Origin of the sequence: Pseudomonas sp. 18175 (assembly GCF_050432925.1) — a bacterium.
Lineage (GTDB): Bacteria > Pseudomonadota > Gammaproteobacteria > Pseudomonadales > Pseudomonadaceae > Aquipseudomonas.
On sequence record NZ_JBKFTO010000009.1, the window covers coordinates 55,358 to 113,028 of the forward strand.

General features: G+C 60.3%; 50 protein-coding genes (1 of these 50 cut by a window edge). 24 read left to right on the plus strand and 26 right to left on the minus strand.

The genetic code is table 11. The features are described 5' to 3' along the window. Positions 1–358: 358 nt before the first annotated feature. Positions 359–1,576 carry an argininosuccinate synthase gene (locus tag ACLD1Y_RS14275; RefSeq protein WP_012722490.1) on the minus strand — a complete coding sequence of 406 codons (1,218 nt, stop codon included), beginning with the start codon at positions 1,574–1,576 and terminating at the stop codon, positions 359–361. Between the two features lie 129 nt (positions 1,577–1,705). After that, a complete protein-coding gene (locus tag ACLD1Y_RS14280) occupies positions 1,706–2,614 on the minus strand; it encodes a flagellar protein MotY (protein ID WP_429478556.1) in 909 nt (302 codons plus the stop codon). Positions 2,615–2,770: 156 nt separating this feature from the next. Here ACLD1Y_RS14280 and pyrC point away from each other — a divergent pair, with 156 nt between their 5' ends. Both pyrC and rnt read left to right on the plus strand, forming a co-directional pair. Continuing rightward, entirely contained in the window at positions 2,771–3,817 is a 1,047-nt protein-coding gene (pyrC, locus tag ACLD1Y_RS14285; protein WP_429478557.1) for a dihydroorotase, read from the plus strand. Continuing rightward, positions 3,814–4,485 carry a ribonuclease T gene (gene rnt, locus ACLD1Y_RS14290; RefSeq protein ID WP_017738287.1) on the plus strand — a complete coding sequence of 224 codons (672 nt, stop codon included), beginning with the start codon at positions 3,814–3,816 and terminating at the stop codon, positions 4,483–4,485. The genes pyrC and rnt overlap by 4 nt, the downstream gene beginning before the upstream one ends. Before the next feature lie 67 nt (positions 4,486–4,552). Here rnt and ACLD1Y_RS14295 read toward each other — a convergent pair whose 3' ends face one another. Beyond that, positions 4,553–5,155, minus strand: a complete 603-nt coding sequence (locus tag ACLD1Y_RS14295) for a peroxiredoxin (RefSeq protein WP_071487543.1) — start codon at positions 5,153–5,155, stop codon at positions 4,553–4,555. Between the two features lie 244 nt (positions 5,156–5,399). Here ACLD1Y_RS14295 and ACLD1Y_RS14300 point away from each other — a divergent pair, with 244 nt between their 5' ends. After that, the gene (locus tag ACLD1Y_RS14300) at positions 5,400–5,618 is read left to right on the plus strand and encodes a bacterioferritin-associated ferredoxin (protein ID WP_429478558.1); all 219 of its coding nucleotides are present in this window, start codon (positions 5,400–5,402) and stop codon (positions 5,616–5,618) included. A 200-nt stretch (positions 5,619–5,818) separates the two neighbouring features. Further along, positions 5,819–6,289, plus strand: a complete 471-nt coding sequence (gene bfr / locus ACLD1Y_RS14305) for a bacterioferritin (protein ID WP_429478559.1) — start codon at positions 5,819–5,821, stop codon at positions 6,287–6,289. Between the two features lie 64 nt (positions 6,290–6,353). Here bfr and grxD read toward each other — a convergent pair whose 3' ends face one another. Together grxD and ACLD1Y_RS14315 are read right to left on the minus strand one after the other, a co-directional pair. Continuing rightward, positions 6,354–6,692, minus strand: coding sequence for a Grx4 family monothiol glutaredoxin (gene grxD, locus ACLD1Y_RS14310; protein WP_135287643.1), 339 nt, complete (start codon positions 6,690–6,692; stop codon positions 6,354–6,356). Between the two features lie 77 nt (positions 6,693–6,769). Beyond that, positions 6,770–8,878, minus strand: a complete 2,109-nt coding sequence (locus ACLD1Y_RS14315; protein ID WP_429478560.1) for a molybdopterin oxidoreductase family protein — start codon at positions 8,876–8,878, stop codon at positions 6,770–6,772. Between the two features lie 435 nt (positions 8,879–9,313). Between ACLD1Y_RS14315 and argF the strand changes: the two genes are divergently transcribed. Together argF and ACLD1Y_RS14325 are read left to right on the plus strand one after the other, a co-directional pair. Further along, a complete protein-coding gene (argF, locus tag ACLD1Y_RS14320; RefSeq protein WP_429478561.1) occupies positions 9,314–10,234 on the plus strand; it encodes an ornithine carbamoyltransferase in 921 nt (306 codons plus the stop codon). Then, a complete protein-coding gene (locus ACLD1Y_RS14325; protein ID WP_429478562.1) occupies positions 10,231–11,340 on the plus strand; it encodes an ABC transporter ATP-binding protein in 1,110 nt (369 codons plus the stop codon). The genes argF and ACLD1Y_RS14325 overlap by 4 nt, the downstream gene beginning before the upstream one ends. A 267-nt stretch (positions 11,341–11,607) precedes the next feature. Here the strand turns inward: ACLD1Y_RS14325 and ybaK are convergent, their stop codons facing one another. After that, positions 11,608–12,078, minus strand: coding sequence for a Cys-tRNA(Pro) deacylase (ybaK, locus tag ACLD1Y_RS14330; RefSeq protein ID WP_429478563.1), 471 nt, complete (start codon positions 12,076–12,078; stop codon positions 11,608–11,610). 327 nt (positions 12,079–12,405) lie between these two features. Between ybaK and ACLD1Y_RS14335 the strand changes: the two genes are divergently transcribed. The 11 genes from ACLD1Y_RS14335 to ACLD1Y_RS14385 all read left to right on the plus strand — a co-directional run bounded on the left by ACLD1Y_RS14335 (position 12,406) and on the right by ACLD1Y_RS14385 (position 24,895). Next, a complete protein-coding gene (locus ACLD1Y_RS14335) occupies positions 12,406–13,260 on the plus strand; it encodes an MIP/aquaporin family protein (RefSeq protein ID WP_429478564.1) in 855 nt (284 codons plus the stop codon). 71 nt (positions 13,261–13,331) lie between these two features. Further along, positions 13,332–14,837 (plus strand): glycerol kinase GlpK, encoded by a 1,506-nt coding sequence (glpK, locus tag ACLD1Y_RS14340; protein WP_135287638.1) that lies wholly within the window; start codon positions 13,332–13,334, stop codon positions 14,835–14,837. A gap of 83 nt (positions 14,838–14,920) precedes the next feature. Next, entirely contained in the window at positions 14,921–15,676 is a 756-nt protein-coding gene (locus tag ACLD1Y_RS14345; protein WP_017526345.1) for a DeoR/GlpR family transcriptional regulator, read from the plus strand. Between the two features lie 286 nt (positions 15,677–15,962). Beyond that, positions 15,963–17,501 carry a glycerol-3-phosphate dehydrogenase gene (gene glpD, locus ACLD1Y_RS14350; protein WP_429478565.1) on the plus strand — a complete coding sequence of 513 codons (1,539 nt, stop codon included), beginning with the start codon at positions 15,963–15,965 and terminating at the stop codon, positions 17,499–17,501. Positions 17,502–17,815: 314 nt separating this feature from the next. Beyond that, positions 17,816–18,742: a glutamate/aspartate ABC transporter substrate-binding protein gene (locus ACLD1Y_RS14355; RefSeq protein ID WP_429478566.1), complete on the plus strand. Its 927-nt coding sequence runs from the start codon at positions 17,816–17,818 to the stop codon at positions 18,740–18,742. 194 nt (positions 18,743–18,936) lie between these two features. After that, positions 18,937–19,683, plus strand: a complete 747-nt coding sequence (locus ACLD1Y_RS14360) for an amino acid ABC transporter permease (protein WP_065906793.1) — start codon at positions 18,937–18,939, stop codon at positions 19,681–19,683. Then, positions 19,683–20,354: an amino acid ABC transporter permease gene (locus tag ACLD1Y_RS14365; RefSeq protein ID WP_124526122.1), complete on the plus strand. Its 672-nt coding sequence runs from the start codon at positions 19,683–19,685 to the stop codon at positions 20,352–20,354. The genes ACLD1Y_RS14360 and ACLD1Y_RS14365 overlap by 1 nt, the downstream gene beginning before the upstream one ends. Continuing rightward, entirely contained in the window at positions 20,351–21,085 is a 735-nt protein-coding gene (locus ACLD1Y_RS14370; protein ID WP_017526340.1) for an amino acid ABC transporter ATP-binding protein, read from the plus strand. Before ACLD1Y_RS14365 ends, ACLD1Y_RS14370 begins: the two co-directional genes overlap by 4 nt. 230 nt (positions 21,086–21,315) lie before the next feature. Continuing rightward, a complete protein-coding gene (locus ACLD1Y_RS14375; protein ID WP_429478567.1) occupies positions 21,316–23,217 on the plus strand; it encodes a sensor histidine kinase in 1,902 nt (633 codons plus the stop codon). Next, a complete protein-coding gene (locus ACLD1Y_RS14380) occupies positions 23,214–24,551 on the plus strand; it encodes a sigma-54-dependent transcriptional regulator (protein ID WP_429478568.1) in 1,338 nt (445 codons plus the stop codon). Before ACLD1Y_RS14375 ends, ACLD1Y_RS14380 begins: the two co-directional genes overlap by 4 nt. Next, the gene (locus tag ACLD1Y_RS14385; protein ID WP_429478569.1) at positions 24,551–24,895 is read left to right on the plus strand and encodes a GlpM family protein; all 345 of its coding nucleotides are present in this window, start codon (positions 24,551–24,553) and stop codon (positions 24,893–24,895) included. The genes ACLD1Y_RS14380 and ACLD1Y_RS14385 overlap by 1 nt, the downstream gene beginning before the upstream one ends. Before the next feature lie 109 nt (positions 24,896–25,004). Here the strand turns inward: ACLD1Y_RS14385 and ACLD1Y_RS14390 are convergent, their stop codons facing one another. The 6 genes from ACLD1Y_RS14390 to ACLD1Y_RS14415 form a co-directional block, all read right to left on the minus strand. Next, a complete protein-coding gene (locus ACLD1Y_RS14390) occupies positions 25,005–26,402 on the minus strand; it encodes a sigma-54-dependent transcriptional regulator (protein WP_429478570.1) in 1,398 nt (465 codons plus the stop codon). Further along, the gene (locus ACLD1Y_RS14395; protein WP_429478571.1) at positions 26,392–28,161 is read right to left on the minus strand and encodes an ATP-binding protein; all 1,770 of its coding nucleotides are present in this window, start codon (positions 28,159–28,161) and stop codon (positions 26,392–26,394) included. The genes ACLD1Y_RS14390 and ACLD1Y_RS14395 overlap by 11 nt, the downstream gene beginning before the upstream one ends. Further along, the gene (locus ACLD1Y_RS14400) at positions 28,161–29,285 is read right to left on the minus strand and encodes a GNAT family N-acetyltransferase (RefSeq protein ID WP_429478572.1); all 1,125 of its coding nucleotides are present in this window, start codon (positions 29,283–29,285) and stop codon (positions 28,161–28,163) included. Before ACLD1Y_RS14400 ends, ACLD1Y_RS14395 begins: the two co-directional genes overlap by 1 nt. A gap of 162 nt (positions 29,286–29,447) precedes the next feature. Further along, positions 29,448–30,326, minus strand: coding sequence for an alpha/beta hydrolase (locus ACLD1Y_RS14405; RefSeq protein WP_429478573.1), 879 nt, complete (start codon positions 30,324–30,326; stop codon positions 29,448–29,450). Further along, positions 30,323–31,717: an aspartate aminotransferase family protein gene (locus ACLD1Y_RS14410; RefSeq protein WP_192297331.1), complete on the minus strand. Its 1,395-nt coding sequence runs from the start codon at positions 31,715–31,717 to the stop codon at positions 30,323–30,325. Before ACLD1Y_RS14410 ends, ACLD1Y_RS14405 begins: the two co-directional genes overlap by 4 nt. Continuing rightward, positions 31,710–32,411 (minus strand): MtnX-like HAD-IB family phosphatase, encoded by a 702-nt coding sequence (locus ACLD1Y_RS14415; RefSeq protein ID WP_429478574.1) that lies wholly within the window; start codon positions 32,409–32,411, stop codon positions 31,710–31,712. Before ACLD1Y_RS14415 ends, ACLD1Y_RS14410 begins: the two co-directional genes overlap by 8 nt. A gap of 216 nt (positions 32,412–32,627) precedes the next feature. Here ACLD1Y_RS14415 and ACLD1Y_RS14420 point away from each other — a divergent pair, with 216 nt between their 5' ends. Further along, the gene (locus ACLD1Y_RS14420; protein WP_429478575.1) at positions 32,628–33,398 is read left to right on the plus strand and encodes a MipA/OmpV family protein; all 771 of its coding nucleotides are present in this window, start codon (positions 32,628–32,630) and stop codon (positions 33,396–33,398) included. A 130-nt stretch (positions 33,399–33,528) separates the two neighbouring features. Here the strand turns inward: ACLD1Y_RS14420 and ACLD1Y_RS14425 are convergent, their stop codons facing one another. From ACLD1Y_RS14425 to ACLD1Y_RS14445, 5 genes are all read right to left on the minus strand, one after another. Continuing rightward, positions 33,529–33,921: an EamA family transporter gene (locus ACLD1Y_RS14425; RefSeq protein WP_135310552.1), complete on the minus strand. Its 393-nt coding sequence runs from the start codon at positions 33,919–33,921 to the stop codon at positions 33,529–33,531. Then, a complete protein-coding gene (locus ACLD1Y_RS14430; protein ID WP_429478576.1) occupies positions 33,918–34,298 on the minus strand; it encodes a transporter in 381 nt (126 codons plus the stop codon). Before ACLD1Y_RS14430 ends, ACLD1Y_RS14425 begins: the two co-directional genes overlap by 4 nt. Beyond that, complete coding sequence (locus ACLD1Y_RS14435) at positions 34,295–35,215, minus strand: arginase (RefSeq protein WP_429478577.1); 921 nt, start codon at positions 35,213–35,215, stop codon at positions 34,295–34,297. The genes ACLD1Y_RS14430 and ACLD1Y_RS14435 overlap by 4 nt, the downstream gene beginning before the upstream one ends. Positions 35,216–35,402: 187 nt before the next feature. Beyond that, positions 35,403–36,056, minus strand: coding sequence for a DsbA family oxidoreductase (locus ACLD1Y_RS14440; protein WP_429478578.1), 654 nt, complete (start codon positions 36,054–36,056; stop codon positions 35,403–35,405). A gap of 55 nt (positions 36,057–36,111) precedes the next feature. Beyond that, positions 36,112–37,131, minus strand: a complete 1,020-nt coding sequence (locus ACLD1Y_RS14445; RefSeq protein WP_429478579.1) for an alpha/beta fold hydrolase — start codon at positions 37,129–37,131, stop codon at positions 36,112–36,114. 182 nt (positions 37,132–37,313) lie between these two features. On the opposite strand from ACLD1Y_RS14445, the gene metR reads away from it, so the two are divergent. Beyond that, complete coding sequence (gene metR, locus ACLD1Y_RS14450) at positions 37,314–38,231, plus strand: transcriptional regulator MetR (RefSeq protein WP_429478580.1); 918 nt, start codon at positions 37,314–37,316, stop codon at positions 38,229–38,231. A 281-nt stretch (positions 38,232–38,512) separates the two neighbouring features. Here metR and ACLD1Y_RS14455 read toward each other — a convergent pair whose 3' ends face one another. The 5 genes from ACLD1Y_RS14455 to ACLD1Y_RS14475 form a co-directional block, all read right to left on the minus strand. Beyond that, complete coding sequence (locus tag ACLD1Y_RS14455) at positions 38,513–39,019, minus strand: N-acetyltransferase family protein (RefSeq protein ID WP_429478581.1); 507 nt, start codon at positions 39,017–39,019, stop codon at positions 38,513–38,515. Continuing rightward, the gene (locus ACLD1Y_RS14460) at positions 39,016–39,423 is read right to left on the minus strand and encodes an NUDIX hydrolase (RefSeq protein ID WP_429478582.1); all 408 of its coding nucleotides are present in this window, start codon (positions 39,421–39,423) and stop codon (positions 39,016–39,018) included. The genes ACLD1Y_RS14455 and ACLD1Y_RS14460 overlap by 4 nt, the downstream gene beginning before the upstream one ends. Positions 39,424–39,528: 105 nt before the next feature. After that, positions 39,529–40,869 (minus strand): HD domain-containing phosphohydrolase, encoded by a 1,341-nt coding sequence (locus ACLD1Y_RS14465; RefSeq protein ID WP_429478583.1) that lies wholly within the window; start codon positions 40,867–40,869, stop codon positions 39,529–39,531. A 164-nt stretch (positions 40,870–41,033) separates the two neighbouring features. Continuing rightward, positions 41,034–41,306, minus strand: a complete 273-nt coding sequence (locus tag ACLD1Y_RS14470) for a type B 50S ribosomal protein L31 (protein ID WP_429478584.1) — start codon at positions 41,304–41,306, stop codon at positions 41,034–41,036. Between the two features lie 109 nt (positions 41,307–41,415). Further along, on the minus strand, positions 41,416–42,237 hold the full coding sequence (locus tag ACLD1Y_RS14475) for a hypothetical protein (protein WP_429478585.1): 822 nt from the start codon (positions 42,235–42,237) through the stop codon (positions 41,416–41,418). A gap of 233 nt (positions 42,238–42,470) precedes the next feature. Between ACLD1Y_RS14475 and ACLD1Y_RS14480 the strand changes: the two genes are divergently transcribed. The 3 genes from ACLD1Y_RS14480 to ACLD1Y_RS14490 all read left to right on the plus strand — a co-directional run bounded on the left by ACLD1Y_RS14480 (position 42,471) and on the right by ACLD1Y_RS14490 (position 46,792). Then, positions 42,471–44,708, plus strand: a complete 2,238-nt coding sequence (locus ACLD1Y_RS14480; RefSeq protein ID WP_429478586.1) for a glycoside hydrolase family 3 N-terminal domain-containing protein — start codon at positions 42,471–42,473, stop codon at positions 44,706–44,708. 81 nt (positions 44,709–44,789) lie between these two features. Further along, on the plus strand, positions 44,790–46,409 hold the full coding sequence (locus tag ACLD1Y_RS14485) for an FMN-binding glutamate synthase family protein (RefSeq protein WP_429478587.1): 1,620 nt from the start codon (positions 44,790–44,792) through the stop codon (positions 46,407–46,409). A gap of 62 nt (positions 46,410–46,471) precedes the next feature. Continuing rightward, on the plus strand, positions 46,472–46,792 hold the full coding sequence (locus tag ACLD1Y_RS14490; RefSeq protein WP_429478588.1) for a cupin domain-containing protein: 321 nt from the start codon (positions 46,472–46,474) through the stop codon (positions 46,790–46,792). On the opposite strand, the gene ACLD1Y_RS14495 is transcribed toward ACLD1Y_RS14490, so the two are convergent. From ACLD1Y_RS14495 to ACLD1Y_RS14505, 3 genes are read right to left on the minus strand one after another with little or no spacing between them, the layout of a single operon-like run. After that, a complete protein-coding gene (locus ACLD1Y_RS14495) occupies positions 46,780–48,312 on the minus strand; it encodes a glucosyltransferase domain-containing protein (RefSeq protein WP_429478589.1) in 1,533 nt (510 codons plus the stop codon). The genes ACLD1Y_RS14490 and ACLD1Y_RS14495 overlap by 13 nt on opposite strands. Beyond that, the gene (locus tag ACLD1Y_RS14500; RefSeq protein ID WP_429478590.1) at positions 48,305–49,246 is read right to left on the minus strand and encodes a glycosyltransferase family 2 protein; all 942 of its coding nucleotides are present in this window, start codon (positions 49,244–49,246) and stop codon (positions 48,305–48,307) included. Before ACLD1Y_RS14500 ends, ACLD1Y_RS14495 begins: the two co-directional genes overlap by 8 nt. Next, positions 49,243–49,617 carry a GtrA family protein gene (locus tag ACLD1Y_RS14505; RefSeq protein ID WP_429478591.1) on the minus strand — a complete coding sequence of 125 codons (375 nt, stop codon included), beginning with the start codon at positions 49,615–49,617 and terminating at the stop codon, positions 49,243–49,245. Before ACLD1Y_RS14505 ends, ACLD1Y_RS14500 begins: the two co-directional genes overlap by 4 nt. Before the next feature lie 224 nt (positions 49,618–49,841). Here ACLD1Y_RS14505 and ACLD1Y_RS14510 point away from each other — a divergent pair, with 224 nt between their 5' ends. Next, on the plus strand, positions 49,842–50,957 hold the full coding sequence (locus tag ACLD1Y_RS14510) for an OpgC family protein (RefSeq protein ID WP_429478592.1): 1,116 nt from the start codon (positions 49,842–49,844) through the stop codon (positions 50,955–50,957). A gap of 69 nt (positions 50,958–51,026) precedes the next feature. Then, positions 51,027–57,572 (plus strand): NEL-type E3 ubiquitin ligase domain-containing protein, encoded by a 6,546-nt coding sequence (locus ACLD1Y_RS14515; RefSeq protein ID WP_429478593.1) that lies wholly within the window; start codon positions 51,027–51,029, stop codon positions 57,570–57,572. Position 57,573: 1 nt separating this feature from the next. Here the strand turns inward: ACLD1Y_RS14515 and ACLD1Y_RS14520 are convergent, their stop codons facing one another. After that, on the minus strand, positions 57,574–57,671 hold the final stretch of the coding sequence (locus ACLD1Y_RS14520; RefSeq protein ID WP_429478594.1) for an amino acid permease. The gene runs 1,315 nt beyond the window's last position; 98 of the gene's 1,413 nt are visible here — the last part of the coding sequence; its start codon lies beyond the right edge, outside the window — the gene reads right to left on this strand; it ends in the stop codon at positions 57,574–57,576.

A 57,671-nucleotide genomic window follows, 5' to 3' on the forward strand; every position in this document is an offset into this window, starting at 1 on the left:
ACAGGAGTTTCAGGAAACACCCCTTGCCTTGTTTCTATACACGGGTAAGCAGGCCGGAAAAATTCAGCCATTTCAGTTCCATTTAACATATTTATTTACACCAATAATTCCTACAGAAATTTCGGCAACTTACACCGCTGCCATACTTCCATGAGTGAATTTTCTGTAAGACTAGTTCCTAGTCAGGTGTAAAAAAATCATTCCCCCTACGAGGATTCCAAAAAGCCAGTAGTTTAAAATCCAAGAAAAAACACTATCAAGTGTTTAACCAGCATAAACATCACGATCATGTTTAAATCTGCAGGCAAAAAAAATGGCCCCTTGAACAAGGGGCCATTTTTCACAACACGCGAACTACTCAGAACAACGAACGGCCTTTATTGGCAGCAATGCGCATGCGCAATGCGTTCAACTTGATAAAGCCTGCTGCGTCCGCCTGGTTGTAAGCGCCACCGTCTTCTTCGAACGTGGCGATATTGGCGTCGAACAATGAATCGTCGGACTTGCGGCCGGTAACAATCACGTTGCCTTTGTACAGCTTGAGGCGCACAACGCCGTTCACATGAGCCTGGGAGGCGTCGATCATCTGTTGCAGCATCAGACGCTCAGGGCTCCACCAGTAGCCGGTGTAGATCAGGCTGGCGTACTTGGGCATCAGCTCGTCTTTGAGGTGAGCCACTTCGCGGTCGAGGGTGATGGACTCGATGGCGCGGTGGGCGCGCAGCATGATGGTGCCGCCTGGAGTTTCGTAGCAGCCACGGGACTTCATGCCCACGTAACGGTTCTCGACGATGTCGAGGCGACCGATACCGTGTTCACCGCCGATACGGTTCAGGGTCGCCAGCACAGTGGCCGGAGTCATTTCGACGCCGTCCAGCGCGACGATGTCGCCGTTGCGGTAGGTCAGTTCCAGGTACTGCGGCTTGTCTGGAGCGTTCTCCGGGGAGACGGTCCATTTCCACATGTCTTCTTCGTGCTCGGTCCAGGTGTCTTCCAGCACGCCGCCTTCATAGGAGATGTGCAGCAAGTTGGCGTCCATCGAGTACGGGGACTTCTTCTTGCCGTGACGCTCGATCGGGATTGCGTGCTTTTCAGCGTAATCCATCAGCTTTTCACGGGACAGCAGGTCCCATTCACGCCAAGGGGCAATCACTTTCACGCCTGGCTTGAGAGCGTAGGCACCCAGCTCGAAACGCACCTGGTCGTTACCCTTGCCGGTGGCGCCATGGGAAATGGCGTCAGCGCCGGTTTCGTTGGCGATTTCGATCAAGCGCTTGGCGATCAGCGGACGTGCGATGGAGGTACCCAGCAGGTACTCGCCTTCGTAGACGGTGTTGGCGCGAAACATCGGGAAAACGAAATCGCGGACGAACTCTTCGCGCAGGTCGTCAATGTAGATCTCTTTCACGCCCATGGCTTGCGCCTTGGCACGTGCAGGTTCGACCTCTTCGCCCTGACCCAGGTCAGCGGTGAAGGTCACCACTTCACAGTTATAAGTATCCTGCAGCCACTTGAGGATCACCGAAGTGTCCAGGCCGCCGGAATACGCGAGAACGACCTTGTTTACGTCGGCCATGCCATCACTCCACGGGGTTGTACGGAAAGGCGACGATTCTACCGACCAAAACCGTGAATTTACAGGGGCGCGACAGCAAATGAAGATAAAGCGACAGATTATGTCGAGCGAGCGACCGATGGTCGCTCGTTATGAGGTGGCTGCCGGATTGCTTGGCGTTGTGGCCTGGGGCGCCGGTTTCTCGGGGGTTGCCACTCGCTCAAGCTGGATATTGACCCGACGGTTGCGTGCCCGGTTGGCGGCATTGGTGTTGGGCGCCAGCGGATAACTTTCGCCGTGAAAGCGCAAGGTGACCTGCGACTCCTGGATTCCGTTGGCCTTGAAGTAGTCCATGACCGCCAATGCACGACGGCGAGATACGTCACGGTTGGTCAGACGGTTGCCGCTATTGTCCGAATGGCCATTGAGTTCGATATGGTTAACCGTGGGATCAGCTTTCATATAAGCGAGAATCACCGACAGCTTCTGCTTGGCAGCCGCGTCCAGTTCGATGCCACCACCGGGGAACCCCACCTCGGTCTGTTTGACCTGGTCGTAATTCATCGGCAACAGCTTGGCGGTGCACAGTTGATAGTCGTTGTAGGCCTTGTTGAATTTCACCGGCAACAGGCGGACTTCCGAATAGCTCCCTTCACGCCCGTAATGCCGCACGGTGGGGCTACGACCTTCAAGCAGACCGTTGAATAACCGTCCAGCCTGGGCCTGGGAACTGTTGAACAACACATCGCCGCTGCCGGCACGTACGGCGCCAAGGTTGATATCACCTCGACCTGGCTGCCACGGTGCTGCGGCGGCCAGCAAGGTTGCGGAACCGCCGCCAAACGAGCCGTTATAGGTTTTCAGACGAAACGTCGCCTGCTCTCCGGCCCGACGCACGAACTCACCCGAGCCGAAATCGGTGATCGGCTGAGTCAGGCGGCACTCGAACTGGTCGCCCTCAACCTTCCACTCAATATTCTCCAGACGTGTCTGGAACGTGAGGGCCATCGCAGGCAGGCTGGCGAACACACTGAGCAGGGCTAGATATTGCTGGCGCACGGGAGGCTCCACTGGTTTCTACAACACTTCAAAGCGTCATACATCGATAAGGCATACAAAAGGCTATCGGATGCATCCTGCAAAACTTGATAGCGAGTGCCTGCAAGAGTCTTTTCCGGTAGCATTCCCACCAGATTGACCCGCCTGGAATCCCCAATGTCCGACCGCCTGACCCTGCTGCGTCCCGACGACTGGCATATTCATCTTCGCGATGGTGCTGCGTTGCCCCAAACCGTGGCCGATGTGGCGCGCACGTTTGGCCGTGCCATCATCATGCCTAACCTGGTACCACCGGTGCGCAATGCCGCTGAAGCCGACGCCTATCGCCAGCGAATTCTCGCTGCGCGGCCGGCCGGCAGCCGCTTCGAACCGTTAATGGTGCTCTACCTCACCGACCGCACCCAGCCCGAAGAGATTCGCGAGGCCAAGGCCAGCGGCTACGTGCACGCCGCCAAGCTGTACCCGGCGGGCGCGACCACCAACTCCGATTCTGGCGTGACCAGCATCGACAAGATCCTGCCCGCCATCGAAGCCATGGCCGAAGTTGGTATGCCGCTGCTGATCCACGGTGAAGTCACCCGTGGCGACGTGGACGTGTTCGACCGCGAGAAGATCTTCATCGACGAGCATATGCGCCGCGTGGTCGAGCTGTTCCCGACCCTCAAGGTGGTGTTTGAACACATCACCACGGCCGATGCCGTGCAGTTCGTCAACGAGGCTTCGGCCAACGTCGGCGCGACCATCACCGCCCATCACCTGCTGTATAACCGCAACCACATGCTGGTTGGCGGGATTCGGCCGCACTTCTATTGCCTGCCGATCCTCAAGCGCAACACCCACCAGGTGGCGCTGCTGGATGCCGCGACCAGCGGCAACCCGAAGTTCTTCCTCGGCACCGACTCGGCGCCCCACGCCCAGCACGCCAAGGAAGCCGCGTGCGGTTGTGCCGGTTGCTACACCGCCTATGCGGCCATCGAGTTGTATGCCGAAGCATTCGAACAGCGTAATGCCTTGGACAAGCTTGAAGGTTTCGCCAGCCTCAACGGCCCGCGCTTCTACGGCCTGCCGGCGAATACCGATCGCATCACCCTGGTCCGTGAAGACTGGACCGCCCCTGCCAGCCTGCCGTTTGGCGAGCTGACTGTTATCCCGCTGCGCGCCGGTGAAACACTGCGCTGGCGCCTGCTGGAGGAAAGCAAGTGAGTGAAGACCATTACGATGACGAACACGAGCACAGCGGTGGCGGTTCCCGTCACCCGATGGCCGAGCGGTTTCGCGGCTATCTGCCGGTTGTCATCGACGTAGAAACCGGTGGTTTCAATTGCGCCACCGACGCATTGCTGGAAATCGCCGCGACCACCATCGGCATGGACGAGCAGGGCTTTGTGTTCCCGGAGCACACCCACTTCTTCCGCGTCGAACCGTTCGAAGGCGCCAATATTGAAGCCGCCGCTTTGGAATTCACCGGGATCAAGCTCGATCACCCACTGCGCATGGCAGTGAGTGAGGAAGCAGCGCTGACCGATATCTTCCGTGGCGTGCGCAAGGCGCTGAAGGCCAATGGTTGCAAACGCGCGATCCTAGTGGGTCATAACAGCAGCTTCGACCTGGGTTTCCTGAACGCCGCCGTGGCGCGGCTGGACATGAAGCGCAACCCGTTTCACCCGTTCTCCAGCTTCGACACCGCCACCCTCGCTGGCCTGGCTTATGGCCAGACGGTATTGGCCAAGGCGTGCCAGGCAGCCGGTATCGACTTTGACGGTCGTGAGGCCCACTCGGCGCGCTACGACACCGAGAAAACGGCCGATCTGTTCTGCGGCATCGTCAACCGCTGGAAGCAGATGGGTGGCTGGGAAGATTTCGGCGACTGAAGCCAGATCCCATCCATAAAAAAACCGGCCTTTTAACAGGCCGGTTTTTTTGTGCCGCGATTCTGGCTTACAGCTTGCCAGCGTTCTCGGTCAGGTAAGCCGCAACGCCTTCTGGCGAAGCGTTCATGCCTTTGTCGCCTTTTTTCCAGTTGGCTGGGCAGACTTCGCCGTGCTCTTCGTGGAATTGCAGAGCGTCGACCAGGCGGATCAGCTCTTCCATGTTACGGCCCAGTGGCAGGTCGTTAACGATCTGGGAGCGAACAACGCCTTTGTCGTCGATCAGGAATGCGCCACGGAAAGCCACGCCGCCTTCGGACTCAACGTCGTAGGCCTTGGCGATTTCGTGCTTCAGGTCGGCAGCCATGGTGTATTTGACTTTGCCGATGCCGCCATCATTGATGGCAGTGTTGCGCCAGGCGTTGTGGGTGAAATGGGAGTCGATGGATACGGCTACCACTTCAACGTTACGCGCCTTGAAATCGTCCATGCGGTGGTCCAGAGCGATCAGCTCCGAAGGGCAGACGAAGGTGAAGTCCAGCGGGTAGAAGAACACCAGGCCGTATTTGCCTTTGATGGCTTCAGACAGTTTGAAGCTGTCTACGATTTCGCCATTGCCGAGGACGGCAGGTACGTCGAAATCCGGGGCTTGTTTGCCGACGAGTACGCTCATTGGGTATCTCCTGATGTAAGGGTGACGATTGAAGTAAAAGGACCGCCTCCCAGTCTGCCGTGTATAAGCGACAGCCCTGTGACGCAGTCACGCTTCGTGAAGACCGACCATCATACACTGAAAAAACCGTTCGTCAGTGAAGGCGCCGCGCCAGCCAATACCTGACGAATCTACTTTGACAATCATTCTCGTTAACATTAAGATCCATCGCACTTAAGCCTTAAACCCGCGACGGTTCTCCCTTATGTATGTGTGCCTCTGTACTGGCGTCACCGACGGACAAATCCGCGAAGCAATCTATGAAGGTTGCTGCAGCTACAAGGAAGTGCGTGAAACCACCGGCGTTGCCAGCCAGTGCGGCAAATGTGCTTGCCTTGCCAAGCAAGTGGTACGGGAAACCCTGACGCAGCTGCAAACAGCCCAGGCCGCGCTCCCCTATTCAGTAGAATTTACACACGCTTAATTGGGCGTGTTTTAAAGAACCGGACTTAGAGTCCGGTTTTTTTATGCCTGCAATTCAATTAGTTAGCGCGAAGACGCGGAACACAAACATTCTTATTCCGATTAATTTTCATTTATTATTCAATAACTTAGGTTTGACACTAAGGTTTTCGCCGCTCAAACTCCGCCCATACACAGCTATTACAGGGCAGGACCCCAGTCATGAAAGGCGACATCTCAGTCATCCAGCAACTCAACAAAATCCTTGCCAATGAACTGGTCGCGATCAATCAGTACTTTCTGCATGCACGCATGTACGACGATTGGGGCCTGGAAAAGCTGGGCAAGCGTGAATACAAAGAATCCATCAAAGCCATGAAGGACGCCGACGCGCTGATCAAGCGCATCCTGTTCCTCGAAGGCCTGCCGAACGTACAAGACCTGGGCAAGCTGAACATCGGCGAGCACACCCGGGAAATGATCAGCAGCGACCTCAAGTTCGAGCACAAGAGCCACAGCGACCTCAAGGCCGCCATTGCTCACTGCGAAACCAAAGGCGACTTCGGTAGCCGTGAACTGCTGGAAGATATCCTCGAAGACCAGGAAGAACACATCGACTGGCTGGAAACCCAGCTGGGCCTGATCGTTAAAGTCAGCCTGGAAAACTATCTGCAATCGCAGATGGGCGAATAAGCCCAAGCAGGCAGGCACAAAAAAGCCCCGCTCTCTCACGAGAAGCGGGGCTTTTTATTGCGCATCAAGCGTCGGTCTTGGCCGCCGCGTTTGCCGCTGCTTCTTTGATCAGCGTTTGCAGCGAACCATCAGCCGCCATCTCAACGATGATGTCGCTACCGCCGACCAGTTCACCGGCAACCCACAGCTGTGGGAAGGTTGGCCAGTTGGCGTACTTTGGCAGGTTGGCGCGAATCTCAGGGTTTTGCAGGATATCCACGTAAGCGAACTTCTCGCCGCACGCCATGATGGCCTGGGAGGCTTTCGCGGAGAAACCGCACTGAGGAGCGTTTGGAGCGCCCTTCATGTAAAGCAGAATGGTGTTGGCAGCAATCTGCTCTTTGATCGTTTCGATGATATCCATGGAACACCTCGGCTGGAACTTTGCGACTCACAGGTCGGCACGGTGGCGCATTGTAACGCAAAATTCCAGCGTGGTGCTCAGGCCGCTGCGACCTGTACGGGAACGCCATTCAATGCAGCATTGCCTGACAACTCATCCACCTGCCGCTCGTCGGTCAAGTCGTTGGCGCTGGCCCCTGGCTGCCCGCTGGCAATTGCCATCTGCACACCAGGCCGAGCATGGCCCCAGCCGTGGGGCAGGCTGACCACCCCGGGCATCATGTCCAGGCTGGCGACCACCTCCACTTCAATCATGCCGATGCGCGAACTCACCCGCACCCGCTGGCCGTCGCTTAATTGTCGGCTGGCCAAATCGTCGGGATGCATCAACAACTGATGCCGAGGCTTGCCCTTCACCAAGCGGTGGTAGTTATGCATCCAGGAATTGTTGCTACGTACATGCCGACGGCCGATCAATAACAACTCGTCCGCCACGGGCACCGCCTGCGCGGCAAACCGCGCCAGGTCAGCAAGAATCACCGGGGGCGCCGCTTGCACCTTGCCATCAACGGTTTTTAGGCGTGCTGCAAGGTTAGCCTTCAGCGGACCCAGGTCAACACCATGGGGATGATCCGCCAGCATCGCGACTGACAGCTTGTGCTCGGACACATCACCGTAAACCCCGGCACGCAGCCCGAAGTCGATCATCTGCGCGGGCGCCACGGTCGGTTTAAGCACCACGCCCGTCTGCGCAGCAAACGCCTGGGCCAGGCCGACGAAAATCTCCCAGTCATGCAGCGCGCCTTCCGGCTTGGGCAGGATGGCGCGATTGAAGCGGGTGACATTGCGCACCGCGAACATATTGAAGGTGGTGTCGTAGTGATCGTTTTCCAGCGCCGAGGTGGACGGCAGGATCAGGTCGGCGTAACGCGTGGTCTCGTTGATATAGAGGTCGATGCTGACCATAAACTCCAAGCCATCGAGCGCCTGCTCCAACTGACGACCGTTCGGCGTGGACAACACTGGATTGCCGGCCACGGTCACCAGCGCGCGGATTTGCCCTTCGCCCTCGGTGAGCATTTCCTCGGCCAGCGCCGACACCGGCAATTCGCCACCGTACTCCGGTCGCCCGGAAACCCGGCTCTGCCAGCGGTTGAAATGCCCGCCACCGGTGGACGCCACCAAGTCGACCGCTGGCGTGGTGCACAGCGCTCCGCCGACACGGTCCAGGTTACCGGTGACCAGGTTGATCAGTTGCACAAGCCAATGGCACAGCGTGCCGAACGCCTGGGTCGACACGCCCATACGTCCATAACACACGGCCTTGTCGGCGCCGGCGAAGTCCCGTGCCAACTGGCGGATCTGCTCGGCTGGCACCGCACACTGGGGGCTCATGGTGTCGGCGGTAAACCCCGCAATGGCACGGCGCACATCCTCCAGGCCTTCGACCGGGAGATGACTATCGCGGGTCAGATTCTCGCTAAACAAGGTGTTGAGCACCCCGAACAGCAACGCAGCATCCCCGCCAGGACGTACGAACAGGTGCTGGTCTGCCATAGCTGCCGTCTCACTGCGCCGAGGGTCAACCACCACCACCTTGCCACCCCGGGCCTGGATAGCCTTGAGGCGCTTCTCCACATCGGGCACGGTCATGATGCTGCCATTGGACGCCAGCGGGTTGCCTCCCAGGATCAGCATGAAGTCGGTGTGGTCGATGTCCGGAATCGGCAGCAACAGGCCATGACCGTACATCAAGTGGCTGGTGAGGTGATGGGGCAATTGGTCGACCGAGGTCGCAGAAAACCGATTGCGTGTCTTGAGCTGGCCCAGGAAGTAGTTGCTGTGGGTCATCAGCCCATAGTTGTGCACGCTGGGGTTGCCCTGATACACCGCCACCGCGTTCTGCCCATGACGCGCCTGAATGCCAGCCAGCTTTTCGGCTACAAGCGCAAAGGCGTCTTCCCACGGGATTGGCAGCCATTCACTGCCCACCCGCCGCATGGGTTGGTGCAGGCGATCCGGGTCGTTCTGAATATCCTGCAATGCCACGGCCTTGGGGCAGATATGCCCACGGCTGAACGTGTCCAACGCGTCGCCCTTGATCGAGGTGATCGCCAGGCTGCCGTCATCGGCTCGGGTGGTTTCCAGGGTCAGGCCGCAGATGGCTTCACACAGATGGCAGGCACGGTGATGGAGAGTCTTGGTCATGGCCAGTCTCTTTATTAGGGCTTTAAACGCACTATGGGCCGCGACCGGAAAGGGCACCAGCATCGTTCGTCGTGTGAATCGCCGGGCATCAGGCCTGGACATGGCTAAGCATGAGCAAATGTTTCAGAAACTTCCCACATCCCCCCTGAAACCGACACAACCTGGCCTGGGCCCGCCCCCGCGCATTGCAAAAGGTTGCAGGGCCAGTGTACAAATGGCCCGCTGCTGTCTGGAAACCGTCTTCAAAAGCGCTCTAGCGCCCTTCTTGAACACCCATAAAAACCGTAGCCCTATTGGTAAGACGCGACATTTAATTATAAGATCGCGCCTTCCCCTATTTCGTCGCCCCGTGCGGCTTTCGCCGCAGGTCTCGCCCGTTGTCACAATAAACAAGGCTTTGAGTATCTGCGGTCTGTTGCAAAAAGGTAGTTAATGATGAGCGCAAGGCACTTTCTCTCCCTGATGGATTGCACGCCCGAAGAGCTGGTCAGCGTGATCCGTCGAGGCATTGAGCTTAAAGACCTGCGTAACCGCGGCGTACTGTTCGAGCCTTTGAAAAACCGCGTGCTCGGCATGATTTTCGAGAAGTCGTCGACCCGCACCCGCGTCTCTTTCGAGGCTGGCATGATCCAACTGGGTGGCCAAGCCATCTTCCTGTCGTCGCGCGATACCCAACTGGGCCGTGGCGAGCCGGTGGCCGACAGCGCCATCGTGATGTCGAGCATGCTCGATGCAGTGATGATCCGTACCTTTGCCCACAACACCGTGACCGAGTTCGCCGCCCACTCCCGCGTGCCGGTGATCAACGGCCTGTCCGATGACCTGCACCCGTGCCAGTTGTTGGCCGACATGCAAACCTTCCTCGAACACCGTGGCTCGATCCAGGGCAAAACCGTGGCCTGGATCGGCGACGGCAACAACATGTGCAACAGCTATATAGAGGCGGCGATCCAGTTCGACTTCCACCTGCGCGTTGCCTGCCCAGAAGGCTACGAGCCTGACGCCCGCTTCCTGGCACAGGCCGGCGAGCGCGTGACCCTGGTGCGTGACCCGCGTGACGCCGTGGTTGGCGCACACCTGGTGAGCACCGACGTCTGGACCTCCATGGGCCAGGAGGACGAAACCGCCAAGCGCCTGGCCCTGTTCGCGCCGTACCAGGTCAACCGTGCCTTGCTCGACCTGGCCGCGCCGGACGTACTGTTCATGCACTGCCTCCCCGCGCATCGCGGCGAAGAAATCAGCCTCGACCTGCTGGACGACCCACGTTCGGTCGCTTGGGCCCAGGCCGAAAACCGCCTGCACGCACAAAAGGCCCTGCTCGAATTCCTCGTCCCGCCGTCGTACCACCACGCATGAGCCAGCCCATCCTGCTGAATCTGCGCAATCTGGCATGCGGCTATCAAGATCAACGGGTGGTGCAGAACCTCAATCTGCACCTCAACGCTGGCGATATCGGTTGCCTCCTGGGTTCCTCGGGCTGTGGCAAGACCACCACCCTGCGGGCAATTGCCGGTTTCGAACCGGTGCACGAAGGTGAAATCAGCCTGGCGGGCGAAGTCATCTCCAGTGCCGGTTTCACACTGGCCCCAGAGAAACGTCGCATCGGCATGGTATTTCAGGATTACGCGCTGTTTCCCCACCTCAGCGTGGCCGACAACATCGCCTTCGGCATTCGCAAGCACCCGCAAAAAGACCGGGTGGTTAACGAGCTGCTGGAGCTGGTCAACCTGAAAAACCTGGGCAAGCGCTTCCCCCACGAGCTTTCCGGCGGCCAGCAACAGCGTGTTGCACTCGCCCGCGCTCTGGCGCCGGAACCGCAACTGTTGTTGCTGGACGAACCGTTCTCCAACCTCGACGGCGAACTGCGGCGCAAGCTCAGCCATGAGGTGCGCGACATTCTCAAAGCACGGGGCACCAGTGCGATCCTGGTCACCCATGATCAGGAAGAAGCGTTTGCGGTGAGCGATCACGTGGGTGTCTTCAAGGAGGGTCGGCTTGAGCAGTGGGATACGCCCTACAACTTGTATCACGAGCCTCAGACACCTTACGTCGCAAGCTTTATCGGCCAGGGTTATTTCATCCGTGGCCAGTTGAGCTCGCCGGAGTCCGTCAGCACCGAGCTGGGCGATCTACGTGGCAACCGTGCCTACGCTTGGCCCACCGGTGGTGCCGTTGATGTGTTGCTGCGCCCGGACGACATCGTCTACGCGCCAGACAGCGCGTTGAAAGCGCGAATCGTAGGTAAGACGTTCCTTGGCGCATCAACCTTGTACCGCCTGCAATTGCCAACGGGCGCGCAGTTGGAGTCGATTTTCCCCAGCCACGCTGACCATCAGGTAGGCGCGGATGTGGGGATTCGGGTGGCGGCGGAGCATCTGGTGCTGTTCAAGGCTTCAGGCAGTGTGGCGGCGCAGATTCCGCGATCCGATTCAGGCGTTCGCCGTTACAGCGTTACTCACTGACAAAACCGGATCAAAAATGTGGGAGCGGGGGGGGGGGGGGGGGGGGGGGGGGGGGGGGGGGGGGGGGGGGGGGGGGGGGGGGGGGGGGGGGGGGGGGGGGGGGGGGGGGGGGGGGGGGGGGGGGANCACTGACAAAACCGGATCAAAAATGTGGGAGCGGGCTTGCCCGCGATAGCGCTGTATCAGTCACTGTATCTTTGACTGGTCCACCGCAATCGCGGGCAAGCCCGCTCCCACATTTCGATTTTCTTATATTTCAAAACAGGCTCAGGCCCGGCCAATCGGCGCAAATTTGGCCTGGGTATGTTCCGCCAACACCGCTGCCGACAGCTCCACTTCCAGCCCCCTTCTGCCCGCACTCACAAAAATCGTCGCAAACGGCTGCGCTGTTTCATCAATAAAGGTGCGCAAGCGCTTCTTCTGCCCCAACGGGCTGATGCCCCCCAGCAAATAGCCAGTAGAGCGTTGCGCCGCCGCAGGGTCGGCCATTTCGACTTTTTTAACCCCCGCCGCATTCGCCAAAGCTTTCAAGTCCAGACTTCCGACGACCGGCACCACCGCCACCAATAATTCGCCTTTCTCACTGCTGGCCAGCAAGGTCTTGAACACCTGCGCAGGGTCCAGGCTCAACTTTTCCGCGGCCTCCAGGCCATACGATGCCGCCTTGGGATCATGTTCATAACTGTGGATACGATGTTCGGCGCGAACTTTTTTCAACAGGTCCAATGCAGGGGTCATGCTGGCTCCAGGCGTGGCAAACAGATGGCCGATAATAGGCCAAGCCCGCGCAAAACGCTCTAGTACGCCCACTCTTAAGGTGCACGCGCATTGTGACAAGCGTGATCATTCACCAGACCAATAGTTTCAAAGTGACTAACGGTTCACTTTCGACCTTTGACAGCGGTCATTCTTGTCTATATTTTTTCGTTTCCGAATACTGTAGGAATGCACCTACAGCAATCGAGCAGCAAGCCGTGACCGGGATGGGGATCCTTGCCACGGTGAAAATCGCGCAACACTCCGTTGAGAGCGTGCGCCAGACAAGAACAACAACTGAGGTTTTCCATGACTACTGCTCTTCAACAGCCTTCACTTTCGAGCCAATGCATGGCCGAATTCCTGGGGACTGCGCTTCTGATCTTCTTCGGTACAGGATGTGTCGCTGCGCTCAAGGTTGCGGGTGCCAGCTTTGGCTTGTGGGAGATCAGCATCATCTGGGGGGTAGGCGTCAGCATGGCAATCTACCTGAGCGCCGGTATTTCCGGGGCCCACCTCAATCCGGCAGTCAGCATTGCACTGTGCATTTTTGCCGACTTCGACAAACGCAAACTGCCCTTCTATATCCTCGCCCAGATCGCCGGCGCCTTCTGCTCCGCGGCGTTGGTGTACACCCTCTACAGCAATCTGTTTTTCGATTACGAACAAACCCACCACATGGTGCGTGGTTCACAAGCCAGCCTGGAATTGGCGTCGGTGTTCTCCACCTACCCCCATGCGCTGCTGAGCACTGCCCAGGCGTTCCTGGTGGAAATGGTCATCACCGCCATCCTGATGGGCGTGATCATGGCCCTCACCGATGACAACAACGGCCTGCCACGCGGCCCGCTGGCCCCACTGCTGATCGGCCTGCTGATCGCGGTGATCGGCAGCGCCATGGGTCCGTTGACCGGCTTTGCGATGAACCCCGCGCGGGATCTGGGGCCCAAGCTGATGACCTTTTTCGCTGGCTGGGGTGAAATAGCCTTTACTGGCGGCCGCGATATTCCTTACTTCCTGGTGCCGATTTTCGGCCCCATTGTCGGCGCATGCCTGGGTGCTGCGGCCTACCGTGGGCTGATCGCCCGCCACCTGCCGAGCGCCGCACCTGCTATAGCTGAAACAACTGACACGGCTGTCAACGGCAAGACCCGTATTTCCTGATAGCGCCAGCCTGGCCCCTGCCCTACGCGGTCCAGGCTGATTTCTGACTTCCTTATTCCAAGGCATTTGACATGACCGACATCCAGAATAAGAACTACATCATTGCCCTCGACCAGGGCACCACCAGTTCCCGCGCGATCATCTTTGACCGTGACGCCAACGTGGTTTGCACCGCCCAGCGCGAATTCGCCCAGCACTACCCGCAGGCGGGTTGGGTTGAACACGACCCAATGGAAATCTTCGCCACCCAGAGCGCAGTGATGGTCGAAGCCCTGGCCCAGGCCGGCTTGCACCATGACCAGGTCGCCGCCATCGGCATCACCAACCAACGTGAAACCACCGTTGTGTGGGACAAGGTCACTGGCCGCCCGGTGTACAACGCCATCGTCTGGCAGTGCCGCCGCAGCACCGAGATCTGCCAGCAGCTCAAGCGCGACGGCCACGAGCAATACATCAGCGACACCACCGGCCTGGTCACCGACCCGTACTTCTCCGGCACCAAGCTCAAGTGGATCCTCGACAACGTAGAAGGCAGCCGCGAACGTGCGCGCAACGGCGAATTGCTGTTCGGCACCGTCGACAGCTGGCTGATCTGGAAATTTACCGGCGGCAAGACCCACGTCACTGACTACACCAACGCCTCGCGCACCATGCTCTTCAACATCCACACCCTGGAGTGGGATGCGAAGATGCTGGAGATCCTCGACATTCCGCGCGAGATGCTGCCGGAAGTTAAGTCGTCGTCGGAAATCTACGGCCGCACCAAAAGCGGCATCGCCATTGGCGGTATCGCCGGTGACCAGCAAGCCGCGCTGTTCGGCCAGATGTGCGTAGAAGCCGGCCAGGCCAAGAACACCTACGGCACCGGCTGCTTCCTGCTAATGAACACCGGCGACAAGGCGGTGAAATCCAAGCACGGCATGCTCACCACCATCGCTTGCGGCCCGCGTGGCGAAGTGGCCTATGCCCTGGAAGGCGCCGTGTTCAACGGCGGCTCCACCGTCCAGTGGCTACGTGATGAGCTGAAAATCATCAACGATGCCCACGACACCGAATATTTCGCCGGCAAGGTCAAAGACAGCAACGGCGTCTACCTGGTGCCCGCTTTCACCGGTCTAGGTGCTCCGTACTGGGACCCGTACGCCCGTGGCGCGCTGTTCGGCCTGACCCGTGGCGTCCGCGTGGATCACATTATTCGTGCAGCGCTGGAGTCGATTGCCTACCAGACCCGCGACGTACTCGACGCCATGCAACAGGACTCCGGCGAACGCCTCAAAGCCCTGCGCGTGGACGGCGGCGCGGTGGCCAACAACTTCCTGATGCAATTCCAGGCCGACATCCTCGGCACCCAGGTCGAGCGTCCGCAAATGCGCGAAACCACAGCACTGGGCGCAGCCTACCTGGCGGGCCTGGCCTGCGGCTTCTGGGGTAGCCTGGATGAGTTGCGCGGCAAGGCGGTGATCGAGCGCGAATTCGAACCCCAACTGGAAGAAAAGGAAAAAGAGAAACTCTACGCCGGCTGGCAAAAAGCCGTCAGCCGCACCCGCGACTGGGAGCCCCACGAAGGCGCTGAATAAGCCAACCGCGGGTTGTAACTGGCAGGGAGCAGATTCCTGCGTCATCATGGGCCACTTTTGTATGGCAGCCCTAAGGACGTCCCATGAATCTGCCTCCCCGCCAACAACAAATCCTCGAACTGGTCCGCGAACGCGGCTACGTCAGTATCGAGGAAATGGCGCAGCTGTTCGTCGTCACCCCGCAAACCATCCGCCGCGATATCAACCAGTTGGCGGACGCCAATCTGCTGCGCCGCTACCACGGCGGCGCGGCCTATGACTCCAGTGTCGAAAACACCGCGTACGCCATGCGTGCCGACCAAATGCGCGATGAGAAACAGCGCATCGGCGAAGCCATTGCTGCGCAGATCCCCGATCACGCCTCGCTGTTCATCAACATCGGCACCACCACCGAATCCATCGCCCGCGCGCTGCTCAACCACAACCACCTGAAAATCATCACCAACAACCTCAACGTCGCCACCATGCTCAGTGCCAAGGACGACTTCGACGTGCTGCTGACCGGCGGTAACGTGCGCCGTGATGGCGGTGTGGTGGGCCAGGCCAGCGTCGACTTCATCAACCAGTTCAAGGTGGACTTTGCCTTGGTGGGGATCAGCGGTATTGACGAAGATGGCAGCCTGCTGGACTTCGACTACCAGGAAGTGCGGGTGTCCCAGGCGATCATTGCCAATGCGCGCCAGGTGATCCTGGCGGCGGACTCCAGCAAATTTGGGCGCAATGCCATGATTCGCTTGGGGCCGATCAGTTTGGTGGATTGTTTGGTGACCGACCAGCAGCCGGTGCCGGCGTTGGTGCAGTTGCTCAATGAGCACAAGGTTCGCCTGGAAGTCGTGTAGCGCCTGTACCGGAGTCTTCGCGAGCAAGCCCGCTCCCACATTCGACCGCATTCTTATGCCAGAGCTCGATCAAATGTGGGAGCGGGCTTGCTCGCGAAGGCGCCCTATCCAACCCCAATTCCCCCGAACCTGACCCTGACTCATGTTCACAATTCTTCCTTTCCCCACCCTTCGATGAGTTTTTTCAATCGAAGTCGGGTGGCTGTGCTCGCGTTTATCAGCTACCATTTTCGCAAATGAACATTAATGTTCGAATTCCAAGACGAAAAAATCGCGAGGCCAGCCGATGAACCCTTCCACCTTGCCTGCCCCACCGCTTGCCGAAGTCTATGACGTGGCCGTTATCGGCGGCGGGATCAACGGCGTCGGCATTGCAGCAGACGCAGCCGGTCGCGGTTTGTCGGTATTCCTTTGCGAAAAAGACGACCTGGCCAGCCACACATCTTCCGCTAGCAGCAAGCTGATCCACGGCGGCCTGCGCTATCTCGAGCATTACGAATTCCGTCTGGTGCGCGAAGCCCTGGCAGAGCGTGAAGTGCTGCTGGCTAAAGCCCCGCACATCGTCAAGCAAATGCGTTTTGTATTGCCGCACCGCCCGCACCTGCGCCCGGCGTGGATGATTCGTGCTGGCCTGTTCCTGTATGACCACCTGGGTAAGCGCGAAAAACTCGCAGGCTCCAAAAGCCTCAAGTTCGGCGCCGACAGCCCACTTAAAAGCGAGATCACCAAAGGCTTCGAATACTCCGACTGCTGGGTGGATGACGCCCGCCTCGTGGTATTGAACGCCATGGCCGCCCGCGAAAAAGGCGCGCACATCCACACCCAGACCCGTTGCATCAGCGCGCATCGCAGCAAAGGCCTGTGGGAAATGAACATGGAACGTGCCGACGGCAGCCTGTTCTCGATCCGCGCTCGCGCACTGGTGAACGCGGCTGGCCCGTGGGTGGCCAAGTTCATCAAGGACGACCTGAAGCTGGATTCGCCCTACGGCATTCGCCTGATCCAGGGCAGCCACTTGATCGTGCCAAGGCTGTACGAAGGCGCCCATGCGCACATCCTGCAGAACGAAGACCAGCGCATTGTCTTCACCATTCCGTACCTGAACCACCTGACCATCATCGGCACCACCGACCGCGAATACACCGGCGACCCGGCTGCAGTTGCGATCACCGAAGGTGAAACCGACTACATGCTCAAGGTGGTCAACGCACACTTCAAGAAACAGCTGAGCCGCGACGACATCGTCCATACCTATTCCGGTGTGCGCCCGCTGTGCAACGACGAATCGGACAACCCCTCGGCCATCACCCGTGACTACACCCTGGCATTGTCCGGCGGTACGGGCGAGGCGCCGATCCTGTCGGTGTTTGGCGGCAAGCTGACCACCTATCGCAAGCTTGCCGAATCAGCGATGGCCCAACTGGCGCCGTACTTCACCCAGATGCGCCCAAGCTGGACCGCTACCGCCAGCCTGCCCGGCGGCGAAGACATGAGCACGCCAGAAGCCCTGGCCGAAGCGATTCGCAGCAAATTCGATTGGGTACCAAGCGAAATCGCACGCCGCTGGTCCACCACCTATGGCAGCCGCACCTGGCGCCTGCTGGAAGGCGTGCAATCGCTGGCGGACCTGGGCGACCACCTGGGTGGCGGCCTGTATACCCGCGAAGTCGACTACCTGTGCACCGAGGAATGGGCGACCCAGCCTCAGGACGTGCTGTGGCGCCGTACCAAGCTGGGCCTGTTCACCACGCCGCAAGAACAGGAGAACGTACAACGCTACCTGTCCAAGGTTGAACAGAATCGCGGCAAGATTGAAGCTGCCTGACAGCTAAATCCTACAAAAGCCTCTGAATCGAAAGGTTCAGGGGCTTTTTTGTGGCCGTATTTTCATTCGGTTTTCCGAACGCGACACCCAGCCCTATTCGGTTTGCCGGACCACTTGTTGAAAATCTCTTCGAAACATAAAGTTAATATCCATATAAATCATATAGTTAACCTTTTATTTCTGGTCTGGCACGACTCATGCTCTACACTCCTGAACGATTGCCTGGGACGCCTCAGGAGCCGTTACGGGCATTCGCTGTACAAGAGAGCCGTTTAGCCGGCTTCATAAAAAAAACAAATGTCGAGGAAGTATTGATGCGCATCGTTCCCCATATTCTGGGCGCAGCTATCGCTGCTGCTCTGATCAGCACTCCAGTTTTCGCCGCCGAACTCACCGGCACGCTGAAGAAGATCAACGACTCCGGCACCATCACTCTCGCGCACCGCGACAGCTCCATTCCGTTTTCCTACATCGCGGACGGTTCGGGCAAACCTGTGGGCTACTCCCACGATGTTCAGTTGGCTGTGGTTGAAGCCCTGAAAAAAGACCTGAACAAGCCCGACCTCAAGGTCAAGTACAACCTGGTCACCTCGCAAACCCGTATCCCGCTCATCCAGAACGGCACCGCGGACCTCGAGTGCGGCTCAACCACCAACAACGCCGAACGCGCCCAGCAAGTTGATTTCACCGTCAACATTTTCGAAATCGGCACCCGTCTGCTGGTCAAGAAAGACAAGGAAGGCAAGCCCTCCTTCACTGACTTCGCCGACCTCAAAGGCAAGAACGTCGTGACCACCGCTGGCACCACGTCCGAGCGCATCATCAAGGCGATGAACGCCGACAAGCAGATGGGCATGAACGTCATCTCTGCCAAAGACCACGGCGAATCCTTCCAGATGCTGGAAAGCGGCCGCGCCGTCGCGTTCATGATGGACGACGCCCTGCTGGCCGGCGAAGAAGCCAAGGCCAAGAAGCCGGACGACTGGGTCATCACCGGTACTCCACAGTCCTTCGAAGCCTACGCCTGCATGGTGCGTAAAGACGACCCAGCCTTCAAGAAGGCTGTCGATGACGCCATCGTTGGCCTGTACAAGTCCGGCGAGATCAACAAGATCTACAGCAAGTGGTTCGAAAGCCCGATTCCACCAAAAGGCCTGAACCTGAACTTCCCGATGAGCGACAAGGTGAAGGATCTGATCGCCAACCCGAGCGACAAGCCGGCGCCTGACGTAAAAATCTGATACCTGACTAAGCTTATCTCCTGAGGGAGCCAACCCTCCCTCAGGCGTCTGTTATTACCTGCTGGCTTTGATTTGGAACACTCGACCTGGCGGTTTTCGAGCCGATCTTGTGTGCCTGGCGTTCACCGCCGGGCGGGAATGGATTTTCCCCAAGCGGGTGCTTGTACATTGATCGACTTCGAGGGGAGACCCTAATGAATTACAACTGGGACTGGGGCGTGTTCTTCAAGTCCACCGGCGTGGGCAGCGAGACTTATCTCGACTGGTACATAGCCGGCTTGGGCTGGACCATCGCCATCGCTGTCGTGGCGTGGATCATCGCCTTGCTGCTGGGCTCCATTCTGGGGGTCATGCGCACGGTGCCAAACCGCATCGTATCGGGCATCGCGACCTGCTACGTGGAACTGTTTCGTAACGTGCCGCTGCTGGTGCAGCTGTTCATCTGGTACTTCCTGATCCCCGACCTGCTGCCGCAAAACCTGCAGGACTGGTACAAACAAGACCTCAACCCGACCACCTCGGCCTACCTGAGCGTTGTCGTGTGCCTGGGCCTGTTCACCGCCGCCCGTGTCTGTGAGCAAGTACGTACCGGTATCCAGGCGCTGCCACGCGGCCAGGAATCCGCCGCGCGCGCCATGGGCTTCAAGCTGCCGCAGATCTACTGGAACGTGCTGCTGCCCCAGGCCTACCGGATCATCATTCCGCCGCTCACCTCGGAATTCCTCAACGTGTTCAAGAACTCCTCCGTGGCGTCCTTGATCGGCCTGATGGAACTGCTGGCGCAAACCAAGCAGACCGCCGAATTCTCGGCCAACCTGTTTGAAGCCTTCACCCTGGCCACGCTGATCTACTTCACCCTGAACATGAGCCTGATGCTGCTCATGCGCCTGGTCGAGAAGAAAGTCGCAGTGCCCGGCCTGATCTCCGTGGGGGGTAAATAATGGAACTCGATTTCAGCGGTATCATCCCCGCTATCCCAGGCCTGTGGAACGGCATGGTCATGACCTTGCAGTTGATGGTCATGGGCGTGGTCGGCGGCATCGCGCTGGGCACCGTGCTCGCGCTGATGCGCCTGTCGTCCAGCAAGCTGTTGTCGCGCCTGGCCGGCGCCTACGTGAACTACTTCCGCTCGATCCCACTGCTGCTGGTGATCACCTGGTTCTACCTGGCGGTGCCGTTCGTGCTGCGCTGGATCACCGGCGAAGACACCCCAATCGGTGCGTTCACGTCCTGTGTCGTGGCCTTCATGATGTTCGAAGCCGCGTACTTCTGCGAAATCGTGCGGGCCGGCGTGCAGTCGATCCCCAAGGGCCAGATGGGCGCAGCGCAAGCGATGGGCATGACCTATGGCCAGACCATGCGCCTGATCATCCTGCCCCAGGCGTTCCGCAAGATGACCCCGTTGCTGCTGCAACAGTCGATCATCCTGTTCCAGGACACCTCTCTGGTCTACACCGTGGGCCTGGTGGACTTCCTTAACTCCGCCCGCTCCAACGGCGACATCATCGGCCGCTCCAACGAGTTCCTGATCTTCGCCGGTGTCGTCTACTTCATCATCAGCTTTTCCGCCTCGCTGCTGGTCAAGCGTCTGCAAAAAAGGTTTGCCGTATGATCTCTATCAAGAACATCAACAAGTGGTATGGCGACTTCCAGGTGCTGACCGATTGCAGCACTGATGTCAAAAAAGGCGAAGTGATCGTGGTGTGCGGGCCGTCCGGCTCGGGCAAATCCACCTTGATCAAGTGCGTCAACGCGCTGGAACCGTTCCAGAAGGGCGACATCGTAGTCGACGGCACCTCCATCGCCGACCCGAAGACCAACCTGCCGAAACTGCGCTCGCGCGTGGGCATGGTGTTCCAGCACTTCGAACTGTTCCCGCACCTGACCATCACCGAAAACCTGACCATCGCGCAGATCAAGGTGCTGGGCCGCAGCAAGGAAGAGGCCACCAAGAAAGGCCTGCAACTGCTCGAGCGCGTCGGTTTGTCGGCCCATGCCCACAAGCACCCGGGCCAACTGTCCGGCGGCCAGCAGCAACGTGTGGCGATTGCCCGCGCATTGGCCATGGACCCAATCGTCATGCTGTTCGACGAACCCACCTCCGCCCTCGACCCGGAAATGGTCAACGAGGTACTGGACGTGATGGTGCAACTGGCCCAGGAAGGCATGACCATGATGTGCGTGACCCACGAAATGGGCTTTGCCCGCAAAGTGGCCGACCGCGTGATCTTCATGGACGCCGGCAAGATCATCGAAGACTGCCCGAAAGAAGAGTTCTTCGGCGACATCAGCGCCCGCTCCGAACGCGCGCAGCACTTCCTTGAGAAAATCCTGCAGCACTAAGTACGGTGAATACAGGCAGTGCTGAGCGGCTTGCCTGTGGCGAGGGAGCTTGCTCCCGCTGGGGCGCGAAGCGGCCCCAAAACCTGTAGCGCATTTTTTCGATGAAAAATTGCGTTCGTCAGTTTTAGGGCTGCTACGCAGCCCAGCGGGAGCAAGCTCCCTCGCCACACTCAGTGCTCTCAGTCAAAAAGCCCTGTATTCGCATTGGTAGCTGACCCAAGGCATCTGTGATGAAATGCGACCCCAACCCCTATCGCGCCGCACCGCCATCACTTGCCGTGAAGCCTCGTCTGATTCGCCAACTGTTCCTGCCGCCGTTGATCATCGCCCTGATGGTCGGCCTGGGTTTTATTGGCTTCTGGGTCAGTGAGTACTACGGCATCCGCACCCTCAGCGACACCGGCGAACGCCAGTTGGAACTGCATGCCCGCACCGTCGAAAGCGAACTGAGCAAGTACACCTACCTGCCTAGCCTGCTGGAACTGGAAACCAGCGTATCGACCCTGCTGGCCGACCCGAACCAGGAAACCCGCAAGGCCGTCAACGACTACCTCGAAGGCCTGAACCGACGCAGTCGCAGCCGGGCTATCTACGTGATGGACACCACCGGGCGCGTGCTGGCCACCAGTAACTGGCGCGATGCCGACAGTTACCAGGGTGAAGACCTGTCCTTCCGTGCCTATTTCCAGAATGCCGTGCGTGGCCAACCCGGCCGTTTCTACGGCATCGGCAGCACCAACGGCGAACCCGGCTACTACCTGGCCCATGGCCTGGAAGAACACGGCAAGATCATCGGCGTGGCCGTGGTCAAGGTGCGCCTCGAAGCCCTCGAAGAACGCTGGCAACGCGCCCGCCTCGAAGCCTTTGTGAGCGACGAGAACGGCATCATCATCCTTTCCAGCGACCCGGCCCGCCGCCTCAAGGCCGTGCGGCCGCTAAGCGATGACACCAAGGACCGCCTGGCCCACAGCCTGCAATATTACTGGGCCACGCTCAACGAGCTGGAACCCCTGGCCCGCGAGCGCCTCAACGAAGGCACCGAAAAACTCACCTTCCCGGCCAACAGCGAAGTGGTCAACGACGAGCACGAGGTCAGCTACCTGGCGCAAACCCGGCCGCTCAACGACACGCCGTGGAATTTCACCCTGCTCACGCCGCTCAATGACCTGCGCCGTGCCGCGATCAACCAGGGCATCCTGGTGGCCGTCGCCTTCGGCCTGGTGGCATTCCTGCTGATCGCCTGGAACGAGCGCCGCAAGGTCATCGCCACCCGCCTCGCCGCGCGGGAAGCTTTACAGGAAGCGAACAGCCAGCTGGAGCGTCGGATTGCCGACCGCACCGCCGACCTGCGCGCCAGCAACGAACGTCTCAAGGGACAGATCCGCGAACGCCGCCAGGCCGAAGAAACCCTGCGCCGCGCCCAGGATGAATTGGTACAAGCCGGCAAACTGGCGGCCATCGGCCAGATGTCCACCAGCATCGCCCATGAATTGAACCAACCCCTGGCAGCACTGCGCACCTTGTCCGGCAATACCGTGCGCTTCCTTGAACGCGGCGCCTTGGACACCGCCAGCGCCAACCTCAAGACCATCAACGAACTGATCGACCGCATGGGCCGCATTACCGCCAGCCTGCGCTCCTTTGCCCGGCGCGGTGACGACCAGGGCGAAGCCAGCCTCGCCAAAGCTGTGGACGCAGCGTTCCAAGTGCTCGGCGCTCGCCTGGACAGCCTGCCGCTGACCCTGCACCGCGACTTTGCCCCCGCCCAATTGCAGATCGACCAGACGCGCTTGGAGCAGATCCTGGTCAACCTGATCGGCAACGCCCTGGATGCCATGCAAGCCCAACCGGCCCCAGAGCTGTGGCTGGAAGGCGCCAGCAGCGACGGTAAATACCGCTTGTTGGTGCGCGACAACGGCCATGGCATCGACCCCGAGACGCGCAAGCATTTATTCGAACCTTTCTTCACCACCAAACCCGGCGAGCAAGGCCTGGGCCTGGGGCTGACGCTGTCCGCCAGCCTCGCGGCGGCCACCGGCGGCAACCTGGCCGTGGAGCATCCGGCCAGTGGTGGTACTGCCTTTGTCCTATGCCTGCCGCTGGCGGGCGCTCAAAAAGCTGAGTCGACATGAATACTGACCCAAAAGACCTCACCGTCCTGATTGTCGAAGACGATCCCCACGTGCTGCTGGGCTGCCAGCAAGCCTTGGCCTTGGAAGATATTCCCAGCGTCGGCGTGGGCAGTGCCGAAGAGGCGCTCAAGCGCATCGGCGAGAACTTCGCGGGCATTGTCATCAGTGATATCCGCCTGCCGGGTATCGATGGCCTGGAATTGCTCACCCGCCTCAAGGCCTTGGACAAGAGCCTGCCGGTAGTGTTGATCACCGGGCACGGCGATATTTCCATGGCGGTGGGCGCAATGCGCAACGGCGCCTACGACTTCATGGAGAAGCCCTTCTCCCCCGAACGCTTGGTGGACGTAGCCCGCCGCGCCTTGGAACAACGCGGGCTGGCGCGGGAAGTCTGGTCACTGCGCCGCCAACTGGCCGAGCGCGACTCGCTGGAAGGCCGCATCATCGGCCGCTCGCCCGCGATGCAGAACTTGCGCGAATTGATCGCCAACGTCGCCGATACCTCGGCCAACGTGCTGATCGAAGGCGAGACCGGCACCGGCAAGGAACTGGTTGCCCGTTGCCTGCATGATTTCAGCCGCCGCCACAGCCACCAATTTGTCGCCCTGAACTGCGGCGGCTTGCCAGAGAACTTGTTCGAAAGTGAGATTTTCGGCCACGAAGCCAACGCCTTTACCGGCGCCGGCAAACGTCGTATCGGCAAGATCGAACATGCCCACGAAGGCACGCTGTTCCTCGATGAAGTGGAAAGCATGCCGATCAACCTGCAGATCAAGCTGCTGCGGGTGTTGCAGGAACGTACCCTGGAACGCCTGGGTTCGAACCAAAGCGTGGCGGTCGATTGCCGGGTGATCGCCGCCACCAAGTCCGACCTCGACGAACTGAGCCGCGCCAACCAGTTCCGCAGCGACCTCTACTACCGCCTCAACGTGGTCACCCTGGAACTGCCGCCCCTGCGCGAGCGCCGTGAAGACATCCTGCAGTTGTTCGAACACTTCCTGCAGCAGTCGTCGCTACGCTTTGATCGCAGTGTGCCAGAGCTGGACAACCAGACCCTGTCGAACCTGATGAGCCACGACTGGCCAGGCAATGTGCGCGAACTGCGCAACGTCGCCGAACGCTTCGCCCTTGGCCTGCCCGCCTTCAAGAAAAGCGGGGCCAGCAGCGGCAACCAGGGCCTGGCCTTTACCGAAGCGGTGGAAGCCTTCGAGCGCAACCTGCTCAATGACGCCCTGCAACGCAGCGGCGGCAACCTGACCCAAGCCAGTCAGGAACTGGGGATGGCCAAGACCACCCTGTTCGATAAAGTCAAAAAATACGGACTGAGCCACTGATGGATCTTTTTTTGAAGGCCGCCCTGGGCGCGGCGGTCGTGTTGATATTGGCGGCGCTGGCCAAGACCAAAAACTATTACATCGCAGGCTTGGTGCCGCTGTTTCCAACATTTGCCTTGATCGCCCATTACATCGTCGGCAAGGGCCGCTCGGTGGAGGACTTGAAGACCACCATCCTGTTTGGGATGTGGTCGATCATTCCGTACTTTGTGTATTTGGCGACGTTGTATGTGATGGTGGATCGGATGCGGCTGGAGGCATCGCTGGCAGTAGCAGCAGTGGCGTGGTTGATAGCCGCGACCATTCTGGTCAGCATCTGGGTACGTCTGACCCAACTCGGTTAAAACTGTGGGAGGGGGCTTGCTCCCGATAGCGGTGGGTCAGTCACCTTATCTTTAACTGACCCACTGCTATCGGGAGCAAGCCCCCTCCCACATTTTTGACCGAGTTGTGTCAGCGGACTATTTTGTCGACCTGAATGCCCAGCTTCTTGAGGCGATACCAGAAGCTCCTCTCGGAAATCCCAATCTTCTGTGCCGCCGCAGCCTGCACCCCATTGCTCTCCTGCAACGCCGCCAGAATATAAGCCTTCTCTACCTCTGCCAGCGCCGCATCCAGGTCTTGGGGAATGCCCGGCCCGTCGCTGAGGATTGCCGTGACACCGCCCTGGCTCGACTTGGAGGCAAACAGATAACCCGGCAGATCGATATCCTCGATCACCGCTGACGCCGCCACGATAGTCGCCCGCTCCACACAGTTTTGCAGTTCGCGGATATTGCCCGGCCAGTGATACGCCGCCATGGCCTGCAACGCCTCGGCGCTGAAACCGGTGATGCGCTTGCCAGCGGTGGCGCTGAGGGTCTGGGCAAAGTGCCGGGCCAGTGGGGCGATGTCTTCCACGCGCTCGCGCAGGGCCGGCAGCGGGATGGGAAATACATTGAGGCGGTAATACAAGTCTTCGCGAAACTCCTTGTTGGCCACCGCGTCCAGCAGGTTCTTGTTGGTGGCGGCGATCACCCGCACATCCACTTTGCGCTCGCGGGGGTCGCCTACCGGTTCGATCACCCGTTCCTGCAAGGCGCGCAGGATCTTGGCCTGCAACGCCAACGGCATATCGCCCACTTCATCGAGAAACAACGTGCCCTTGTCAGCCTGCTGAAAGCGCCCTACCCGGTCAGCCACAGCACCGGTGAACGCGCCTTTGCGGTGGCCGAACATTTCGCTTTCCAGCAAACCTTCGGGGATGGCTGCGCAGTTCACGGCCACAAAAGGTTTGTCGGCACGGCTGCCGTGTTTGTGGATGGCGCGGGCGACCATTTCCTTGCCGGTGCCGCTTTCGCCGGTGAGCAGGATGGTCGCGCTGCTGTCGCGCACCGAGTCCACTGCTTGCAGCACTTTGCGAAACGCCGGGCTGTCGCCCACCAGGCTGTCGAACTGCGCATGCTCATCCAGCTCGGCACGCATGCGCGCGTTGTCGCGCAGGATGTCGCGAAACTGCAGGGCCTTGGCCACGGTGATGTCCAGTTCGTCGATATCGAACGGCTTGGCGATGTAGTCGTAGGCGCCGTTGCGCATCGACTGCACGGCGTTTTTCACCGTGCTGTAGGCGGTCATCACTATCACCGGTACATGGGGGTAGCGCACTTTGATCTCGGCCAGCAGCGCCGGGCCGTCCATGCCGGGCATGCGCCAGTCGCTGATCACCAGGTCGATGTCTTCCTGCTCCAGCACCTTGAGGGCGTGCAGGCCGTTGCCGGCGACAAACACCTGCACGTGGTTCTGGCCCAGGGCCGAGGCCAGCAGGTCGCAGAGCTTGGGTTCGTCGTCGACCACCAGAATGTTATGCGTCATGAGTGTCCTCGTCGTCTTCGCCACTGGCCGGAATGTACAGGCTGAACGTGGCGCCGGCATCTTTCTCGCTGGTGCATTCGATGCGGCCGTCGTGACTTTCCAGGATCGAATAGACTTTGGCCAGGCCCAACCCGGTGCCCGAGGCCTTGGTGGTGACGAACGGGGTGAAGATACGCTCGATCATCTCAGCCGGGATGCCCTGGCCGGTGTCGGCAATGCTGATCAGGGTATTGTCGCCCACGTTGCGAATGCCCAAGGTCAGACGCCCGCCTTCGGGCATCGCGTCAATGGCATTGAGGATCAGGTTGAGGCAGGCCTGCTTGAGCTGCTTGGCATCGGCATAGATCATGGCGCCGGGGGCCTGGTCATCGATGTGGGCATCAATGTTATGGGTGGCCAGTTCCGGCGCGCAGAAGCCGAGGATTTCGTCCACCAACGGGCGCGCCGCCTGCAACACACGCAGCGGCGGGTTGGGCTTGGCGAAATCCAGGAACTCGGTAATCAGCTCATTGATGCGGCTGACTTCACTGATCACATATTCCAGGTGGCGCTTGTCGGTTTGCGCCAGGTCAGCGCGGCGGTGCAGCAGCTGGGTGGCGGTCTTGATAATGCCCAGCGGGTTGCGGATCTCGTGGGCCAGGCCCATGGCGACTTCGCCCAGCGCGTGCAAGCGGTCGCGGCGACGCAGTTGGGCCTCCAGGTGATGCAGCTCCCCGAGACGCTCGGTCATATGGTTGAAGGTGCTGCTCAATTGCGCCAGCTCGTCGCCGCCACTGACCTGCACGCGATGCTCGTAATTGCCCGAGATCACCGCGCTCACGCCTTGGGACAGGTCCCGCAGCGGCTTGGTCAGGCGCCGCGACACCAGCACCCCGGCCGCCAGCGACAACGCCGAGCTGAGCAGGAAGATCAACACGAACAGATTGCTCTGGTTTACCAGCCCCACCAGGCTGGTATGGCGCAACAGGCCGCTGAAAATCACGCCCTGCAGATCGCCGGCATCGTTGAAGATCGGCCAGTACAACCCGCTGTAGTTGTTGGTGAACTGCTCGCTGGGCTGCTTGGTGCTGCGCATCAAGGTTTCGATGGTCTTGGGGATGCGCGAGGGGTGATCCTCGAAGCGCTGGGTCGAGAAGATTTCCGAGAAGCCCTCGGGGTTGGCCAGGTACAGGCGCAGGTCCAGGGAGTGCACATCGGCCACGCTGGTGAGAAAACTGCTGTCCAGGTAGGTGGCCACCAGCAACAGGTAATCCACGCCGTCCTGGTTGGTTTCAAAGGTCGAGACCACGATACCGGTACTCACACCGGCAACCTGCACCGTCTGCAACACAGCATTGCTGGTGAGGCTGATCTGGCTGACGATGTCTTCGGAGGCGGTGCTGAACACGGTTTTGTGATCGCTGGTGCGGATCAGCGCCACCACGTCGATGTCGGTGGCGTCGGCAATATCGGCGGTCAGGCGGTCGTGCCGGGTCGCTTGCTTGCTGGAAGGCGGGCTGGTGTAGCGCAGGAACAACTTGGCCATGCGCGCGTTGTCGTGAAGGATGTCGCCGATCTCGTCCTTGACGATCTTGGTCGACTCCTGCAGCCAGATACGCACGTTGCTGTCGAAAATCTGCGACAGCGTGGTCGCTGCCAACTCTGCGGCGATCATGGTGGGAATCACGCTGACCAACCAGAACGCCAGCACCAGCTTGCGCTGGACGCTCCAACGCGAAATGGCAAACGGGCGGGCTTTTTGGCGGGTCTTGGTGATCATCAGGTTTCGCTTATCGCAGCAGCCATGGCAGGGTCGGAACGATCCGGTCGAATAAACAGTTTTACAAGGGTGAGCAGGCCGTTGACCAGCCGGTTGCGGTGGCGGAAAAACACACGGTTACCCAGGAACTCACAGCCCAGGCGCAGCTTACTGGCATAGCCGGCCTGCCCGCACTCGTACAGCGCAATATTGTGTTCAATACAGTAGTCGACATTGGTCAGCCAACTGCGAAAGTACAGGTTGTAGTCGCGAGTGAACGCCACGTCGTGGCCGAAAAACTTGTCCACCAAGCGATGTTCGTCCACCAGCACCAGGTTGAACGCCACCAGTTGTTCGTCCACCCAGTAAAGAACACACACGGCACGTGTTCCAAGGCGTTCGAGCACACCGGTGAAATAACCGGCAGGCAGGCGTTCGAATTGCAACTCGGCGCGGGCCAGCGTGGCCTCATACAGGCGCATGATGTCGGGCAGCACGTCGTCGATAGTGCGCCGCCACTCCACTCGCGGCCCTGGCGCACGCAACTTGCGGCGCAGGTCCTTGCGGGTGGACTTGCCCAGCGAACCCAAGTAGGCGTCCACCGAACCGTAAGGCAGCGGCAGCACGCCCGTGGGCAGGCTTGGCATGCTTTGGAAGCCAGCGTCACGGCAGCTGGCGGCCCAATGCAGGTCGTTGCTCGGTGCGTCCTTGACCGCCAGCAGGCCGATGTCAAAGTCGTCGGCATCCTGGCGTGCGGCAGCGAGCACATGCTTGAGCAACAACGGGCGGCGCGCTTGCGGCACGCCGCTGGCAAACCCGGCATCGCAACGCTCGGCCACCGGCGAGCCGATGGCGTACAGCCCCAGTTGCAACAGCCCCGGCCACAGCCGCTCCACGCGTTCGGTCAAGCGTTTACCGGCGCCCGACACCGTGGTGTCAAGGCGGTAATGGGTGATAAACGCGGCAGCCACGGCCACCAACGTTCCGTGTTCAAAGACCGCCAGGTAACGCCACTGGAAACCCGCGATAGCGGCGTTTTCCACGGCGACGTAGTAGTCCCAGTCCTCCAGGGCACCGGGAAAGCAGTCATTCCAGGCACTGCGCTGGATGGCCCGGATGGTGGGGAAGGCTTGCGTCGTGATCACGTATTTCCCGTCCTTCTATGACGATCGCCGATCAAATGTGGGAGCGGGCTTGCTCGCGAATGCGGTGGTTCAGCCAATGAATGTGTTGACTGATACACCGCATTCGCGAGCAAGCCCGCTCCCACATTTAAACTGAGCTCGGCGGACAATTTCGGTTGGCCGTCAGACCGCCATCGCATGCAAACCAACATCGACCTGCGCCGGACAGTAAGACGGAGCATGTTGTTTGACGAACTCAACACTCAACTCGATCACCCGCCGGTATTGCAGGTCGACGGTGATCATGTGGTAGCAGTTGTCCAACAGGATCTTGGTCACTGGCCCACCGAGGTGGCGTTCCACGTAATCGGCGTTCCAGCGGCTGGTGATGTCGTCTTCGAGGGAGTGCAGCACCAACGCCGGGACGTTGATCGACGGCATGCGTTTCTTGACCACCGCGTTCATCCAGTGCAACTCACGCACGGTCACGCCTTCCATCGTCAACAGGCCCGCTTCGCTGCTTTCGCCCTCTTTCATTTGCCGCTCAACGATGGCACGCAAGCGTTCGTTCTTGATGCCGTAGGGCGGTTTCTCGGTAAACCGAAACAGCCGCACGCCAAAAGGAATGCGGATCAGCAGCGGCGTGATGAACGCCATTTTGTTGATGCTCCAGCCGTCGTACTTGAGCGTGGTGGAATACATCAACAACCCGGCGACCTGGCCCGGATGTTCCGAGGCCAGGTACATCGACATCACCGCGCCCATGGACAAGCCGCCGACAAACACCTGGGCATGCCGCTGCTTGATCTGCACGAAGGTCCTACGCACGCCTTCGTACCAGTCCAGCCAGCCGGTGGCCTGCAGGTCGCTGTTGTCGCCGCAGTGCCCGGCCAGGGTCGGCACATACACCGTGCAGTTGCCCGCCTTGGCCAAGCCCTTGGCGACCTGGCGCAATTCCGTCGGGGTGCCGGTCAGGCCGTGGATCAACAGGATCCCGACCGGACCTTCACCGAGAACGAAGCCGGCAGTACCTTCACCGAGGTCGATCCCGATGTTATTCACCGTTTGGTTGCCCGTACCAGCAGTTGCTCCAGCAACTTCAGGCCCAGGTCGATTTCCGGGTAGCTGATTTCCAGGGACGGGGCCAGGGTGATCACGTTTTTGTAGTAACCACCCACATCGAGGATCAGGCCGAGTTTCTGGCCGTCGACGATCATGTCGCCTTTCATGCCTTCTTCGACCATGTAATCCAGGGTCGCCTTGTCTGGGGTGAAGCCATCCGGGCCGCAGATTTCGCAGCGCAGCGCCAGGCCCAGGCCATCGACATCGCCAATGATCGGGAAGCGCTTCTGCAGGTCTTGCAGGCCTTCGAGGAAGTATTTGCCCTTAGCCATGACCATCGCGCCGTAATCGACTTCGTTGGTCATCTTGAACATCTCCAGACCGACCGCCGTACCCAACGGGTTGGAGGCAAAAGTGGAGTGGGTGGAACCTGGCGGGAAGATCTTCGGGTTGATCAGCTCTTCACGGGCCCAGATACCGCCCAGTGGGTTCAAGCCATTGGTCAGTGCCTTGCCAAACACAATCACATCCGGCTGCACGTCGAAGTGCTCGATGGACCACAGTTTGCCGGTGCGATAAAAGCCCATCTGGATTTCGTCGGACACCATCAGGATGCCGTGCTGGTCCAGCACATGCTTGAGCTCGCGGTAGAAGTTCATCGGCGGGATCACGTAACCACCGGTGCCCTGGATCGGCTCGACGTAAAACGCGGCGTATTCGCTGGAGCCGACTTTCGGGTCCCACACACCGTTGTACTCGGTCTCGAACAGGCGGGCGAATTGCTGCACGCAATGGCTGCCGTACTCTTCCTTGGTCATGCCTTTAGGGCCGCGGAAGTGATACGGGAACGGGATGAACTGCGCACGCTCGCCAAAGTGGCCGTAGCGGCGACGGTAGCGGTAGCTGGAGGTGATCGACGACGCGCCGAGGGTGCGGCCGTGGTAACCCCCTTCGAAGGCGAACATCAGGCTCTTGCCGTTGGTGGCGTTACGCACCACCTTCAAGGAGTCTTCGATGGACTGCGAGCCGCCGACGTTGAAGTGCACACGACCGTCGAGGCCGAACTTCTTCTTGGCGTCCACGGCGATCATTTCCGACAGCTCGATCTTGCCTTTGTGCAGGTACTGGCTGGCGATTTGCGGCAGGGTGTCGATCTGTTGTTTCAGCGCATTGTTCAGGCGCGGGTTGGCGTAGCCGAAGTTGACCGCCGAGTACCACATTTGCAGGTCGAGGTAGGCCTGGTCTTCGGTGTCCCACACGTAGGAGCCTTCGCAACGGCTGAAAATGCGCGGCGGCTCGATGTAGTGAACGGTATCGCCGTAGGAGCAGTACTTGGCTTCTTTATCCAGAAGGATCTGGTCTTCGGCAGTGGCGATGCGGATATCAGACATGGTGGAAGAGTTCCTGGTTGTCGGCAGCAGTAAAGGAGGTGGCGTTGGCGGCAATGCCTTGGGGCAGTTGGGCCAGCAGCGCAGGCACTTGGGCGAAGGTGTCGAAGCGCGCATGGGGAATCTGGTGGGCCACGCAGTAGTCGGCGAGGCTGCCTTTGGCGAACACAAAGTCGGCGGTGGAGGCGACGCACATGTCGGACTTGCCGTCGCCGATCACCAGCACGCGCTTGCTGCGCGGGGTGGATTTGCATTTGCAGTTGCCGGAGGCGGCGCGGCAGGCGTCACTGGAATACGGGAAGTCGATGCGCCAGCTGTTCTGGTCGACCTGGCGCAGGCGGTTGGCGAGGATCGGCAGCAACGTCACGTAGTTGCGCGACAGGATCCGCGCGATGCCCTGCTCGATGCCGTCGCTGACCACTTCGAGCGTGGCGCCCAGGCCCATGACGTGATCGACAAAGTCCGGGAAGTCCGGGTCGATCTCGACGCTGTCGAAGTACGCCAGCAGCTCAGCGGGGGTGGCCTTGATCAGCGCCAGTTGGCGGCTCAGGCATTCGCGCGAACCGATATGCCCATCCAGCCATTCCTGTTCGATGGTTTCCCACTCGGGGCCGGCGAAGCGTTGGAGGACGTTGTCGATGACATCGGTGGGGGTAATGGTCCCGTCGAAGTCACACACGATATGCCAGTGGATCATCGTTGTTTACCTTGGAGGAGCGCGCTGTATGCGCTTGCACCAGGGGTAGAGCAGGGACTGTGCCAAGTGGCGAATGCCCAACGGGGCTGGGCTTGCGGGCGCCTATGTGTCGTGGGAGCTACAATTTTTGTAGCTTGCTACAAACAAGATGAGTGCTTGCATGAGGCAAGCCCTTCGCGCGTTCATGCGCGAATGTCCCGAGAAGGAAACCGCTCCATGCGCAACGTCACTTCTGCTGTACTCGCCGGTTTGCTTGGGCTGTGGGGCTATTGCAGCACCGTGCAGGCAGACCCGATCACCGGTGAAGTCGGCGCGGGCGTCAGCTATCAACCCCATGACCCGACCGGCAGCCGCTACGAAACGCGTCCCGTGCCCTATGTGGACCTGGACTGGGGCGCTGTCAGCCTGAGTACCGATGACGGCCTGACCTGGAGCGCGCTGAACACCAATGGGTTTACCGCTGGCCCGTACCTCAATTACCTCCAGGGGCGCACTTCCAATGGCTCGCTGCAAGGGCTGCGCAATGTGTCGGACATGGCCGAAGCCGGCGGTTTCATCCAGTACGCCCCGGCCGACTTTTGGCGCGTGTATGCGCGGGTGGGCCAGGCCGTTGGCGGCGGGCATTCGCAGAGCGGCGCGCTGGGTAAGGTCGGCGGTGAACTCGGGTACCCGCTGGGGGGCGGCATCATCGGCAGCAGCGGCCTGGCAGCGAACTTTGCCGACGCGCGCCAGACCCAGACCTATTTCGGCGTAGACGCCAATGAGTCTGCGGCCTCGGGCTTTAAGCCCTATAACGCCAGCGCGGGTTTCCAGAACCTCACGCTGACGCAAAGCTTCGAGTTTCCGCTGGCGCCTAACTGGTCGTTGCTGACCAGTGCCAGCTGGGTGCACCTGGTGGGTTCGGCGGCCAATAGCAGCATCGTCAAGGAAACTGGCGATGTGAACCAAGGCCAAGTGCAGACAGCCATCAGCTACAAATTCGACTGATTCAACTGGATCAAAATGTGGGAGCGGGCTTGCTCGCGAATGCGGAGTGTCAGTCAATACATATTTGACTGAACCACCGCATTCGCGAGCAAGCCCGCTCCCACATTTGGATTGCATTTCAGGGTTTGAATCAGTTTTCTTCGCCCTCTGCCAACAGCGCAATCCCACCAATAATCACCGCCACTCCCACCCAGTGCAGCGGGCTGATATGTTCCCCCAGCCCCAGCCACGAACCGAGCAGCACCACCACAAACACCAGCGAACTCAGCGGAAACGCCAGGGACAAACTGCTGCGTCGCAGGATCAGCATCCACACGAAAAACGCGCCGATGTAGCTGGCAATCGCCGCCAGGATGCCGGGGTTGCGCGCCACATCACCCAACCATTGCCAGTTGAAATCCATCTGCCCCAATTGATCCCCGGCCACCTTGGTAAACAACTGGCCAGCGCTTTCGGTGCAGATCAACAAGGCCCACAGCACCACGGTGCCCAGGCGCCCATGCAGCCACCCTTGCGTACTCATGCCTGACTCCCCGCAATCGCCACTAACATCACCCCCAACGTAATCACCAGCGTGCCCGCCCAACGGCGGCGGCTGACGGTCTCGCCCAGCACCACCTTGCCCGCCAGCACCACCCCGCAATACGCCAGCGCCGCCGCCGGGAACAACAGGCTCAGCGGCGCGCGGGACAAGGCTTCGAGCCACACAAAGAACTCAATCACATAGGCGCCAATGCCCGCCCACAGCAGAGGCGCATTGAACACCTGGCCCCAGAACGCATTCAGGCGAAAGCCACCTTCGAGCTCCGGCAAACGGTCCAGGCCAAGCTTGAAACACAACTGGCCGATCACATCGAGCACGATGGAAAAGGCCACCAGCAGCACCACAGTCAGGGTCACGGGAACAGCTCCTCAAACAGGTCGATCAGGGCTTCATTGGTGGCGGCATTGCGCTGCAAATCTTCCGCGCTCCAGCGCTCAGGCGGCGGCTGATCGGACTTGGCCTCCCAGCGCTTGAACGCATTGCTGAACGCAGGCGTTGCAAACTCGCCGCACACGTCGATGCCGATGATGCGTTTACCCGCCGCCAACGCCCGCAGGGCCTGGAGCAAATGGCTCAGGCGCATGCCGCCCTGGTCCCAATTGGTGGCCGCGTCTTCGCTGGCGAGTACGTCCTTGTCGATGGTGATCCAGATCGCCTCGGTGGGCAGACTGGCGATCATCTGGTCGAGAAACCCCGCCCAGTCCAACTCCGCCAGATTGCGCCAATGCAGGTGGTTTTCCTGCTGCCGGTGACCGGCGCCATCCCCTACCCTGCCCCAGACTTTCGACGGCGGATGTTGCCAGGGAAACAGCTGCAAATGCCCGCGCTTGAGCGCCCCCAGGTTGCCGCCGCGCAGTTGCGGGTTGTGCAGGTCGTCGCTGCACGGGCCGAGGGTGACGATGCGTTTGATCGCCGGCATGTTCAGCGCACGGTTGACCCACGAACCACAGTGACGCTTGGGCGCAAACCGCACCCAGTCGGGGTGGTTGTCGAAGTGGATCAGGCTGATGGGCTCTTTGAGGTCGGCAAGAAAGGCTGGCGTGAGGTGGTGGTAGTCACCGGAGCCGACAAACAGGATCTCTGGTCGCGCATCCACGGGTCGGGGCCGTTGGGCCAGGCGCTCGGCGAAGGACTTCCAGGTTTTTTCAGTGGACCACAGGCGCAGCTTCGGGCCCAGGTCCAGCAGGTCGAGGCGCGTGGCCCGGCCGCTGGCCAAACGCCGGGCGATCGGTGCCTGGCGGGTGAGGCTGTGGTCGAGGTCAAGGATGTTCAAGGCAGTGTTCCCCCTAAGGCTTTAGGGGGTCAATGCAAAGGCTGGGCCAGCACCTATCTCAAGACCAATGAGAAACCCATGTGGGAGCGGGCTTGCTCGCGAATGCGGTGTGTCAGTCACAGATATTTCAACTGACACACCGCCTTCGCGAGCAAGCCCGCTCCCACATTTTTAACTGTGATCGGCCTTAGGATTGGGCATCTTTGATAATCTGCCGAATCGCCCCCACAAACGCTTCAGCCGGCTGGCCACCGCTCACGGCGTACTGGTCGTTGAACACAATGGTCGGCACCGACGTCACACCACGGGACACCCACAACTGCTCCTGTTCACGCACCTCAGCGGCGTATTCATCCGAAGCAAGAATCTCAGCCGCACGCTTCAAGTCCAGCCCAACGCTCTCGGCGATGATCGCCAAGGTCGCGTGGTCGGAAGGGTCCTGGCCATCGGTGAAATACGCCTTGAACAGCGCTTCCTTGAGGTTGTACTGCAAGCCTTCCAACCCGGCCCAATGCAATAGGCGATGAGCATCAAAGGTGTTGTAGATACGGCTCTGGCCATCGGTGCGAAAGGCAAAGCCCAACTCGGCCCCCATGTCGCGGATGCGCGCACGGTTGGCCTGGGACTCTTCGGCGCTGGAGCCGTATTTTTCGGTGATGTGTTCGACGATGTTTTGCCCTTCGGCGGGCATATTCGGGTTCAGTTCGAATGGCTGGAAATGGATCTCGGCCTGCACCTCGGCGCCGAGTTGGTCGAGGGCGTCGGTGAGGCCGCGCAGGCCGATGATGCACCAGGGGCAGGACACGTCGCTGACGAAATCGATTTTCAGGGGAGTACTCATGGCGGGCAACCTCGCAGGCATAAATGTGTCGCAAAGGTTGCACGATACACCAATGTCACAGCACCTTCGAAGGCTCGCCCAGGTCAATCTGCGCCCAGTGCGCGGCGTCTTCGCGATGGGCTTGCAGGTACGGCAGCACCGCCGTCAACAGCGGCGCCTTGAACGCTTCCTGGAAACGATGGGCCATGCCCGGAATCAGCTTCAACTCACTGCCCTGGATATGCGCCGCCAGGTGCACGCCGTGCATCACCGGCAACAGCGGGTCGGCGGTGCCGTGCACCACCAGGGTCGGCACCCGCAGTTGGTTGAGCAGTGGCACGCGGCTCGGCTCGGCGAGGATCGCCATGATCTGGCGCTTTACGCCGTCCGGGTTAAAGGCGCGGTCGTAGGACAGCGCCGCCTGGTGCAACAGCGCCTGGCGATCATCCTTCACATTCGGGCTGCCCAGCGCGGCCAGCAGGTCGGCTTGTTGCTCCAACGCCACTTCGCGATTGGGTGCGCTGCGTCGCGACAACAGTTGCACCAGCGCCGCACTGGGCGCTGGCAGGCCTTCGGCGCCGGAGCTGGTCATGATCAAGGTAAGGCTCTCTACCCGCTGTGGCGCCATGGCCGCCAAGTGCTGGGCGATCATGCCGCCCATACTGGCGCCCAATACGTGGAATTGGCGCACCTGCAACGCGTCCATCAAGCCCAGGGCGTCGTCGGCCATATCGGTCAGCGTGTAGGGCGCCGACACCGGCAGCCCAAGCTTGTAACGCAGCACTTCGAAGGTCAGGTTGGCGCTGGCAGGCGCCTGGCGCCAACTGGACAGGCCAACGTCGCGATTGTCATAGCGGATCACCCGAAAGCCCTGTTCGCACAGCGCCACCACCACTTCGTCCGGCCAGTGGATCAACTGCCCACCCAGGCCCATCACCAGCAGCAAGGCAGGGTCCGAAGCACGGCCGATACTCTGGTAGGCGATGCTCACCTGGGCCAGGTCGACCGTTTGGGTCGGGACATTGACATCACATCGAGAAGCCGCAAAAGACGGCAGGCCGAACAGAAGAGCGGCCAGTAAAAGCAACACGCGCATGAAAAACACCGAAACGCAGAACCCCAGTAGAGCGCGAGTCTGATGAAGTTTGTTCAAGCGCGCTGCCACAGTTCCATGACAGTTTGATGAAGAGTGCCCAGTGGTCATGGTCGACACGCCTTGCAACATGAGACAAACTCACGCTATTCCGATTCGCCACAAATTGTCTTCATGGAGAGCCCGTGCTCGAAATCCGCCACCTCAAGACCCTGCACGCCCTGCGCGAAGCCGACAGCCTGGTGGAAGCCGCCGAGCGCTTGCACCTGACGCAGTCGGCGCTGTCCCACCAGTTCAAGGAGCTGGAAGAGCGCCTGGGCATGCCGCTGTTTGTGCGCAAGACCAAGCCGCTGCGCTTCACCAGCGCCGGCCTGCGCCTGCTGCAACTGGCCGACGCGACCCTGCCGCTGCTGCGCGGTGCCGAGCGTGATATCGCACGTTTGGCCGGTGGCACCGCCGGGCGTTTGCACATGGCGATCGAATGCCACAGCTGCTTCCAATGGCTGATGCCGACCATCGACCAGTTCCGCGATGCGTGGCCCGAGGTCGAGCTGGACCTGGCCTCCGGCTTCGCCTTCGCCCCGCTACCGGCCCTGGCCCGTGGCGACCTGGACCTGGTGGTGACCTCCGACCCACTGGAGCTGCCGGGCATCACCTATGTGCCGTTGTTCACCTACGAAGCCATGCTGGCGGTGGCCAACCAGCACGGGTTGGCGAACAAGCCGTACATCGTGCCGGAAGACCTGCTGACCGAAACCCTGATCACCTACCCGGTGGAGCGCGACCGCCTGGATATCTTCACCCGCTTCCTGGAACCGGCCGACGTCGAGCCCGCGCAAGTGCGCACCTCGGAGCTGACGGTGATGATGATGCAACTGGTGGCCAGCGGCCGCGGCGTGTGCGGCATGCCCCATTGGGCGCTGCACGAATACAGCTCGCGCGGGTATGTGAAGGCCAAGCGCCTGGGGGAGAAAGGCTTGTTTGCGACGCTGTACGCGGGGATTCGCGCGGATATGCTGGATGCGCCGTATATGCGCGATTTTTTGCTGACGGCCAAGGACACGTCGTTTTCGACGTTGGATGGGGTTAGCGCCGTTCGCTGACGTCAGAAATAGCGATGATCAAAATGTGGGAGCGGGGGGGGGGGGGGGGGGGGGGGGGGGGGGGGGGGGGGGGGGGGGGGGGGGGGGGGGGGGGGGGGGGGGGGGGGNTTCGACGTTGGATGGGGTTAGCGCCGTTCGCTGACGTCAGAAATAGCGATGATCAAAATGTGGGAGCGGGCTTGCTCGCGAATGCGGGGTGTCAGTCGATCGATTCATCACTGATACACCGCATTCGCGAGCAAGCCCGCTCCCACATTGGATAGGGTTTCCACAGTTGGATCTCAGTCGGTCTTGAGTTCACGCCACATGTGGATCTTGTCGAAGTACTCCACTCCCACACGCACCGCCAGCGGCTCCAGGCCGTACTGAATAAAACCGCAGCGTTGGTACAACGCAAACGCAGCATCATTGCCAGCGGTGACGGTCAGCTGGATCAGCTTGAGGCGCGGCTGTTTGCGCGCCTCCTCCAGTGCCGCCTCGACCAACCGCCGGCCTAACCCCTTTTGCTGATGACTGGCATTCACATACATGCCAAACAACGTCACCTTGTGCCGCGCCTTCTCCCGAGGCTCGAAGGCCAGGCCGACGATGCCTGCCAGCGCATCCCCGTCAAAGGCACCGAGCAAGCAATCCAGTGGGCTTTGCAGACGTTTTTCCCACCAGCTCAAGGGCATTGCGGCACGTTCGGCCACGCTTGAGGTAAAGGCCTGCGGATACACACCGTAGGCCTCAAGCATCAAGGCGCGATACGCCTCGGCGTCGTCGGCCCCCAGCGTGCGGATCATCATGCCGTCAGCGATTGGCGATAAAACGGCAAGATCAAATCCCGCGTCAGGGGGGCCAACTGCAGGCCACCGTCACCGGCTGGGTCGATCCAGCGCACTTCTTCAATCTCGGCGGCGGGGGTTACGGTGACGTCGATATTCACTTGGAACAACTCGGCTTCCACGGTGAAACCCGGCTCATTGACAGCCGGCGCAGAGAACTTGCCGAGGTAGACGGCGGCATTAGGGTCGATACGCAGGTTGAGTTCTTCGTGCAGCTCACGGGCCAGGGCCTGGGCGGGTTGCTCTCCAGCGTCGATCTTGCCGCCTGGCTGCATGAACGCTTGGGTACCGCGCTTGCGCACCAGCAGGGTTTGGCCATCACTGCCGATCAGGAGAGCGGCGGCGATGCGGATTGTGGAGGGCATGGGAGGGCTTCCTTGGCGGCAAAGGGCGTAAGGATCACATGACCCGCGAGCACACCGCAATCGATGTGGAATCGTCGCACCGCCGCTCCCACATTTTGATGGTGTTCAGTCTGGGATAACGGTGTGGTCTTTGATGAAAACGCTATAGCGCGCGCCCTCCATGGTCTCGAACGCAATCAACTTGTCCACCAACGGCAGGTTCAACACCTTGCCGGCATTGAGCAGCAACATGCCGTTATCGGCATTCAGGCTGCGGGCCAGCACCATGCCCTGCGCAAGCTCGCGGGTGCCCAGCACCTTCACGTTCGGGTCGCCCAGGGTCACGTCGTTGAGGTAGGTGGCGCACACTTGCACAAAGTCCTCGACCATCTGCGGGTCGTAGAACTTTCCTGCGTATTTGCGGATGTAGAGCAAGGCTTCATCGCTGTTCATCTGGCGTTCCAGGATCAGGCCTTTTTGCAGCTCGATAAAATCCACCGCCAGTTTCAGCAGGCGCGAACCTGCGGGAATCGCCTCGCCCTTGAGGTGGTCGGGAAAACCGCTGCCGTCCCAACGTTCCTGGTGATGGCGGATCAGCCGCGCGGCGTCTTTCATCGGTTCCAGGGCCATCAGCAGCGATTCGCTCTGGGTGGCATAACCGCGATAGCGCTCGCGGTCGCTGCTGTGCAGCAGGTCCGAGGGCGACGCCATCATGCTGTCACTCCAGCTCAGCTTGCCGATGTTGTAGAGCGCAGCGGCCATGGTCATGTCGCGGTTGCTGGCGTCATCTACGCCGTGAGCAACGCACCAGGTGCGCACCAGTTCGATGATCTGCCGGTTGGTCTGCTTGGCCCGCGGCAGGCGCAGGTTGGCCAGCAGCGAGAACACCTCGGCGCCGGTGGCATAGCTGTGTTTGAGTTCTTCGTAGGCCAGGTCGAGCATATCGGCGGTTTGCTGCAGTTCGCTGGTGCGCGCCGCTACGCGTTTTTCCAGGGTGGCGTTGAGCTGCTTGAGTGCCTCGTTCTGCTGCAGGATCAACTGCTCCAGGCGCAGGCGCTCACGCTCGGAATGCTGATGGGCCAGGGATTGGCGCAGGGCCAGCAGCAATTCCTCATCGTTCCAGGGTTTGCTGAGGTAGCGGTAGATCTCGCCTTCGTTGATGGCTTTGACGATCAGGGTCAGGTCGGTCTCGCCGGTGAGCAAGATCCGCACGGTGTGGGGATAGTGCTGATGGATATGCGCCAGCAACGAGGCGCCATCCATGTCCGGCAGGCGCGCGGCACTCATTACCAGGTCGACGGGTTGGCTGGCGAGAATCGCCAGGGCATCCGCAGCGCAGGTGGCGCTGAATAGGTCGAAGGGCTCCAGCCGCAGCAGGTGGGTGAGGCTGTGGAGTATGTCCGGGTGGGCATCGATCAACAGCACCCCGGCACGGTCGGCATCGGTGAAAGTAACTGACTCTCCCATGGGGCACCTCGAATGGTCGGTGTGCGGTCCTTTTGGTTGGGGTGTGCCTTCCTGGCGATTACTGAGTAGTTTAGTAGGTTTTCGCTGAGTGATGGCTTTGCGATATCAACGTAAAAAAACCGCTCCAGAAACCAGAGCGGCCTTCGAGGTTAACCCTACCCGTATCACGCCTCAGCTTTTTTAGGGCTCGAACCAAACGATGCAAACCGCTTGTTGAACCCGGCAATCCGGCCTTCGGCCTGGGTTTTGCGTTGTTGGCCGGTGTAGATCGGGTGCGAGGCGCTGGACACGTCCAATGGAACATACGGGTAGGTGTTGCCGTCACTGTGCGTGTAGGTGCGGTCAGTGTCGGCCGTGGAGCCGATCAAGAAGAACACGTCGGCGGCGGTGTCATGGAACAGCACGGTGCGGTAGTCGGGATGGATTCCAGTTTTCATGAGGCCTCCGGGGCGCTTGGGTGGATATTCATGTTATACAGTAACATAAAACACTCACCCAAACGAGAACCGATTGCAATAAGAATAGGCCGGGAAGGTCTATGTGGCATCAGCCAGAAAAATTGCGGCTCGCATTCAATGCGGCCTTGATGGACTCTGGCGTGGCCTCGCCGTTTCTGAACATGTCGGTCGCTCCTTGCACAACCGCTCCAAGATCACCGCTGGCAACACCGGTAAGCGCCTGGTCAAGACCGTCATTCATCGTCTTGTCCATCCCGGCCTTGGCACCGGCGATGACTGAACCGAAATCCGATTCCGATTTCTCGATCCCCAACAACACATTGCTCAACAATGGGATAAACCAAAGCCCCCTACCGGCCTCACCCGCGCCCCACTGCAGATTGTCCTTGTTGCTGCCGTCGGGACGCACATGGGTATCGCTGGTGCTATCCAGCCGATGGTCTGCCCTCAGCACGCTGTATCCCTGCTCCGTGAAGTTTTTCCACATACCCGCTGGCGTGCCGTGCCGCGCATCTCCACTGCTCGTTATACCTTCAAGGTCACCGTTGCCACTTGCCTGTGCGCGGTCCTCACCCGACGCAGACAACGAGGTGTCGATGTAGTTGAGCACCCAGGCGGCATTGAACGCTGCATGTGCGCGTGCAATGGGGTCGGGATTATTGGCGGTCCAGTCACCCAGCAGTGCGTAGGCCAGGTGCCGGTTGATATCTTTTTGATGACCGAGCTTCTTGAGGATGGGGTTGTCTTCAATGATTTGTTCAGCGCTGCGGTTATCGCCCGTCGGACGGCCCGTGGCGAACATAGGCCTTGTTCTTACATCCTGCTCGGCCTTTTCAAACGGTGGGGTGTAGGCTTTCTGCGCCAACACCAGCGAGGATTGCGGCAACTGAAGAGAAGGACTTATAACCATGAACAACTCCCTATAGGTTTATTCTTAAACATCGTAATCATTACGTGGCGTGTCCAGCCCGAACGGTTCCCTGCCGGCCTAGAGCCTTCACTCCTTGTTGACGCTCCAAGCACAGGCGCAAAACGCCTGCCCCCCGCCTATCTGAAAGCCGCGGCGAACTGTCAGTTTTGACAGTAGACGGCGGTGCGTGCGCGCCGAACACTGCAGGCACACAGTGCTTGTGAACGATCATCATGCTGGCTCGCCTACTCCTGTTCTTGCTGACGGTCACCCCACTGGTGACGAACGCCCAGGATGATCCGGTTGAAACCCTACTGGCGCAAATGACACTGGAAGAGAAAGTCGGCCAACTGACCCAACTCGGAACTCAGGACAGCGTTACCGGCCCGGTCATTGATCAAGGTGACCTGGGGCAGCTTCCCATCACCACTGTCGGCTCTTTGCTGAATGTCTACGGTGCCGAAAAAACCCGTCGCCTGCAGGAACAAGTGATGCAGGGGTCACGCCTGCATATCCCCTTGTTGTTCGCCTACGACGTGATTCACGGTTTTCGCACCATTTTTCCGGTGCCGCTGGCCGAGGCCAGCGCGTGGGAGCCCGAACTGTCCCGACGCGTTGCCCGCGTTGCGGCGATTGAAGCCACGGCCAGCGGCGTGCATTGGACCTACGCGCCAATGCTCGATATTGCCCGTGACCCGCGCTGGGGGCGCGTGGTGGAAGGTGCTGGCGAAGACCCGTTCCTGGGGGCGGCCCTGGCCGTGGCTCGCGTGGTGGGCTTCCATGGAGAGGGGCCACCCGACCTGTCTTCGATGATGAGCACGGCCAAACATTTTGTGGCCTACGGTGCTGCCGAAAGCGGTCGGGACTACAACATCGCCGACCTGTCCGAGCGCACCTTGAGGGAGGTTTACCTGCCGCCATTCAATGCGGCAGTCGAGGCAGGCGTCGATGCCGTCATGCCCTCGTTTAACGAGCTTGCCGGCGTCCCCATGCACAGCAACCAGGCGTTGCTCAAGGGGTTGTTGCGCAACCAATGGGGGTTCGCCGGCATTGTCATCAGCGACTTCAACGCCGTCTGGGAGCTGATCCCGCAAGGTGTGGCCAAGACACCCGTCGACACCGCGCAACTGGCGTTCAACGCTGGTGTGGATATCGAAATGGCCAGCCAGTCTTATCGTCAGTACCTGCCAACGCTGGTGCGTACAGGCCAAGTCTCCCCACAGGCACTGGATGACGCCGTGCGCCGGGTGCTCAAGGCCAAGCAGCGGCTGGGCCTGTTCGACGCGCCCTACCGCTACAGCGACGAGGCCCGGGAAAAGGCCCAGACCCTCACACCGCAACATCGCGCGCTGGCCCGTGAGGCGGCACAAAAATCCATGGTGCTGTTGAAAAACGACAACGCGTTGCTACCCCTGGCAAAAAACCTCGGCACCGTGCTGGTGGTAGGCGCCCTGGCGGCAGACGCCCAGGCCACCCTCGGTCCCTGGGCCTTGGCTGGCCGCCCCGAGGATTCAGTCACCGTCTTGCAAGGCATACAGCACGCCGTCGCTCCAGGCACCCAGGTGATCTATCAGCTAGGTGCTTCTCCCGAGAGTACGGACACCCAATACATAGCCGCTGCCCAACAAGCGGCCCAAGGTGCAGACGTCATCATTGCTGTACTCGGAGAAACCGCCGATCAGAGCGGCGAAAGCCGCAGCCGCGCCAAACTGGGCTTGCCAGGCAAACAAGAAGCCTTGCTGCAAGCACTCCTGCACACCCATAAACCCCTCATCGTCATTCTGATGAGCGGCCGCCCGCTGGTGCTCAGTGCCAGTGTCCAGCAAGCACCAGCACTGCTTGAAGCCTGGTTCCTGGGCAGCGAAATGGGGCATGCAGTCGCGGACGTCGTGTTCGGTGACGTGAACCCCAGCGGCAAACTGCCCATCACTTTCCCCCGTAGCGTGGGGCAGATCCCACTTTACTATGCGCACAAAAACACCGGCCGCCCCCCCTCCGACGACGCTAGCTTCGAATCGTCCTACATTGATGTGCCATGGACGCCGTTGTATCCCTTCGGTTTCGGCTTGAGCTACACCACCTTCGCCTACTCCGCCCCCCACGTGAGCAGCACACGCCTGGCCTCGACCCAAACCCTCGATGTGTCGGTCACCGTCACCAATACCGGCCAGCGTGCCGGCGACGAAATTGTGCAGGTGTACCTGCGTGATGACGTCGCCAGCGTGACCCGGCCCGTGCGCCAGCTACGTGGCTTTCGCAAAGTGCATCTGGCAGCCGGTCAGGCACAAACGGTGACGTTCACCCTGGGGCCGGGAGACTTCGCCCTGCTGGATGAACAATTCGAGCCCGTGGTCGAGGCCGGCACCTTTACGGTCTTTGTGGGCGGCGATTCGACCACCCAGAACCTGGCCCATTTCGAGGTGACCGATAGCCGCCAGTTGTCTACTCCGGGCTCGCCCGCCTCACACTGAATACACCTACTGGTTGTCTGGAGTTTCCCTACAAGCGCAGAATGCCGGACCGACCGAAGAGTCCGAACCCAAGGAAACCGTATGAGCCTGTCCTTGCTAAGCCGTTACGCCTTCTTTGCTGTCTGTGTCATTTTCACCCTCGCCAGCCTCCCCTTCATCGAACATGAATGGCTGTGGCCCATCACCCTGATCACGGGCGTATTGAGCCTGATCGGTCTCTTCGACTTGCTGCAAAGCCCCCACGCCGTGCGCCGTAACTACCCGATCCTGGGCAATATCCGCTACCTGGTGGAGGCCATCCGCCCGGAGATCCGCCAGTACCTGCTCGAATCCGACAGCGACGCCCTGCCCTTCTCCCGCGCCCAGCGCTCGCTGGTCTATTCGCGGGCCAAGAACGAATCCGCCGACAAACCCTTCGGCACCCTGATTGACGTGTACCAGTCGGGCTTCGAGTTTATCGGCCACTCCATGCGCCCGGCGCCGTTGAGTGATCCCAGCGCGTTTCGCGTGATCGTCGGTGGCCCGCAGTGCACACAGCCGTATTCGGCGTCGGTGTTCAATATCTCGGCGATGAGTTTCGGCTCGCTGAGCGCCAACGCAATCCGCGCACTCAACCAGGGTGCCAAGCTCGGCAACTTCGCCCACGACACAGGAGAAGGCAGCATCAGCCCGTATCACCGTGAACACGGCGGCGACCTGACCTGGGAACTGGGCAGCGGCTACTTCGGCTGCCGTACCAGCGACGGCCGTTTCGACCCGGAACGCTTCGCCGTGCAGGCGCAGAACCCGCAAGTGCGCATGATCGAAATCAAGATGAGCCAGGGTGCCAAGCCCGGCCACGGCGGGATCCTGCCCAAGCACAAGGTCACCCAGGAAATCGCCGAGACCCGCGGAATCCTGATGGGCGAAGACTGCATCTCGCCGTCACGTCACAGCGCGTTCTCCACACCCATTGAGCTGATGCAGTTCATCGCCCAACTGCGCGAGCTGTCTGGCGGCAAACCGGTGGGCTTCAAGTTCTGCCTGGGCCACCCGTGGGAGTTCATGGGCATCGCCAAGGCCATGCTCGAAACCGGCATCCTTCCGGACTTTATCGTGGTAGACGGCAAGGAAGGCGGTACCGGCGCAGCACCCGTGGAATTCACCGACCACATCGGCGTGCCGCTGCGTGAAGGCCTGCTGTTTGTGCACAACACCCTGGTGGGCCTGAACCTGCGGGACAAAATCAAGCTGGGTGCCAGTGGCAAGATCGTCAGTGCGTTCGATATCGCCAGCGTCTTGGCCATCGGCGCCGACTGGGCCAACTCGGCGCGGGGTTTTATGTTTGCCATCGGCTGCATCCAGTCCCAGAGTTGCCACACCAACAAATGCCCTACCGGTGTCGCCACCCAAGACCCACTACGCCAGCGTGCGCTGGTGGTGCCGGACAAGGCCCAGCGCGTCTTCAACTTCCACCGCAATACCCTCAAGGCGCTGGCGGAAATGCTCGCCGCCGCCGGCTTGGATCACCCCTCGCAACTGTCGGCCAAGCACTTGGTGCGGCGCATGTCGGCGACCGAGATCAAGCTGTTCTCGCAGTTGCATGTGTTCCTCAAGCCGGGTGAGTTGTTGACCGGCGAGGTGAATGGCGAGTTCTATTCGCGGATGTGGCAAATGGCCCGGGCGGACAGTTTTGAACCGCACGAGGTGGTTGCCGCTTAAGATTCAAACCCACTTTTGCTGAACCGGACCACCGACGGCATCGTTGAAACAAGGAGATTCACATGCCGTTACTAGACTTTGCCGCTACCGCCGAGCACTTGCCCGACAGCTGGACATCCACACGCCTGGGCCAAGTGGGCGAGGCGCAGATCAAAGTGCTGCGCATGGACGAGCAAGCGTATGGGGAAGAAACCCACGACTACGACGAAGGACTGCTGGTGATCACCGGATGCCTGCAACTGACGGTTGGTGGCCAAGTCATCAGTGTCGGCCCGGGGCAGATGTACCTGGTGGAGGCTCATACCGCCCACGCCGTACTCAAAGGCAGCCAGGGCACACTGGTGATCATTGATATTCAAGCCGGTGTCGGTCAGCAGGAATAAACCGCACGTTGAGCGCATGAATCGGCTTGATCATAGACTGGGGCAAGTACATCTTTCATAACGATGTAACCCGTTTCACCCACTGCATAAATTTCATAGTCAGCCGTCGCAACAACAGGCTGATACTGGCCGTTCCCGAGCACTGACTTGATCGCAGGGTCTCTGTTCATATACACATTATCAACACCCACCCGTGGCAACATTTCAGGTAAAACAACATACCCGAAAGCACCGATTTCCTTGAGCACAGGCATCGCGCGATAGAGCCCTTGCGCCGCTGGCGGGGAGACCACCGACAGGGCCGGAATCATGTACAGGATATTCAAGCGGCCTACTTCACTGTGTCCAATATCATAAGCCAGCCGATTCAACATGCTGTTCTCGACGTCTTCTTGAAATGTAAGCACGCGTCCATACCCATAGGAAACCGACAAGCAGTACATCAACGGCACCATTAGAACCAGCCCGCCCCACCAACGAAAACTCACCAAGACCTCATGACTGAGATAAAACACCATCACCAGCACTCCGGAGGCACCTAAAAATGTTCTAAAGCCTGTATTGAATTCCTGAAAAAACAAGGCCGCCCCAGAGATGCAAAAAATGGCAACGGGAATAATAAATAAATAGGCCACTGACAGGCACACGCCCCACCGCAACTTGATGCTGGGTCGAACCAAGCGCCGATACAGCTGCACATATCCAAAAAAAGCCATGCAGGCCAGCGCGGCCATGATCAACTTGAGCGCGACAGGAAACACACTGTCGATATTGCCCAACACCTGCACCATACGAGTGACAACCTTGAGTACGCCCTCATAACTGAAAGCCAGTATCCCCTGGCGCTCCGTGTTCATGAGCGAAGACACGCCGATGACGTACAGGCCCACGGCCATACCCAGCGCCAACACCCTGCTGGCCAACAGGGTCACGACTTCGACAGGGGGAGTTTTTTCAATGATCTTCCGGATAAGCCAAATGCAACACAAAACAATGAACAAGTTGATCGACAGTTGATACAGCATCAACGAAGCGGCCAGAAGAGCGCTCGAAACCAAGAGTGTTTGCCACGCCCTATTGAATTGGCAAACGCTTGCATACAACACCGCCACCACCCCCAGTACCATCGCAGGGCCGTCATATTGGTAAGAAAGATTCTGCAAGAAAAACGGGCTGTACCAAATGGGCAAAACCACCAAGCAACCGCTCAGGGTTGGTCTTTCAAATAGCTTGAACACCCAATAGCGCAATGCAAATACCATCACCCCTATGGCAATCACCAAGGGCAGCGGATAGACATTCGGCGTATCGGCATTGAACCCCATCGCGTTATAAAGGGGTGATATCAGCAGTCGCCCTTCTGCCGTCCAACTGGCAGGCGAGAAGTAGGTGCGCCAAACATCGTCATAATAGAGATAGCCCACACTGATCAGCGGCCAACTATAAACACACAACGCAATGGCAAAAAAACAGAGCACTTCGCTGCGCGTCAACTCACGCTGCATGACGTGGTTATCCATCGCTGCCCACCCCATGCCCAACTACGTCCCTGACAACATACTTAGGCCTGTGCTTGGCCTCCATATATATCCGCCCCACGTACTCCCCCAATATTCCAATGCCTATCAGTTGCACCCCACCCAGAAACAAGATCGCCGTCATCAACGACGGGTAGCCCGGCACCGCATTGCCAAACAACACCTTGTCAACCATCAAGTACCCCGCATACACCAGCGCCACCAGGGAAATACACCCGCCGATGTAACTCCAAAGCCGCAACGGCAAGGTGCTGAACGAGGTAATCCCATCCAGTGCCAGGTTCCATAATTTCCAGCCATTGAATTTGCTTTGGCCCACCGCACGCGGCGCGCGGTCGTACTCCACAATGGCGACCTTGAAGCCGGCCCAAGACAACACACCTTTCATGAACAACTGCTGTTCCGGCAGCGCCTTGATCACATCCACCACCTTGCGGTCCATCAGCCGGAAGTCGCCGACGTTTTCTTCAATGTGGGTGTAGGAAATCCGATTAAGCAGGTGATAAAACAGCGACGCACTGTGACGCTTAAAGTAGCCATCACTGGCGCGGTTACGCCGCTTTGCCAGCACCACATCGGCGCCACGGCGCCAGGCATCGACCAACTGGGCGACGACTTCGATGGGGTCTTGCAGGTCGACATCAATGGGCACCACGGCGTCGCCACCGGCGTACTCAAGGCCGGCAAACAGGGCGGCTTCCTTGCCAAAATTGCGCGAAAAATTGATCAGCACCACTGCCTTGTCCTGCTGGGTCATCGCCGTGATGAACTCTGCAGTGTTATCCGTGCTGCCGTCGTTGACGAATACGATTTCGACACCGTGCGCCTGCAATGACGGCTCCCGGCGCACCGCATGATAAAAGCCGAGCACCGCCTGTTCTTCGTTGAACACCGGCACGATCAGCGAAAGGTTCATCGCCGGCGCTCGCGAAACACCACCCACTTCGACAGCCAAAAACCGAGCACCAGGCTCAGCAGCGAGAACACCACCACGGTGATGATTGCCGGTAGGTGCCAGTGGTCCGCCAACCCGCCCACGAGCAGGCTCAAGCCACCCATGGAGGCGATGAATATCAGGTAGCGCACCCATGATGCCGGCACGGTGAAGGTGTACAGGGCATTCATGTAGAACGAGAAGGTTGCAGCCACACCAAAAGCCAACAGATTGCTCACAGCCTGACTGAACTCAAAGGCGGCACGACAGACAAAAAACAGCTGCCAATGGATGACCGTATTGGCGATACCAATCACTGCGTAGCTGGAAAACCCCTTCCACAGTCCGGTCATGACGTTCCCCTGATTCGTCTCTATCTAGCAGGCCACGGCACTTCTGGTTCGTCTACTGTCAGATCTAACAGGTTGCGACAGGCGCAAGATTGAGACATTCAGTAATACCCAACCTTTGCAATTGCTTACAAATACCGCCAACCTGCGCCCGCCCGACGTGCGGCGGACTTAAACACCCGCGTTCGGCGGTCATTACTAAACCACTTGTTCAAGAGCCCGCTGCCATGCTGAACGGACGCGACCCGCGCATCGATTTTTTTCGGGGCCTGGCGTTGATCTTCATTTTCTGGGATCACGTCCCCCACAACCCTCTCGGCCAGATCACCCTGCGCAACCTCGGTTTCAGCGATGCAGCGGAGGTTTTCGTGTTCCTGGCCGGCTTCGCTTCGGTGATGGCCTACGGCAAAGTGTTGCAACGTGAAGGCTACTGGATGGCCTGCCTGAAGATCCTGCGGCGCACCTGGGTGCTGTACGTGGTGCACATCTTTTTGCTGGCGATGCTGATGGGCATCGTGTTTTTCGCCAACAGCCATGTGGAGACCCGCGACCTGGTGCAAGAGATGGGCATGACCCACTTCATCACCCACCCGCAACAAGCCTTGCTCGATGAGTTGTTGCTGCGCTTCAAGCCCAACCTGATGGACCCGTTGCCGCTGTACATCGTGTTGCTGGCGAGCCTGCCGTTGGTATTGCCGCTGATGCTGCGCAGGCCTCTGGTGGTGGTGGCGGTGTCGCTCACCGTGTACCTGCTGGCGCCGTGGATGGGTTGGAACCTGCGGGCCATCGAGGATGGCGTGTGGTACTTCAACCCGGTCACCTGGCAGTTGCTGTTTGTGCTGGGGGGCGCGGCGGCCATCCACAGTGCGCAACCCAAGCCCGTCCAGCGCCCGCCGTTGCAACGCCAGCCGCTGTTTGTCGCGGCGGCGGTGTACGTGGTGGTCACCGGCATCATCACCGTATCGTGGCGCTGGCCCGAGATTCATGATGCCGTGATGCCCGCGCTGATCAGCGACTTGATCTACCCCATCAGCAAGACCGACCTGTCGCCAGTGCGACTGTTGCACTTTCTTGCCCTGGCCTACGTCACCGCCAAATTGCTGCCCGGTGCCGGTTGGACGCACAACCCGGTCGCCGCGCAGGTGTGCCGCATGGGGCGTTTTTCGTTGGAGGTCTTTTGCCTTGGCGTGCTGCTCGCGCCGTTGGCCGACATGCTCAATGCCATGGCCGGCGACGCAGTGGCGATGCAACTGCTGACCGCCCTGGTGGGGGCGCTGCTGATGGCTGCACTGGCCGCCTGGCTGGACCTGAACAAACGCCTGAGCCAACGCCGCGCTATATAGGTAGCGCCCGCCACGGTTGGGCGAATGTTCCCATTTCCTTCCACGTCTCAATGTGAAAGGAAGCGGTATATGCCCAACCACCACCTTCTCAACGGCCTCTCCGGCCACTTGCAATCCAGTGAATCCTGGGGCCGGCAACAGGCCCTGGAACTGCTGCGCCAGACCCTGGCGCAGTCGATGAGCGAGCTGACCCTCGCCCAACGACGCGACTACGTGCGCCTGCAACGCGAAGCCCTCACTGCGCTCAAAGCCGTCGAAACCGAAAACGCCGCGCTGATCGAACAGTTCACCACCCGTGGCCTGGCGCAACTGCGCAGCAAGCTGGGCGGCCTCGACCCACAAGGCATCTTCATCAACACCCGTTACCTGGAAAAACTCGACACCCCACTGCCGTGGGAGCCGCGTAGCAGCGCGATTGACGGCTTGGCCAACTCCCCACGCTTTCGCCGTGCGGTGGATGAATGGAAATACCGCACCCATGTTTCACGGCTCACCCTCTGGCAGGCGGCGTGCCTGAACTTCGACTTTGCCACCGGCACCCCGCAGCAGTCGGGCCACAGCTATGTCGACGCATCGTTCCTCTCTGGCGTGGATGAAAAACGCCTGAGCGTCAGCCAATTCATCGCCATCAGCCGCGAGCTGGACCTGGGTGGGCAACTGCACACCACCCTGGCCAGCGCATTGGGCGTCGGCGGCACACTGCACGGCCTGATCGAGACCAGTGCCCGCGCCAATCTGCGCTTTGAAGCGCTGGAGGCCTACCGCAACCGCACCCGCAGCGGCGTGACACTGACCATGTATGAAGCGCTGGTCGCCGCCATTGATGACAGTGGTCCTGCACTGCCTTTCGACACGCTGAGCATGGACCTTGACCGGACCCTCTTCCAGGCCGTCCCTTTCGTGCCATCCGGTGAGAGCATCCCTGTGCCGTTGGTATTGATCCATGTCGCCAGCCTGGGCGTGGTCTCGTACTTCCCGTTCCGTCCCAGCGGTGCCATGCATTATCACCTCGACGCCAAAAGTGCCGGCGCGCACTTTTTGACCGAGCTGAAGGCCAGCCACCACGATGGTGAACTTGGCTGGTTTTCGCGGCAGTTGCCTGTGACCGAAATCAACCAGTTCAAAGACCTGCTACGCGAAGAGCCGCGCCCGGAAGGCCTGAGCCAGGTGGCGGGTTTTCTCTACGACGGGTTTCACACGTTATTCCCCAAACAAACCCTGGAGCATGTGAGGTTCGTCCACGATCCGAAACCCGCTCGCCCACGCAGCCTGGTGCAAGCACTCACCCAGCGCCACGTCCAGCACTACCAGGCCAACCTCGGCATGCTCGCCACCCGCCGCTCGGAACGCGACCTGCAAGGGGTGATTGACGGGGCAGCGGCCATTGCCGCCGAAATCATGGAGTTGCTGATGACCCCGGTGCCCGGCGGTGTCACCGGTTTGAACCGAGTGATGCAAGTCGTGGTGTTCGCCAACCTGAGCTACAGCCTGATCGTCGGTATCGACAACGCCGCCAGGGGCCAGGCCAGTGACTTCGCCGCCGCCATGGCCGATGTGGCTGACCTGGCGATCAATGGCCTGCTGATTTCCACCGCCGGGCGCGTGCACCGCCAACGTATCGAAGGCCTGTTGCAGCGCCTGGGCAACCCGCGCAAGGTGCCCCGCAGCGATGGCAGCCATGGGCTGTGGAAGCCCGACATCGGCCCTTATGCCATCGCCAACCCGCACCTGCTCGATGGCCAGGTTGCCAATGCCCAGGGGCTGTATTTGATTAACGGCCACCAGTACGCGCGCGTACAGCAAGGCCAACAGCATGTCGTCGCGCAGGTCAGCCTCGATCCCGCCACCAAGGGCTTTGTCCTCAAGAGCAAGAATGGCAATGGCTTCGCCGCACCCATTGTGTTCGATCCCAGGCAACAAGCCTGGGTGCTCGACCTGCAGGGCGCCCGCCAACTCTCGGACACCCAACTGATCGGGCAAATGTTGCCCAACGGCGAAGCCCCCGTGCCCGCCGAGCAAGTCCGTACGCTGCTGCGCAGTACCGCCGTGCCTCGCGCCACACTCGATGCGATCTGGGCCGGCGACGCGCCACCGGTCAACCTGATCGAAGCCAGTCGACGCGTGCAGGTCGATCGGGTCATCGAGCAGTTGAGCAGCGGCTTTCACCGCAGCGCCAACCTGCCCGCCCATGCCGGCAGCGCCATCTTCAGCCTGTTGACCCAACTGTCCACCTGGCCCGCCGAGGCGATCATCCAGGTGCATGACGCCCAGGGCAGCCTGCTGGAGAGCCACGCCGCCAGCGACAGTGCCACCCATGCAATTACCCTCAAGCGCCGGGATGACGGCACCTACACCGCCCTCGACGCTGCGGACACCGATGTGCCCACCCAAGAGTCGCTGCTGGAGCAGATCATCCGTCAGCAACCGGTCACGTCCACCCTGGGCAAGGAAGGCAGCCCCCAACTCAGCGAAGCCCAGCGTATTGCGCGCCTGCGCGTGCAAATCAGCGCGCTGGCCAAAACCGAGCGGATCGCCCTGTTCGATGCCATGACCCGCTACGCCGGCCAGTCGCGCCATCAGGTCCCGGCGGGTGTTGTCGCCCGCGCGTTCGTACCGATCAAGGCGGCGACCAATGGGGTACAGGCCACACCCTTGCTGAGCAAACTGCGGGCGCAATTTGCTCCCTTGAGCCTGGCTAACCTCCAACAATTATTGGATCAAAGGCCACTGAACGCCGCGCAGCAGAGCACCTACCTCACCGACGCCACGTTGCCGGACAAGGTGCGCGAACACCTGGAACAGCACCGCACCACGGTGCGTATCGACGCGGTGATCGATGGCCTCTACAACCCGCGCGCCTTCAGCAAGGACACCGACTTGTGGGCACGAGAGTTCGCCGCCAGCCTGCTGCGCGAGCGTCTGGACCGGCATTTTGTGGTCACCGAAATGGCCGATGGCCCGCCGCGCAATCGCTACAAAAACAGCGGCCCGGACGACACCACCGTCGAACTGCTGCACCACGGCGACGGGCGCTTTGAGGCCTACGACATGCGCAACGGCGGGCCTATTGCGGTGTCGCCGGTCGTCGACAGTTTCTACCTGGCCATCGCCTCGGTGCTGCAACCCCACGAACGCACCCAACTTGGCATGAGCAGCGCCACCGATGCCCAGGGCCTGCGCAAGACCCTGGGAGACCTGATGAGCGACCGCCGCAGCCCGGCGGGCCTGGTCAGCCTGCTGGATTACTCACTGGGCCAATATCAGAAACACAACCTGGTACTGCCCAGCGACTTGCAGCCCAACCCCGAGGGTTTGTATGACTGGCAAGGCGAGCAACTGCTGTCACTGTACGGCGGCTTCTACCCGGTGACCTTCGATCAGCGCGTGGGCAAATGGCGGCTCAAGCACCCGCAAAAAGTCGGCGTCGACACCCCGCGCCTCGAACACAACCGCCACGGCGCCTGGCGCCTGGAAAGCGAAAGCCCGTTGGCCTGGGACGAACATCATCTGTTTTCACGTTTGGGCGTGGGCGACTTCAACGTGGACCAGCCCACGTCGACACGTCTGCTCAAGCTCACCGACACCCCAGCCGCTGCACTGCGAGAAGTGCACTGCGCCGGCCTGCCACCGCCGCCGCTGCTCAAAGACAGCAGCAAGCGCTTTGGCATCGAGCGCCAGATCCTGCACTTCATCAAGGCCATGACCACGTACTCGGCTACCCGCACGGCGCGCCCGTCCCTGCAATTGCTGTTGGTCTGCAGCCTGGCGCAGTGGCCCGCCAGCCATGTGCTGGAGCTGCACGATGAGGAGGGCCGCACCTTCGCCCGCTATCCTGGCGCCAATGCCGCTGCGCCGCAAAAAATCCGTCTGTCCCAAGCCCAGAGCCGCAGCCTCGAACCACTGGCCCACCTGACCCGCGACGACGACTTGACTCGCGCCCTGCTGGGCGAGCTCCCCGAAAGCCAGGAGGAGCGCCTGTTCAAGCTGGCGAAAAAAATTGCCGAACATGCCTACCGCGAGCGCACCCAGCTGTTCGACACGCTGTATGCCCAAAGCGAGCGCAGCACCAACGCCCAGCAAAACCGCCTGCACCAGCACTACCCGCAGCTGCCCGCCAGCGTGATCCAGGCGTTGCTGCGCCACACCACCGCCGCCGAAGCCAAGCAACTGCATGACCACGACTGGGTGCCACTGCGCGTGGCCGAACAGGCCAAGTTGACCGCCAACGACGTGCGCCTCAACCGCGCCTTCGAAGGCCTGTACCTGACGACGTTGGCCAACCCCGACAGCGAAAAAATCATGCTGCATGCCCTCAAATTGTTGCCCGGCTGGCCCGCCGAGTTGCGCCTGGACATTCATCAGAACAGCGCCAGCGGGCCGTTGCTGGAAAGCGCCGGGCACTTGGCGGGGCGTGAGCGCAAGGTCCTGGCGCGCATCGATGAGCGCTACCAGGCCTATGACGGCACGGGCCAATTGCTCAGCGCGCAACCCCGTGACTTGCTCACGGCGCTCTGGGAAGTGCTGGACGACAGCCAGCGCAAAGCCCTGGGCCTGGATGACAGCAGCGACCTGACCCCGCTGCGCCACGCCATCGCCGAGTTGGCCCTCAACCAACGGATCGCGATCAAAGACCTGCTCGGCCTGCCGCATATCCCGTACTGGCTGCAACCGCCGATGCGGGTGGACAGCTCGTTCACTGCCTACCCCTTCAACGTGCGTAACCTCTGGCCATTTGGCGGGCTGCACTCGGCAGACATCGTCAGCAAGGCGCGTGAGCTGTATCCGAGCATGAGCCGCGCCAGGGCCCAAGATTTCATCGACTCCCTGCACATGAACGAGCCGGCGGTGTTGCTGGAACTGGAGCAGCGCAAGGCCGAATACCAGGCCCTCGAATTCGGCCTGCAACGCTGGGCCACCACCGAACAGGCCATCGACGCCGACGACCCGTTGAATCTTGGACGTCGCCATCTGATCAAGGCGCGAATACTGCAGGCCTGGCGCCGCGAAACCTATCGCGCGACGGCGGGCGGGATATTCGATGCCTATACCCTGGAGTTGCAACTGGACGACAACACCCTGCCGGACGCCGACTTCATCCTCAGTACCCGAGGCTTTGAACACATCGGCTATCTAAAGATCGCCGGCAACGGTTTTCCCGCCACGGGCGATGCGTTCCTGGGCAAGTTTGCCAACCTCCAGTCACTGAAGCTCGACTGCATGCTCACCGAATTGCCCCGCAGCGTCACCGACATGACACAGCTGGTGCAGTTGGACCTCAACGACAACGACATCGTCCTCACGCCAGAATCGCGCCAGCGCCTGGCCGGCATGACGAACCTGGAGGTGCTGGACCTGGACGAAAATCCATTGGGCATCGCGCCGGATGTCTCGGGCATGCACCACCTGCTGAACCTGAACCTGCGGCGCACCGGCATCAGCCAATGGCCCATCGGCGCAGAGCAGCTCACCCAACTGCACAGGCTGGAGCTGGACGAAAACCAGATCACCACCATCCCCGACGCCGTGTTCACCAACCCGGCCATGGAACAGGCCAACAGCGGCACGTACCTGCATGGCAACCCGCTGGATGCGCCGACATTGCAACGCTTGGCCGAGTATCGCCAGCAGAATAATGCAAGGCTGGGCGGCCCGATGCCGGGCCAGGTGCACGTTGCGCCGCTCGCCACGACCGCCAGCGAAATGACCGCCTGGCTGGCCGGTGTACCCAAGGCTGAGCACGCTCGGCGCCAGACCCTGTGGGATCAACTCAAAGCCCATGAAGGCGCCAGCCCAGACGATGCATTCCGGCTGTTCCGGGATTTGACCCAGTCATTTGACTACGTGCGTGGTGGCGACCGACGCATAGCCCTGACGGCCCGAGTGTGGCGTTTGCTGCACGCCATGGTCGATTCCCACGAGTTGCGCGAAGATATTTTTCTGCATACCTATGAGGCCGGCACCTGCGGTGACGGTGCAATCCTGGTGTTTATGGACATGGAGATCCGACACAAACAGCACGAAGCGATCACACAACCCACCTCGAACCAAGCCACCCAAGCGCTGAAGAGATTCCTCGATGGTCTGTTTTACCTGAACAACCTGGATAGGTTTGCCGACGCGCATATCGATCGGTTACGCAACGAACGCGAGGTCTACAACATGCTCAACCCCATGTTGGACCCCCAGAAAATGCCGGACGACGCGGAGATCAAGCTCTACCTTCGCCTCAACATGCGCGTGGCATTTGACCTGCCGCTGGAGCAGGAAGGCAGGCTCTATTCCCCGGGTGAAGACCTTACCGCTGAAGACCTGAACACGATTCGCGCCGGGATGGACAGGTTGAAGTCAACCAACGAGGCACAAAGCGCGCTGCTCACGAACCAGGTCTGGATCAACTACCTAAAACGCACCCGGCCCAAACGCTTCAGTATCGTCGCGACAGCCGCCGAGCGGATGCTGGGGGCCCTGCAACAGCAGGTCCCCAACGTCTTGTCGATGGAGTATCAGGAGCGACGCCAATCCATCACGCAGCTGAAAACCGCCGAGACAGACCGGCTGGTCAGCCAGCTGACCCAGCGCTTCTTGAACACCGGTGAGTTGCCCACCGACGATTGAGTCACTGGGCGAGCGCATGCCCCGCGTTATTGGGCTGCAACTTGAACGTGTAGAACAACACCGTCAGCAGCACCAGGAATGCCGGCCCTACATACAGCG

What these genes read in the sequence shown, in the direction of transcription:
- ACLD1Y_RS14275 (WP_012722490.1), bottom strand. Translation starts at nt 1,576, where the DNA reads ATGGCCGACGTAAACAAGGTCGTTCTCGCGTATTCCGGCGGCCTGGAC.
- pyrC (WP_429478557.1), top strand. Translation starts at nt 2,771, where the DNA reads ATGTCCGACCGCCTGACCCTGCTGCGTCCCGACGACTGGCATATTCAT.
- ACLD1Y_RS14295 (WP_071487543.1), bottom strand. Translation starts at nt 5,155, where the DNA reads ATGAGCGTACTCGTCGGCAAACAAGCCCCGGATTTCGACGTACCTGCC.
- ACLD1Y_RS14300 (WP_429478558.1), top strand. Translation starts at nt 5,400, where the DNA reads ATGTATGTGTGCCTCTGTACTGGCGTCACCGACGGACAAATCCGCGAA.
- bfr (WP_429478559.1), top strand. Translation starts at nt 5,819, where the DNA reads ATGAAAGGCGACATCTCAGTCATCCAGCAACTCAACAAAATCCTTGCC.
- grxD (WP_135287643.1), bottom strand. Translation starts at nt 6,692, where the DNA reads ATGGATATCATCGAAACGATCAAAGAGCAGATTGCTGCCAACACCATT.
- ACLD1Y_RS14315 (WP_429478560.1), bottom strand. Translation starts at nt 8,878, where the DNA reads ATGACCAAGACTCTCCATCACCGTGCCTGCCATCTGTGTGAAGCCATC.
- argF (WP_429478561.1), top strand. Translation starts at nt 9,314, where the DNA reads ATGAGCGCAAGGCACTTTCTCTCCCTGATGGATTGCACGCCCGAAGAG.
- ACLD1Y_RS14325 (WP_429478562.1), top strand. Translation starts at nt 10,231, where the DNA reads ATGAGCCAGCCCATCCTGCTGAATCTGCGCAATCTGGCATGCGGCTAT.
- ybaK (WP_429478563.1), bottom strand. Translation starts at nt 12,078, where the DNA reads ATGACCCCTGCATTGGACCTGTTGAAAAAAGTTCGCGCCGAACATCGT.
- ACLD1Y_RS14335 (WP_429478564.1), top strand. Translation starts at nt 12,406, where the DNA reads ATGACTACTGCTCTTCAACAGCCTTCACTTTCGAGCCAATGCATGGCC.
- glpK (WP_135287638.1), top strand. Translation starts at nt 13,332, where the DNA reads ATGACCGACATCCAGAATAAGAACTACATCATTGCCCTCGACCAGGGC.
- ACLD1Y_RS14345 (WP_017526345.1), top strand. Translation starts at nt 14,921, where the DNA reads ATGAATCTGCCTCCCCGCCAACAACAAATCCTCGAACTGGTCCGCGAA.
- glpD (WP_429478565.1), top strand. Translation starts at nt 15,963, where the DNA reads ATGAACCCTTCCACCTTGCCTGCCCCACCGCTTGCCGAAGTCTATGAC.
- ACLD1Y_RS14355 (WP_429478566.1), top strand. Translation starts at nt 17,816, where the DNA reads ATGCGCATCGTTCCCCATATTCTGGGCGCAGCTATCGCTGCTGCTCTG.
- ACLD1Y_RS14360 (WP_065906793.1), top strand. Translation starts at nt 18,937, where the DNA reads ATGAATTACAACTGGGACTGGGGCGTGTTCTTCAAGTCCACCGGCGTG.
- ACLD1Y_RS14365 (WP_124526122.1), top strand. Translation starts at nt 19,683, where the DNA reads ATGGAACTCGATTTCAGCGGTATCATCCCCGCTATCCCAGGCCTGTGG.
- ACLD1Y_RS14370 (WP_017526340.1), top strand. Translation starts at nt 20,351, where the DNA reads ATGATCTCTATCAAGAACATCAACAAGTGGTATGGCGACTTCCAGGTG.
- ACLD1Y_RS14375 (WP_429478567.1), top strand. Translation starts at nt 21,316, where the DNA reads ATGAAATGCGACCCCAACCCCTATCGCGCCGCACCGCCATCACTTGCC.
- ACLD1Y_RS14380 (WP_429478568.1), top strand. Translation starts at nt 23,214, where the DNA reads ATGAATACTGACCCAAAAGACCTCACCGTCCTGATTGTCGAAGACGAT.
- ACLD1Y_RS14385 (WP_429478569.1), top strand. Translation starts at nt 24,551, where the DNA reads ATGGATCTTTTTTTGAAGGCCGCCCTGGGCGCGGCGGTCGTGTTGATA.
- ACLD1Y_RS14390 (WP_429478570.1), bottom strand. Translation starts at nt 26,402, where the DNA reads ATGACGCATAACATTCTGGTGGTCGACGACGAACCCAAGCTCTGCGAC.
- ACLD1Y_RS14395 (WP_429478571.1), bottom strand. Translation starts at nt 28,161, where the DNA reads ATGATCACCAAGACCCGCCAAAAAGCCCGCCCGTTTGCCATTTCGCGT.
- ACLD1Y_RS14410 (WP_192297331.1), bottom strand. Translation starts at nt 31,717, where the DNA reads ATGTCTGATATCCGCATCGCCACTGCCGAAGACCAGATCCTTCTGGAT.
- ACLD1Y_RS14415 (WP_429478574.1), bottom strand. Translation starts at nt 32,411, where the DNA reads ATGATCCACTGGCATATCGTGTGTGACTTCGACGGGACCATTACCCCC.
- ACLD1Y_RS14420 (WP_429478575.1), top strand. Translation starts at nt 32,628, where the DNA reads ATGCGCAACGTCACTTCTGCTGTACTCGCCGGTTTGCTTGGGCTGTGG.
- ACLD1Y_RS14425 (WP_135310552.1), bottom strand. Translation starts at nt 33,921, where the DNA reads ATGAGTACGCAAGGGTGGCTGCATGGGCGCCTGGGCACCGTGGTGCTG.
- ACLD1Y_RS14440 (WP_429478578.1), bottom strand. Translation starts at nt 36,056, where the DNA reads ATGAGTACTCCCCTGAAAATCGATTTCGTCAGCGACGTGTCCTGCCCC.
- ACLD1Y_RS14445 (WP_429478579.1), bottom strand. Translation starts at nt 37,131, where the DNA reads ATGCGCGTGTTGCTTTTACTGGCCGCTCTTCTGTTCGGCCTGCCGTCT.
- ACLD1Y_RS14455 (WP_429478581.1), bottom strand. Translation starts at nt 39,019, where the DNA reads ATGATGATCCGCACGCTGGGGGCCGACGACGCCGAGGCGTATCGCGCC.
- ACLD1Y_RS14460 (WP_429478582.1), bottom strand. Translation starts at nt 39,423, where the DNA reads ATGCCCTCCACAATCCGCATCGCCGCCGCTCTCCTGATCGGCAGTGAT.
- ACLD1Y_RS14465 (WP_429478583.1), bottom strand. Translation starts at nt 40,869, where the DNA reads ATGGGAGAGTCAGTTACTTTCACCGATGCCGACCGTGCCGGGGTGCTG.
- ACLD1Y_RS14470 (WP_429478584.1), bottom strand. Translation starts at nt 41,306, where the DNA reads ATGAAAACTGGAATCCATCCCGACTACCGCACCGTGCTGTTCCATGAC.
- ACLD1Y_RS14475 (WP_429478585.1), bottom strand. Translation starts at nt 42,237, where the DNA reads ATGGTTATAAGTCCTTCTCTTCAGTTGCCGCAATCCTCGCTGGTGTTG.
- ACLD1Y_RS14480 (WP_429478586.1), top strand. Translation starts at nt 42,471, where the DNA reads ATGCTGGCTCGCCTACTCCTGTTCTTGCTGACGGTCACCCCACTGGTG.
- ACLD1Y_RS14485 (WP_429478587.1), top strand. Translation starts at nt 44,790, where the DNA reads ATGAGCCTGTCCTTGCTAAGCCGTTACGCCTTCTTTGCTGTCTGTGTC.
- ACLD1Y_RS14490 (WP_429478588.1), top strand. Translation starts at nt 46,472, where the DNA reads ATGCCGTTACTAGACTTTGCCGCTACCGCCGAGCACTTGCCCGACAGC.
- ACLD1Y_RS14495 (WP_429478589.1), bottom strand. Translation starts at nt 48,312, where the DNA reads ATGGATAACCACGTCATGCAGCGTGAGTTGACGCGCAGCGAAGTGCTC.
- ACLD1Y_RS14500 (WP_429478590.1), bottom strand. Translation starts at nt 49,246, where the DNA reads ATGAACCTTTCGCTGATCGTGCCGGTGTTCAACGAAGAACAGGCGGTG.
- ACLD1Y_RS14505 (WP_429478591.1), bottom strand. Translation starts at nt 49,617, where the DNA reads ATGACCGGACTGTGGAAGGGGTTTTCCAGCTACGCAGTGATTGGTATC.
- ACLD1Y_RS14510 (WP_429478592.1), top strand. Translation starts at nt 49,842, where the DNA reads ATGCTGAACGGACGCGACCCGCGCATCGATTTTTTTCGGGGCCTGGCG.
- ACLD1Y_RS14515 (WP_429478593.1), top strand. Translation starts at nt 51,027, where the DNA reads ATGCCCAACCACCACCTTCTCAACGGCCTCTCCGGCCACTTGCAATCC.